Annotated in this window: 56 protein-coding genes (2 of these 56 only partly in view); 18 read left to right on the top strand and 38 right to left on the bottom strand. The window is 66.7% G+C overall.

Translation table 11 applies throughout. From position 1 onward, the window contains the following. Nucleotides 1-107: the final stretch of a helix-turn-helix domain-containing protein gene (locus AC5Y7E_RS10030; RefSeq protein ID WP_499948769.1), read on the top strand. It extends 970 nt beyond the left edge of the window; 107 of the gene's 1077 nt are visible here — the last part of the coding sequence; its start codon lies beyond the left edge, outside the window; its stop codon occupies nucleotides 105-107. Between the two features lie 113 nt (nucleotides 108-220). Then, nucleotides 221-1186 (top strand): alpha/beta fold hydrolase, encoded by a 966-nt coding sequence (locus AC5Y7E_RS10025; RefSeq protein WP_499948766.1) that lies wholly within the window; start codon nucleotides 221-223, stop codon nucleotides 1184-1186. Here the strand turns inward: AC5Y7E_RS10025 and AC5Y7E_RS10020 are convergent. From AC5Y7E_RS10020 to AC5Y7E_RS10010, 3 genes are all read right to left on the bottom strand, one after another. After that, nucleotides 1181-2527, bottom strand: coding sequence for a flavin monoamine oxidase family protein (locus AC5Y7E_RS10020; RefSeq protein ID WP_499948764.1), 1347 nt, complete (start codon nucleotides 2525-2527; stop codon nucleotides 1181-1183). The genes AC5Y7E_RS10025 and AC5Y7E_RS10020 overlap by 6 nt on opposite strands. A 90-nt stretch (nucleotides 2528-2617) precedes the next feature. Then, nucleotides 2618-3733: an Rv3169 family protein gene (locus AC5Y7E_RS10015; protein ID WP_499948763.1), complete on the bottom strand. Its 1116-nt coding sequence runs from the start codon at nucleotides 3731-3733 to the stop codon at nucleotides 2618-2620. Next, on the bottom strand, nucleotides 3733-4869 hold the full coding sequence (locus tag AC5Y7E_RS10010) for a phosphotransferase family protein (RefSeq protein ID WP_499948762.1): 1137 nt from the start codon (nucleotides 4867-4869) through the stop codon (nucleotides 3733-3735). The genes AC5Y7E_RS10015 and AC5Y7E_RS10010 overlap by 1 nt, the downstream gene beginning before the upstream one ends. 46 nt (nucleotides 4870-4915) lie before the next feature. Between AC5Y7E_RS10010 and AC5Y7E_RS10005 the strand changes: the two genes are divergently transcribed. From AC5Y7E_RS10005 to AC5Y7E_RS09990, 4 genes are all read left to right on the top strand, one after another. After that, on the top strand, nucleotides 4916-5518 hold the full coding sequence (locus AC5Y7E_RS10005) for a TetR/AcrR family transcriptional regulator (protein WP_499921936.1): 603 nt from the start codon (nucleotides 4916-4918) through the stop codon (nucleotides 5516-5518). Beyond that, a complete protein-coding gene (locus AC5Y7E_RS10000; RefSeq protein WP_499948761.1) occupies nucleotides 5515-6402 on the top strand; it encodes an SDR family NAD(P)-dependent oxidoreductase in 888 nt (295 codons plus the stop codon). The genes AC5Y7E_RS10005 and AC5Y7E_RS10000 overlap by 4 nt, the downstream gene beginning before the upstream one ends. Nucleotides 6403-6556: 154 nt before the next feature. Then, a complete protein-coding gene (locus tag AC5Y7E_RS09995) occupies nucleotides 6557-8728 on the top strand; it encodes an acyltransferase family protein (RefSeq protein WP_499948758.1) in 2172 nt (723 codons plus the stop codon). Nucleotides 8729-8963: 235 nt separating this feature from the next. Continuing rightward, entirely contained in the window at nucleotides 8964-9947 is a 984-nt protein-coding gene (locus AC5Y7E_RS09990) for an FkbM family methyltransferase (RefSeq protein WP_499948757.1), read from the top strand. Here AC5Y7E_RS09990 and AC5Y7E_RS09985 read toward each other — a convergent pair. Next, nucleotides 9921-10097 (bottom strand): hypothetical protein, encoded by a 177-nt coding sequence (locus AC5Y7E_RS09985; protein ID WP_499948755.1) that lies wholly within the window; start codon nucleotides 10095-10097, stop codon nucleotides 9921-9923. The genes AC5Y7E_RS09990 and AC5Y7E_RS09985 overlap by 27 nt on opposite strands. Nucleotides 10098-10188: 91 nt before the next feature. Here AC5Y7E_RS09985 and AC5Y7E_RS09980 point away from each other — a divergent pair, with 91 nt between their 5' ends. The 5 genes from AC5Y7E_RS09980 to AC5Y7E_RS09960 all read left to right on the top strand — a co-directional run bounded on the left by AC5Y7E_RS09980 (nucleotide 10189) and on the right by AC5Y7E_RS09960 (nucleotide 14322). Beyond that, nucleotides 10189-11133: a DUF4129 domain-containing protein gene (locus tag AC5Y7E_RS09980; RefSeq protein ID WP_499948753.1), complete on the top strand. Its 945-nt coding sequence runs from the start codon at nucleotides 10189-10191 to the stop codon at nucleotides 11131-11133. After that, entirely contained in the window at nucleotides 11130-11612 is a 483-nt protein-coding gene (locus AC5Y7E_RS09975) for a hypothetical protein (RefSeq protein WP_499921945.1), read from the top strand. Before AC5Y7E_RS09980 ends, AC5Y7E_RS09975 begins: the two co-directional genes overlap by 4 nt. Nucleotides 11613-11631: 19 nt before the next feature. After that, nucleotides 11632-12612 carry an AAA family ATPase gene (locus tag AC5Y7E_RS09970; protein ID WP_499921947.1) on the top strand — a complete coding sequence of 327 codons (981 nt, stop codon included), beginning with the start codon at nucleotides 11632-11634 and terminating at the stop codon, nucleotides 12610-12612. Continuing rightward, complete coding sequence (locus tag AC5Y7E_RS09965) at nucleotides 12609-13868, top strand: DUF58 domain-containing protein (RefSeq protein WP_499948751.1); 1260 nt, start codon at nucleotides 12609-12611, stop codon at nucleotides 13866-13868. Before AC5Y7E_RS09970 ends, AC5Y7E_RS09965 begins: the two co-directional genes overlap by 4 nt. A 61-nt stretch (nucleotides 13869-13929) precedes the next feature. Further along, entirely contained in the window at nucleotides 13930-14322 is a 393-nt protein-coding gene (locus tag AC5Y7E_RS09960) for a hypothetical protein (protein WP_499948844.1), read from the top strand. A 48-nt stretch (nucleotides 14323-14370) separates the two neighbouring features. Here the strand turns inward: AC5Y7E_RS09960 and AC5Y7E_RS09955 are convergent, their stop codons facing one another. After that, on the bottom strand, nucleotides 14371-15201 hold the full coding sequence (locus AC5Y7E_RS09955) for a class I SAM-dependent methyltransferase (RefSeq protein ID WP_499921951.1): 831 nt from the start codon (nucleotides 15199-15201) through the stop codon (nucleotides 14371-14373). A 78-nt stretch (nucleotides 15202-15279) separates the two neighbouring features. On the opposite strand from AC5Y7E_RS09955, the gene AC5Y7E_RS09950 reads away from it, so the two are divergent. Then, on the top strand, nucleotides 15280-15906 hold the full coding sequence (locus tag AC5Y7E_RS09950; RefSeq protein ID WP_499921953.1) for a TetR/AcrR family transcriptional regulator: 627 nt from the start codon (nucleotides 15280-15282) through the stop codon (nucleotides 15904-15906). A gap of 57 nt (nucleotides 15907-15963) precedes the next feature. Here the strand turns inward: AC5Y7E_RS09950 and nuoN are convergent, their stop codons facing one another. The 29 genes from nuoN to hisN all read right to left on the bottom strand — a co-directional run bounded on the left by nuoN (nucleotide 15964) and on the right by hisN (nucleotide 47032). Continuing rightward, complete coding sequence (gene nuoN, locus AC5Y7E_RS09945; RefSeq protein ID WP_499948749.1) at nucleotides 15964-17553, bottom strand: NADH-quinone oxidoreductase subunit NuoN; 1590 nt, start codon at nucleotides 17551-17553, stop codon at nucleotides 15964-15966. Continuing rightward, the gene (locus AC5Y7E_RS09940) at nucleotides 17550-19172 is read right to left on the bottom strand and encodes an NADH-quinone oxidoreductase subunit M (RefSeq protein WP_499948748.1); all 1623 of its coding nucleotides are present in this window, start codon (nucleotides 19170-19172) and stop codon (nucleotides 17550-17552) included. The genes nuoN and AC5Y7E_RS09940 overlap by 4 nt, the downstream gene beginning before the upstream one ends. A 49-nt stretch (nucleotides 19173-19221) precedes the next feature. Beyond that, nucleotides 19222-21108, bottom strand: a complete 1887-nt coding sequence (gene nuoL, locus AC5Y7E_RS09935; RefSeq protein ID WP_499948747.1) for an NADH-quinone oxidoreductase subunit L — start codon at nucleotides 21106-21108, stop codon at nucleotides 19222-19224. Nucleotides 21109-21118: 10 nt separating this feature from the next. Further along, nucleotides 21119-21418, bottom strand: a complete 300-nt coding sequence (nuoK, locus tag AC5Y7E_RS09930; RefSeq protein WP_007772892.1) for an NADH-quinone oxidoreductase subunit NuoK — start codon at nucleotides 21416-21418, stop codon at nucleotides 21119-21121. Next, nucleotides 21415-22203: an NADH-quinone oxidoreductase subunit J gene (locus AC5Y7E_RS09925; RefSeq protein ID WP_499920195.1), complete on the bottom strand. Its 789-nt coding sequence runs from the start codon at nucleotides 22201-22203 to the stop codon at nucleotides 21415-21417. The genes nuoK and AC5Y7E_RS09925 overlap by 4 nt, the downstream gene beginning before the upstream one ends. 26 nt (nucleotides 22204-22229) lie before the next feature. Then, nucleotides 22230-22775, bottom strand: a complete 546-nt coding sequence (nuoI, locus tag AC5Y7E_RS09920) for an NADH-quinone oxidoreductase subunit NuoI (RefSeq protein ID WP_499948745.1) — start codon at nucleotides 22773-22775, stop codon at nucleotides 22230-22232. Beyond that, nucleotides 22768-24039, bottom strand: a complete 1272-nt coding sequence (gene nuoH, locus AC5Y7E_RS09915) for an NADH-quinone oxidoreductase subunit NuoH (protein WP_499948743.1) — start codon at nucleotides 24037-24039, stop codon at nucleotides 22768-22770. Before nuoH ends, nuoI begins: the two co-directional genes overlap by 8 nt. Further along, entirely contained in the window at nucleotides 24036-26450 is a 2415-nt protein-coding gene (locus tag AC5Y7E_RS09910) for an NADH-quinone oxidoreductase subunit G (protein WP_499948741.1), read from the bottom strand. The genes nuoH and AC5Y7E_RS09910 overlap by 4 nt, the downstream gene beginning before the upstream one ends. A gap of 6 nt (nucleotides 26451-26456) precedes the next feature. Continuing rightward, on the bottom strand, nucleotides 26457-27803 hold the full coding sequence (gene nuoF, locus AC5Y7E_RS09905; RefSeq protein WP_499948740.1) for an NADH-quinone oxidoreductase subunit NuoF: 1347 nt from the start codon (nucleotides 27801-27803) through the stop codon (nucleotides 26457-26459). Further along, entirely contained in the window at nucleotides 27803-28558 is a 756-nt protein-coding gene (nuoE, locus tag AC5Y7E_RS09900; protein ID WP_499948738.1) for an NADH-quinone oxidoreductase subunit NuoE, read from the bottom strand. The genes nuoF and nuoE overlap by 1 nt, the downstream gene beginning before the upstream one ends. Beyond that, on the bottom strand, nucleotides 28555-29880 hold the full coding sequence (gene nuoD / locus AC5Y7E_RS09895) for an NADH dehydrogenase (quinone) subunit D (protein ID WP_499919860.1): 1326 nt from the start codon (nucleotides 29878-29880) through the stop codon (nucleotides 28555-28557). Before nuoD ends, nuoE begins: the two co-directional genes overlap by 4 nt. Further along, complete coding sequence (locus AC5Y7E_RS09890) at nucleotides 29880-30587, bottom strand: NADH-quinone oxidoreductase subunit C (RefSeq protein ID WP_499948736.1); 708 nt, start codon at nucleotides 30585-30587, stop codon at nucleotides 29880-29882. Before AC5Y7E_RS09890 ends, nuoD begins: the two co-directional genes overlap by 1 nt. Next, on the bottom strand, nucleotides 30584-31138 hold the full coding sequence (locus tag AC5Y7E_RS09885) for a NuoB/complex I 20 kDa subunit family protein (RefSeq protein ID WP_067126301.1): 555 nt from the start codon (nucleotides 31136-31138) through the stop codon (nucleotides 30584-30586). The genes AC5Y7E_RS09890 and AC5Y7E_RS09885 overlap by 4 nt, the downstream gene beginning before the upstream one ends. A gap of 8 nt (nucleotides 31139-31146) precedes the next feature. Continuing rightward, nucleotides 31147-31524, bottom strand: a complete 378-nt coding sequence (locus AC5Y7E_RS09880) for an NADH-quinone oxidoreductase subunit A (protein ID WP_007772880.1) — start codon at nucleotides 31522-31524, stop codon at nucleotides 31147-31149. A gap of 437 nt (nucleotides 31525-31961) precedes the next feature. Beyond that, a complete protein-coding gene (locus AC5Y7E_RS09875; RefSeq protein WP_499919862.1) occupies nucleotides 31962-32363 on the bottom strand; it encodes an Rv3143 family two-component system response regulator in 402 nt (133 codons plus the stop codon). A 54-nt stretch (nucleotides 32364-32417) separates the two neighbouring features. Further along, the gene (locus AC5Y7E_RS09870; RefSeq protein ID WP_499948735.1) at nucleotides 32418-32954 is read right to left on the bottom strand and encodes a YceI family protein; all 537 of its coding nucleotides are present in this window, start codon (nucleotides 32952-32954) and stop codon (nucleotides 32418-32420) included. A gap of 33 nt (nucleotides 32955-32987) precedes the next feature. Beyond that, on the bottom strand, nucleotides 32988-33389 hold the full coding sequence (locus AC5Y7E_RS09865; RefSeq protein WP_499948733.1) for a nuclear transport factor 2 family protein: 402 nt from the start codon (nucleotides 33387-33389) through the stop codon (nucleotides 32988-32990). A gap of 25 nt (nucleotides 33390-33414) precedes the next feature. After that, a complete protein-coding gene (locus AC5Y7E_RS09860; RefSeq protein ID WP_499948843.1) occupies nucleotides 33415-34797 on the bottom strand; it encodes a phosphotransferase family protein in 1383 nt (460 codons plus the stop codon). After that, entirely contained in the window at nucleotides 34797-36035 is a 1239-nt protein-coding gene (locus tag AC5Y7E_RS09855) for an acyl-CoA dehydrogenase family protein (RefSeq protein WP_499948730.1), read from the bottom strand. Before AC5Y7E_RS09855 ends, AC5Y7E_RS09860 begins: the two co-directional genes overlap by 1 nt. A gap of 24 nt (nucleotides 36036-36059) precedes the next feature. After that, a complete protein-coding gene (locus AC5Y7E_RS09850; protein WP_499948729.1) occupies nucleotides 36060-36683 on the bottom strand; it encodes a TetR/AcrR family transcriptional regulator in 624 nt (207 codons plus the stop codon). Continuing rightward, nucleotides 36683-37567 carry a hydroxymethylglutaryl-CoA lyase gene (locus AC5Y7E_RS09845; protein ID WP_499948842.1) on the bottom strand — a complete coding sequence of 295 codons (885 nt, stop codon included), beginning with the start codon at nucleotides 37565-37567 and terminating at the stop codon, nucleotides 36683-36685. The genes AC5Y7E_RS09850 and AC5Y7E_RS09845 overlap by 1 nt, the downstream gene beginning before the upstream one ends. A 5-nt stretch (nucleotides 37568-37572) precedes the next feature. After that, nucleotides 37573-38778, bottom strand: coding sequence for a CaiB/BaiF CoA transferase family protein (locus AC5Y7E_RS09840; protein WP_499948840.1), 1206 nt, complete (start codon nucleotides 38776-38778; stop codon nucleotides 37573-37575). Nucleotides 38779-38849: 71 nt separating this feature from the next. Beyond that, complete coding sequence (locus AC5Y7E_RS09835; protein WP_499948727.1) at nucleotides 38850-40025, bottom strand: alpha/beta hydrolase family protein; 1176 nt, start codon at nucleotides 40023-40025, stop codon at nucleotides 38850-38852. Continuing rightward, complete coding sequence (locus AC5Y7E_RS09830) at nucleotides 40025-41113, bottom strand: homogentisate 1,2-dioxygenase (RefSeq protein ID WP_499948726.1); 1089 nt, start codon at nucleotides 41111-41113, stop codon at nucleotides 40025-40027. Before AC5Y7E_RS09830 ends, AC5Y7E_RS09835 begins: the two co-directional genes overlap by 1 nt. Before the next feature lie 297 nt (nucleotides 41114-41410). After that, nucleotides 41411-42382 carry an NADPH:quinone oxidoreductase family protein gene (locus AC5Y7E_RS09825; RefSeq protein WP_499948725.1) on the bottom strand — a complete coding sequence of 324 codons (972 nt, stop codon included), beginning with the start codon at nucleotides 42380-42382 and terminating at the stop codon, nucleotides 41411-41413. A 22-nt stretch (nucleotides 42383-42404) separates the two neighbouring features. Beyond that, a complete protein-coding gene (locus AC5Y7E_RS09820; protein WP_499948721.1) occupies nucleotides 42405-43403 on the bottom strand; it encodes an acrylyl-CoA reductase family protein in 999 nt (332 codons plus the stop codon). Nucleotides 43404-43533: 130 nt separating this feature from the next. Continuing rightward, on the bottom strand, nucleotides 43534-44739 hold the full coding sequence (locus tag AC5Y7E_RS09815) for an acyl-CoA dehydrogenase family protein (protein WP_499948719.1): 1206 nt from the start codon (nucleotides 44737-44739) through the stop codon (nucleotides 43534-43536). A 32-nt stretch (nucleotides 44740-44771) separates the two neighbouring features. After that, entirely contained in the window at nucleotides 44772-46169 is a 1398-nt protein-coding gene (locus AC5Y7E_RS09810) for an acyl-CoA dehydrogenase family protein (RefSeq protein ID WP_499948718.1), read from the bottom strand. A gap of 80 nt (nucleotides 46170-46249) precedes the next feature. Then, nucleotides 46250-47032, bottom strand: coding sequence for a histidinol-phosphatase (hisN, locus tag AC5Y7E_RS09805; protein ID WP_499948839.1), 783 nt, complete (start codon nucleotides 47030-47032; stop codon nucleotides 46250-46252). Nucleotides 47033-47148: 116 nt separating this feature from the next. Here hisN and AC5Y7E_RS09800 point away from each other — a divergent pair, with 116 nt between their 5' ends. Then, complete coding sequence (locus tag AC5Y7E_RS09800; protein ID WP_499920202.1) at nucleotides 47149-47493, top strand: hypothetical protein; 345 nt, start codon at nucleotides 47149-47151, stop codon at nucleotides 47491-47493. 3 nt (nucleotides 47494-47496) lie between these two features. On the opposite strand, the gene AC5Y7E_RS09795 is transcribed toward AC5Y7E_RS09800, so the two are convergent. After that, a complete protein-coding gene (locus AC5Y7E_RS09795; RefSeq protein ID WP_499948716.1) occupies nucleotides 47497-48588 on the bottom strand; it encodes a PPE family protein in 1092 nt (363 codons plus the stop codon). Nucleotides 48589-48680: 92 nt separating this feature from the next. Further along, on the bottom strand, nucleotides 48681-49835 hold the full coding sequence (locus AC5Y7E_RS09790; protein ID WP_499948714.1) for a PPE family protein: 1155 nt from the start codon (nucleotides 49833-49835) through the stop codon (nucleotides 48681-48683). A 733-nt stretch (nucleotides 49836-50568) separates the two neighbouring features. Between AC5Y7E_RS09790 and AC5Y7E_RS09785 the strand changes: the two genes are divergently transcribed. Together AC5Y7E_RS09785 and AC5Y7E_RS09780 are read left to right on the top strand one after the other, a co-directional pair. Further along, nucleotides 50569-51366 (top strand): universal stress protein, encoded by a 798-nt coding sequence (locus AC5Y7E_RS09785; RefSeq protein ID WP_499948713.1) that lies wholly within the window; start codon nucleotides 50569-50571, stop codon nucleotides 51364-51366. Nucleotides 51367-51463: 97 nt separating this feature from the next. Continuing rightward, on the top strand, nucleotides 51464-51937 hold the full coding sequence (locus tag AC5Y7E_RS09780) for a group III truncated hemoglobin (RefSeq protein ID WP_499948711.1): 474 nt from the start codon (nucleotides 51464-51466) through the stop codon (nucleotides 51935-51937). Here the strand turns inward: AC5Y7E_RS09780 and AC5Y7E_RS09775 are convergent. Beyond that, nucleotides 51879-52310: a pyridoxamine 5'-phosphate oxidase family protein gene (locus tag AC5Y7E_RS09775; RefSeq protein WP_499948709.1), complete on the bottom strand. Its 432-nt coding sequence runs from the start codon at nucleotides 52308-52310 to the stop codon at nucleotides 51879-51881. The two genes, AC5Y7E_RS09780 and AC5Y7E_RS09775, sit on opposite strands and share 59 nt — an antisense overlap. Before the next feature lie 62 nt (nucleotides 52311-52372). Next, nucleotides 52373-53734, bottom strand: coding sequence for an FAD-dependent oxidoreductase (locus AC5Y7E_RS09770; RefSeq protein WP_499948708.1), 1362 nt, complete (start codon nucleotides 53732-53734; stop codon nucleotides 52373-52375). Nucleotides 53735-53895: 161 nt separating this feature from the next. Here AC5Y7E_RS09770 and prfB point away from each other — a divergent pair, with 161 nt between their 5' ends. The 3 genes in view from prfB to AC5Y7E_RS09755 are tightly spaced (each overlapping or abutting the next) and all read left to right on the top strand, a layout consistent with a single transcriptional unit that may run on beyond the window. Then, nucleotides 53896-55008: a peptide chain release factor 2 gene (gene prfB / locus AC5Y7E_RS09765; protein WP_499948707.1), complete on the top strand. Its 1113-nt coding sequence runs from the start codon at nucleotides 53896-53898 to the stop codon at nucleotides 55006-55008. Continuing rightward, nucleotides 54998-55990, top strand: coding sequence for a mechanosensitive ion channel family protein (locus tag AC5Y7E_RS09760; RefSeq protein WP_499919884.1), 993 nt, complete (start codon nucleotides 54998-55000; stop codon nucleotides 55988-55990). Before prfB ends, AC5Y7E_RS09760 begins: the two co-directional genes overlap by 11 nt. Continuing rightward, on the top strand, nucleotides 55987-56241 hold the 5' portion of the coding sequence (locus AC5Y7E_RS09755; RefSeq protein ID WP_499919885.1) for an Rv3103c family proline-rich protein. The gene runs 237 nt beyond the window's last position; 255 of the gene's 492 nt are visible here — the first part of the coding sequence; its start codon is at nucleotides 55987-55989; the stop codon falls past the right edge of the window. Before AC5Y7E_RS09760 ends, AC5Y7E_RS09755 begins: the two co-directional genes overlap by 4 nt.

Below are 56241 nucleotides of genomic sequence, written 5' to 3'. Positions count from 1 at the left end.
CCGAGATCGCGCAGCGGTGGGGATTCGCCCACACCGGACGGTTCGCGGTGCTCTACCGGCAGACGTACGGCCAGAGCCCGCACACCACGCTGCGGCAGCAGGTCTAAGCATTTCTTAAGAATCGGTTGCCGGATTCGCCAAAAGCGGACCGACTCCAGGCATAAGATCGTCTCATCCTTAGCTGCGGCAATGGGGCCGCGTTCGAGGGGGGAGCGGAAACATGAGTGCTCGACGGTCGGCTCGCCCAGTTGACCCGTTCCCCGACCGGCTGCCGCCGAGTGAGACCGTGGCTGTTAGGGCCGCCGACGGCACCCGGCTGCACGCGGAGGTGTTCGGGCCGCCCGACGGTTATCCGATTGTCTTGATCCACGGCATCACCTGCGCGATACGGGCGTGGGCATATCAGATCGCCGACTTGTCCAACGACTACCGGGTGATCGCATTCGATCATCGCGGCCATGGACGAAGTGGCGTACCGGGACGCAAGGACTACAGCCTCAAACATCTTGCCTCCGACCTGAATTCGGTGCTGGATGCGACCCTGGCGCCGCACGAACGGGCCGTGGTGGCGGGTCACTCGATGGGCGGCATCACCATCGCCGCGTGGTCTGAGCGCTACCGCCACAAGGTTCCCCGGCGCGCCGACGCCGTCGCGCTGATCAACACCACCACCGGTGACCTGATCCGGCAGGTGCAGCTGTTGCGGGCGCCCTACGGGTTGTCGCCGGCCCGGGTTCTCGCCGGGCGCGCCCTGATCAACGCGTTCGGCGGGTTCCCGCTCCCGCGTGCGGCACGTATCCCGAGCCGGTATGCGGTGGCGATGCTGGCCACCGGACGAGACGCCGACCCGAGTGTCGCCAGGCTCGTCTGCGAGCTGTTCGAGAACACCTCACCGGCGGGACGGGCCGGGTGTGCGCGGGCGCTGGTGACCGCACTGGGGTCGCGGCATTTGAATCTGGACGGGCTGACCGTGCCGACGTTGGTCATCGGCAGCGCACTCGACCGGCTGACCCCGATCAGCCAGTCCCGCAGGATCGCTCGCTGCGCGCCCAACCTGATCGAGCTGGTTGAACTGCCCGGCGGCCACTGCTCGATGCTGGAACACCCGCGTGAGGTGAATCGCCACTTGCGCGGACTCGCCGAAATGGCGGTCCACAACGCGGCCACCCGCCGTATCAGCTCATAGCAGGGCGGTGATCTCGGCGGCGGCGCGCTGCCCGGAGCGGATCGCCCCGTCGAGAAACCCGGTCCACTCGTCGGCGGTTTCGGTGCCGGCCCAGTGAATCGGCCCGACCGGTTCGCGCAGCCACGGCCCGAACCGCGTCCACGACCCCGGCGGGACCGCGGCGGTTGGGCCGCCGGGCGCGAATTCCTCCGCCCCCCAACGATGATCGACATAATCGAGGGGATTGAGCGCATCATCGCCGAAAAGCGTTGCAAAGCAGCGCAATGCGTCACGGCGGCGCTGATCGCCGGGTAGCGAGTCGAACGCGCGGGCGTCGACGAAACCCATCAGAATTCCGGGACCCTCCGGATGCGGACTGACGTCGAAGGTGATGAAGACGGGACCCTCGTCGGACAGCGCCTGTCCGGAAAATCCGTTGGTCCGCCAAAACGGCGTGGAATAGGCCGCGTACGCCTTGCTGAGCCGGCCCTGCGGCCAATGCAGGGCGAGTTGCTCGTATTCGGCGGGCAACGGGGGCGCGAACTCGATCGAGGCGCGGTGGGCGGGCGGGATCGCCACGATGACGAATCCCGCCTCGGTCGCGCCGAGATCGGTCGTCACGGTCACGCCCGCACCGTGCCGTTCGATTCGGCGAACCGGAGCGTTGAGGACCACCCGGGCGCCCAGGTCGGCGGCCGCGGCCTCGGCGATCTGTTGTGTGCCACCGGGAAAGCGATCTTGTTGGGCACCGTCCTTCACGTCGAGCAGCCGGTCCAGGCCACCGGCCGCGTGCGCGTAACGGGCGGCGTGCAACATCGACACGTCGTCGGGTTCACACCCCCACGTCACCCGCGCCACGATCGCCAGCAGGTCGTGCGACGAGGCGGTCGCGCGCACGGAGCGCAACCAGCCGCCGAGCGACAAGCCGTCGAGTTCGCGGGCACGGCGGGCATCCCACGGCGCCGCCAGCGGGATGCTGCGGGCGATCCGGTCGAACTGCCACCGCAGCCGGCCGATGTCCAGCAGCCCGGTCAGCGAAAGCTTGGGGATGGTGCCGTGATAGGCGTGCGTCCACCCGCGCCAATGGATGAGGTTCTTGCCGTCATCGTGGGTCGGCGTGGTCGGGACGTCGAGTTCGGCCGCCATCGCCAAGACCGCGTCCTGGGTCGGCCCGACGAAAGTGCCGCCCAGATCGGCCGGCAAGCCTGCGACGCTGCCGGTCAGCGACCGCCCACCGACTCGGTCACGCCCCTCGAAGACCACCACGTCGTGGCCCTGTTGAGACAGCTCGCGGGCCGCGGCGAGTCCGGCAAAGCCCGCACCGACCACGACAATGTCGACAATCCGCGGGGGTTTCGGCACGCGGTCCAGTGAACCGCATTTCGACGGATTTCACCGCAAATTGTGCAAGCTGTCGGAGCGTCTCCCGGCCTCGCCGCGGCCACCCTGCGGCTATGGCGCGACCGTCAGCCAATCTTTGAATCCAGAGGGATCGTGCCGGCCCAGCGCACCGTGTTCGTAGAGGCCCCAGCCCTCGACCGGCTCGCGGTCCCCGTCACGGCAGACCGCGCGGCCGACGTGGTCGATCACGCCGAAGCCCGCTCGCCCGATGATGGCCGGATCGGTCATGTCGTAGGTCAGGCGCTCGGCAAACTTCTCGCCCTTCCACATGCCGTGTGTCCAGTCGGAGTCACCGCCATAACCGCCGCCGACGTGAATGGGCACCGGCAGTTTGGACTCGATGTCGAAGTGCACCGGGGTGCCGTCTGGGGTGGTGGCGTCGACGGTCGCGCCGGTCGGGACACGGGTGCCGGAGCGGTAGTGGATCTTGACCCGCGGCCAGCCCAGCTGCTCGACGCGGCCGTCGCGCCAGATCCGGGTGCAGTCGTTGAGCGAGCGGAACCCGTTGGGCTCCTCCTGGATGATCAGCACGATCGCGAAATCGTCGAAAGCCATTGGTACGTACAGCCACCACATGCCCTCGAAGGGCGGATCCGCGGGACGGCCCGCGGGCTCGGCCTCGCCGATCGGACGGATGCCCCAGGACCGATCGCGGCTGCCCAGCCACGTCTTGGGATCGACGGCGATTTCCTCACCGTCGACGATGATGTGTCCGCTCCAGCTGCCCAACTGTGCAAAACGTTGCGCGTCCAGCGTGACTCGGTTGCCCGATCGCAGGATGTGCGGCTGCTCCTGAACGACGTCGAAAAGCCCCTTCCAGGTGAGATCGGCTGCGATGCCTTCGGTTTCGTCGAGGACGATCCGTAGCTGGTGTAGCGGCTCGATGACGTCGACGCGGTAGCCGTTGACGCGTTGGTTGAGCCGGTCTTGGTCGATGGCGTCGGAAACGTGTACGGCGGTCTGGGTGTCGCCGCGCCTGATGAGCAGGAACGCATCCTTGACCCCGAGGTTGGGGTAGTAGCCGATGCCGCTGATCACGAAGATGTCTCCGGTGCGGTCGTGGGCGTTGAAGTAGGAGCGGTCGTAGAAGTTGCGGTCCGAGGAGCCCGGCCACGCTATCGGCTGGGGAATCTGATGTACCGGGAACTCGTCGAGCGGTCCGAGCATTACTGGTCCTCTCCGATCAAGCGCCGCATCAATCCGGCGTGGTAGAACAGCGATTCGACATCGCCGGGCTTCTCGGTCTCGCCGAAGTGCACCCGCCGAGCGCCGGTGCGCATGAACACGCAGGCCCACATCACGCCCGAGTACACGTAAAACCAGTGCAAGTCGCCGACTTCGACGCCGGCCAGCCGCGCGTAGGTGGCGCGCACGTCCTCCTCGCGCATCACCTCCGGCAACCCCGGCAGCGTTGCCAGGCCGGCGAGTTCTTGAAAAACCATGTGTGCGAATATCATCCACGCCACATCGAGCTCACGCGGTCCCAGTGTCACCATTTCCCAGTCCAGCACCGCGACCGGCCGGAAGTCGCTGTACAGCACGTTGCCCACCCGGGCGTCGCCCCACAGCAGCACGGGCTCGGTGGCCGCCGCCTCGGCCGGCCAATTGGCTTCCAGCCAGTCGAAGGTCCGCTCGAGCAGCGGTGATCGCCCGATGTCGGGTACCGCGAAGTCGTACCAGGACCGCACCCAGTTGAAGTGCTTGCGCAGGGCGGTGTCGCCGGATTGCCCCTCGGTGAGGAAGCCAAACGTGCTCTGCGCGTTCGGGATCGAATGCAGCGTGGCCAGTACGCCGACGGTGGCGTCCTGCAGTTCACGCTGCCGCTCGGCGGGCGCATCGGCGAACCAGTTGCCGCCGAACGTATACGGCATGACGTCGGGCGGCACCTCGCCCTCGACGTAATCCATCACGAAGAACGGTGTGCCGAGGATTTCGCCGGTGTTCTCCAGCCAGCGCACCCGGGGCACGGGCACGTCGGTCAGCTCGCCTACTTTCCGGATGACGTCGAATTGGTGGTCGAGCCGATAGGTGGGGAAGACCTGCACGTCCTCGGCCGTCGGCGCCACCCGCGCCACCAGCTTCTGTTCGGTCGGTCGCCCGTCCTGCTGCCAGCGCGTCGTCAGGATGATCGTCTCCGAGGACATGCCCGTCGAGTCCACGCCGCTCTCTACGATCACCTCGGGATTCGCGTCGCCCGGCAGTACGGTGGAAAGCCAGCGTGACAGCACCGTCGGCAACGTCGTGACGTCGCGGCTGGAGCGCTGGAGCCGGTCGATGTTGTCGACCGCCGGTTCTGTTGCCATAAGGTGCCTCCTTCGTTGAGGCAATTACGATACGGTAGGTAGCGTTATGAAAGCAGACCCGTCCGGCCTTGACAAGGCCTCCGGCGCCGGCCGCCCGCGCGATCCGCGTATCGACTCGGCGATCCTATCGGCGACCGCCGAACTGCTGGTCAAAACGGGCTATTCCAACATCAGTCTGGCGGCGGTCGCCGAGCGCGCCGGCACCACGAAATCCGCGCTGTACCGGCGCTGGTCGAGCAAGGCTGAGTTGGTGCACGAGGCGGCCTTCCCGACGGCCCCGACCGCGCTGGAGTCGCCGGCCGGGGATATCGCCGCCGACATGCGGATGATGATCGAGGCCACGCGCGACGTGTTCACCACCCCGGTGGTGCGCGCCGCGCTGCCCGGTCTGGTCGCCGACATGACCGCCGACCCCGCGCTCAACGCGCGGGTGATGTCGCGATTCGTGGACCTGTTCACCGCGGTGCGGGTGCGGCTGCGCGAGGCGGTCGACCGGGGCGAAGCCCATCCCGATGTGGATCCGGACCGACTGATCGAGTTGATCGGGGGTGCGACGATGCTGCGGATGCTGCTGCGCCCGGAAGAAGAACTCGACGACGCGTGGGTGGAGCAAACCACGGCGATCGTCGTGCACGGGGTGCGGCGATGACGGGACGGCTGGCGGGCCGCGCCGCGATCGTCACCGGCGGTAGCCGCGGCCTGGGCCGGGCGATCGCGCTGGCCCTGGCGGCCGACGGCGCCGCGGTGGCGGTCGCCGGGCGGACCGAAGAGGTGTGGGACGAACGGCTACCGGGGACCATCGGTGACACGGTCGCCGACATCGAGGCGGCCGGCGGGCGTGCGGTGCCGATTCGGGCGGATCTGACCGACCGCGATCAGGTCGCCGGGCTGGTGGAATCGGCGCGACAGGCGTTGGGCCCCATCGGGATTCTGATCAACAACGCGGCCTTCACCGCCCCCGGGCGGCCACCCGCAAGCAGCGACCAGCCGCGCGACAAGGCCACCAAAGCGGGTGCTCACGCCAAAGCGGGTGCCGCCGTCAAACCCGGCTGGCCCGGGTTCGTCAGCACGCCACTGCATGCGTACCGCAGGCATTTCGACATCGCGGTGTTCGCGGCTTACGAGCTGATGCAGCTGGTGTGCCCCGACATGATCGAGGCGGGGGGCGGCTCGATCATCAACATCACCTCGGTCGCGTCGCGGTTGCCCGGAAACGGCCCGTACGCCGACCGCAGCGGCGGGGTGCTGCCCGGATACGGCGGATCGAAGGCCGCGCTCGAGCACCTCACCCAGTGCGCGGCCTTCGATCTCGCCGGCCACAACATCGCGGTCAATGCCCTATCGCCCTCCAAACCGATTCTCACGCCAGGGCTTTCGTACTATGCCCGCAACTTCGATGAGACCGCGTCGCAGGACGAATTCGCCCGCGCGGCGGTCGAATTGGCCCTGGTCGATCCCGCCAGGGTCACCGGGCGCACCATCGGTCACCACCAGGTGCTCGACGGCAGCTTTCGTCCCTTCGCGACGGACTAGGCGGGCAGCTGGACCTCGACGTGGGCTTGTTGCCACGTAAGCGCGTTCGTGAGCCGCCGGTGCGCGCGTCCGGAATGCCCTGCAAAACGGTCCACTCGGCGTGGCGAAATGTAACAATGCCCCTACTCGAAGGACGCATCCTCTTACGAAGTTGGTGACCTTGGGCCAGAGCCACGTTAGTTCCGTCGAAGGGCTTCAGGGACAGCGCTCGGCACCGGCAAGTTTTCGGTCAGACATCGAGGGCTTGCGCGCGGTCGCGGTGTTGGGCGTTGTCCTTTTTCACGCTGACGTGCCCGGTGTCGGTGGTGGGTACGTCGGCGTCGACGTGTTCTTCGTGATCTCCGGCTTTCTGATCACGGGGCTGCTGTGGCGCGAGGTGAGCACCGTCGGCACCGTGCGGCTGCGCCGTTTCTACGGGGCGCGTGCCCGCCGACTGCTCCCCGCGTCTGCCACGGTCGGCGTCATCACGGTGATCGTCTCGGCGATCGTGTTACCTCCGTTGCAGGCCCGTACCGTTTTTGGGGATGGCATCGCCAGCGCGCTGTATGTCGGGAACTACTGGTTCACTCTGCAAGCCGTTGACTACTTCACCGCTGTCTTGCCCTCGCCGTTCCTGCATTACTGGTCCTTGGGCGTAGAAGAGCAGTTCTATTTGGTGTGGCCGCCCATGATCATCGGTACGGCATGGCTCATCCGGCGCGTGCGACGCCGCAGCAAGGCTGAGGCCCCCTCGTCGCAACGCCCGTATCTGGCGGTCCTTGCGGTGGTCGCGGTCGTGTCGTTCGCGCTGTCGCTGGCGGCCACTTACGTGGTGCCTTCCTTTGCGTTCTTTTCGCTGCCCACCCGTGCATGGCAGTTGGCCGCAGGCGGTCTGGTGGCTTTGACGGCGGGCCACTGGCGCCGGCTTCCGGCGACGCTTGCCGCGATTGCGGGATGGGCAGGGCTGGCGATCATCTTGCTGACCTGCACCCTGCTGAGGACGACCACGCCCTATCCGGGGACTGCTGCCCTTTGGCCGGTGCTGGGCGCGGCGCTGGTGATCGGCGCCGGCTGTGCCGCGCCCTCCTATGGATGCGGGCGCGTCCTGGCATTGTCGCCGATGCGGGCGATCGGCAGGGTGTCGTATTCGTGGTACCTGTGGCACTGGCCGGTGCTGGTGCTCGCGGCGCCGTTGCTGGGCCACTCACTGGGCTTGGTCGGCAGGTTGGCGGCGGTATTCGTCTCCGGCGGGCTGGCAGTGCTGACACTGCATCTCATCGAGAACCCGTTTCGATTCGCCGCCGCCATACGCCGCTCTCCGCTTCGTAGTCTCGCGCTGGGCGCCGGCGCCACCGCGCTAGCGGTCTGTGTGGGCGTGGCGCTGCTGGTATGGATGCCACTTCCGGTCGGCCGGGGTGCACCAGCTCCGGCGCCGACCATCAACGCATCGCCCCCTCCAACGGGGCGCAACATCGACGCTTACAACGCGGCGGTGCAGCGCGCGTTCGCCCAAGTGCAGACCGCGCTCGCGGCATCCGCGGACCTGAAAGCCGTACCGTCGAATCTGACCCCGGCGCTTGCAGATGCGGAAAACCAACTCAGAGCCATGACCCTCGACAGCTGCATGCGCGATTTTTTCCAAGTCGACCAACCCGAATGCGCGACCGGCGATACCACCTCCACCACCACGGTGGCCCTGGTCGGCGACTCACATGCCATGATGTGGAATCCCGCATTCCGACAGCTGGGCACCCAGCGGCGCTGGCGCCTGGAGATGCTGATGAAGGCGGGCTGCCCGTTGATGGACATACCGATCGGAAACACGCGCAGTTTGCACTGCGACCAGTGGCGCGATCGGATCATCGCCCGCCTGCGTGCGGAGCGGCCGCGACTGGTCGTGGTGAGCATGTGGCGGGGGTATGAATCCAGCTTCGGTTGGGTGCCCGATTTCAGGACATATGACTCGGCGTGGATGGGCAGCTTGACCCGCCTCGTGCAGCAGCTGCGCGGCATCGGTACCCAAGTCTTGGTGCTCGGGCCGATCCCGGATCCCCATGTGGTGGTTCCCGTCTGCCTGTCCGGGCATCTCGATGACGCGACAGCCTGCTCGCCGCCACGATCGCGGGCGGTGAACGAGTCCGGCATCGCGGGTGAGTCGGCCGCCACCAAAGCCGCGGGCGGACAGTACGCCGACGTGACCGATCTGTTCTGCACCGCTGACCGCTGTCCCGTCATCGTCGGCAACGCCCTCGTGTACGCGGACTGGAATCACCTGACCGGCGATTATTCCCGGCTATTGGCTCCGGCGATCGGGGCGCTGGCCGACCGCGCGCTCGCCGAGAGCTGATTTGCACATCACTCATCGTCTCTATCTTTTGCAGGGCAAGCACTTTCGTGACTAGGCAGACGAGAAGCGTCAGCCAGGAGGTATCGATCGGTCTTTCGTCAGGTCACCCTTGAGGGTGGGCTCAAGGGCCAGACGCATGTGTCGTTCGTTCGCCGGCACATGCCGGTAATCGCGATTTTCCCTCCGCAAGTGGCGATTTCATATGCATCGACGTATCGGAGGCTAGGCTGTGCAAATGATCGAGGCGCGGATGTTGGCGCTATGGCGGAAATACATACAATCTCTCCGGACCGATAAGGAACACGTCGGTGTTGCCGAGCGCCTCATGCGGGGATTGCCGGTAGTAGTGCCGTACTACGTAGTAGCTTTGGTGCTCTTGATCCGCGCCACATTGTTGCGGCCGCTGACCGTCGATCACACCACCGAAGACGGCATCCATTTTCGATGCCGTCTGCCAGACGGTGTCCAGACGTTCGTGTACTTATTCGGAACGTGGGAACCCGACCTCACGGCATTCCTGCGGCGCCGATTGCGGCCCGGCGACACCTTCATCGACGTCGGTGCGAACGTCGGGTACAAGAGCGCGATGGCCAGCAGACTAGTCGGTCCGCGCGGCGTCGTTGTGGCCATAGAACCGGCTCCCATCGCGAACACCGCACTACGGCAAACGATTGCGATGAACGATCTCGCCAACATACGCCTGGTCAGTGCCGCCGTCTCGGATCGCGACGAGGAACTTCCGCTGTTCGTCGGACCCAGCTTCCTGTCTCTGGGCCGCTCCACGACGGTCCCCCGAGCGGCTCAAGGTCACCCTCTACTCCGTGAACACGGCCGCGTGCGTGCCGCACCGCTCGGATCACTGGTGACTCGCGAGGAACTGGCCACCACGCGCCTGATCAAAATTGATGTGGAGAGCGCCGAAGACCGCGTGCTCACCGGCATGCTGACATCCCTCGATCAACTCGCATCGGAGGCGGAAATCTTTGTCGAGGTCGAGGCAAAATGCTGGAGCGATCCGCGGCTGCGACCCATCGATGTGCTGCGGCCCTACCTCGAGCGCGGTTACCACGTCTACCTGATGCCGGCCAACTACTGGCCGTGGCGCTACCTGTGGTCAAAGGATGTTCGCGCCCCGAAGCGGCTTCGCGACCTCGCGCGATTGGAGCGCCGCGACAGATTTGACATCGTGCTGTCACGCATTGACGCCGACGAGCTGTGACTTGGTGTCGGTGCACGCGGCGATTCGCGGTGCCACCCACGGCGGCAACAGGGCGGCGTCGATCGTCTCGACGGGGATAGGCAAGATCCGACCGGCGGACCGGCGACGAACCAGGACGAATCGCCAATAGTCGAGGACGCGAGCGCCCACCGCTTCTTTCCTGGCGTCATGCTCGTCTGACGTGCAAGTATGAGGAAAGCCAGTGCGCAAAAACCGATCGAGTGGCGTGCCAATGCCTGGTATGGACAAGCCGACAGGGCGAGTCGTTGCCCTGATCGTTCTGCTGTTCGTGGTCGCCGCCGCCCTGCGCGGCTACCTTCCGGCTCGGCACGATGCGGCGCGCAGCGAGTCGGGCGGCCGGGCGGCGCTGGCCTTCGTGGTAGCGATTCTCGCCGTGACGCTTGCGTTGATCGCGGTCGCCGTGGTCGCGCGCTTGCGGGACCCCCGTACTTCCGCGCCGAGTGCTGGCCAGCTGTCCGACATGCTGGGCACCGGCAGGGGACGACCCAGCTGGCGCGTGCTGTTGATCGGACTCGCCGTGATCGTGGCATGGCTGGGGGTCGTGATACTGCTGACCCGGTATCTGCCCCACGGCGTCGCGCCCGGCCCGTCACCGCGCGACAGCGGCGCAGCGCCGTCGACACAGCCTCCCGCACAGCCACCGTCGCAGCAGCATCCGAGCCGTCCGCGCGACGCATCGCAGAACATGCTGGGAATCCTGCTCGCCTGCACCGTCGCCATGTTGGGGATGTTCGTCGCCGGGACGGTCGCGTCGGCGCGGCGGCGCTGGCGTCCGGCGGTTCCGGGCATCGCCGACGAGCCGGCGGAACCCCCGCCGCCCCCGGCACGTTCGGAGTCGCTGGCGCGAGCGGCCGAGCGTGGATTGGCCGAGATGACCGACCTGAGCCGAGAGCCGCGTGAGGCGATCATCGCCTGCTACGCCGCGATGGAACGTGAACTCGCGCAGGTTCCCGGCGCAGTGCCCCAGGAATTCGATACTCCGACCGAGGTGTTGGCCCGCGCGGTGGAGCACCACGCTTTGCACGCCGACAACGCCGTCCAATTGGTGAACCTGTTCGCTGAAGCGCGGTTCAGCCCCCATGTGATGAACGAGGGCCACCGCGACGTTGCGGTGCGCGTCCTTCAATTGGTCCTCGACGAGCTGGGCTCGCGGAGCGTTGCATGAAAAAGATTATCTCCCTGGGCATTTGCCTGATCATCGGCATAGAACTGTTGGCACTGTCCCAGCATGATCGACGATGGGTGTTGGCGGCCTCCGGTCTAGGGCTGGCTCTGGTGCTGCTGAGCCTGCGTCGTGCGCTGGCACGTGGATTCGATGCCGACGCGGAGCCGGACGTTGACGATCTCGGGGATTCGTTGCGCCGCTGGCTGTCCAACACCGAGACGACGATTCGGTGGTCGGAGTCCACCCGGGCCGATTGGGACCGGCATCTGCGCCCAATGCTCGCGCGCCGCTACGAGATGACGACCGGCCAAAGGCAGTCCAAGGATCCTGTTTCCTTCCACGCGACCGGCCGGATCCTCTTCGGTCCGGAACTGTGGGAGTGGGTCAATCCCAACAACGTCATTCGCAGCGGTGACCGCCAACCCGGCCCGGGCCGTGCGGCGCTGCAGGAGATTTTGCAAAAGCTGGAGCAGGTATGACAGGAGGCGCGATCCCAACATGACGCTGCCGGCCGCAACCACGACCGCCCACTGCGAGGCGATTCTCGACGAAATAGAACGCGTGGTGGTGGGGAAGCGGTCCGCGCTGCGGCTCATCCTCACCACGGTCCTCGCGCGCGGCCACATCCTCATCGAAGACCTGCCCGGCCTGGGCAAGACGCTGATCGCGAGATCGTTTGCCGCCGCGCTGGGGTTGCAATTCACCCGGGTGCAGTTCACCCCAGACCTATTGCCGGCGGACCTGCTCGGCTCGACGATCTACGACATGCAGTCCGGCCGCTTCGCGTTCCGGCCCGGCCCCATCTTCACCAACTTGCTTCTGGCCGACGAGATCAATCGCACACCGCCCAAAACCCAGGCGGCGCTGCTGGAGGCGATGGCCGAAGGCCAGGTCAGCATCGACGGCGAAACACACCAACTGCCAGAGCCTTTCATCGTGCTGGCCACCGACAACCCGATCGAGTACGAGGGCACATACCCACTACCCGAGGCGCAACTCGACCGGTTCGCGATCCGGCTGGAACTGCGGTATCTCAACGAGCGAGACGAGACCTCGATGCTGCGCCGCCGCCTCGAACGCGGTTCGGCGGAACCGACGGTCAACCAAGTCGTGGACGCACACGACCTGCTGGCCATGCGTGAATCGGTCGAGCAGGTGACCGTGCACGAAGACGTCCTGCATTATGTGGTGTCGCTGGCCAATGCGACGCGACACCATCCGCAGGTTGCGGTGGGTGCCAGTCCGCGCGCCGAACTCGATCTCGTGCAACTCGCCCGCGCCCGCGCGCTGCTGCTCGGCCGCGACTACGTCATCCCCGAGGACGTGAAGGCGCTCGCGATTGCGGCGGTCTCGCACCGGATCACCCTGCGCCCCGAGATGTGGGTACGAAAGATCCAGGGCGCCGACGTGATCGGGGAGTTGCTGCACCGCCTACCCGTGCCGCGAACCGGTGCCGGCGGCGGAGAGAACCCGGCATGATATCCAGCGTGGCAGTCGAGTTCCGCTGGCGCGCATCAGAATTGACACGGGCGATCGCGACCTGCGCGGGGTTTGCGATGGCCGCCGCCGTGATCGGCGCCCGCTGGCAGCTGCTCGCCTTCGCGGCACCGCTGCTCGGCGTGTTGTGCTCGATCAGCTGGCAGCGGCCGGTCCCGACGATCCTGGTGCATGGCGAGCCCGACGCCCAGCGTTGCTTCGAAAACGAGCAGGCGCACATCAGGGTGTGGGCAACCGAAGAAGACGGGACTTCTGCGGTACAGGTCACGGTCCCCGACATCGCGGGCATGGAGCTTGGAATCGCCGAATCCGATGCGGCTCAGGAGAAAACCGTCACGGCGACCGCGCGGCGCTGGGGCCGGTATCCGATCGGGGTTCGCATCGACGTCGTTGCGCGCGGTGGGCTGCTCACCGGGACGGCCACCGTCGGGGCCGCCGAGGTCATCGTGTTTCCCTTGACGCCGCCACAGCAGACGCCCATTCCGCAGACGGAGCTGCTCGACCGGTTGGGTGCCCACCTGACCCGCCATGTCGGTCCGGGAGTGGAGTACGCCGACATTCGCCTGTATGTGCCCGGCGACCAACTGCGCGCGGTCAATTGGCCGGTGAGCGCGCGTCGTGGCCAATTGCACGTGACACAGCGATTGACGGACCGCGCCGCCGATGTGGTGGTCTTGATCGATGGGTACCGGCAGCCCGCGGGTCCGGCGACCGAGGCCACCGAACGCGTCGTGCGCGGAGCGGCGCAGGTGGTGCAAACCGCGTTGCGCCACGGTGATCGCGCCGGCATCGTCGCCCTCGGGGGTAACCGCCCGCGCTGGCTCGGCGCCGACATCGGGCAGCGTCAGTTCTATCGGGTGCTCGACACCGTCCTGAACGCCGGCGACCGGTTCGAACACACCACGGGCACATTGGCGCCGCGCGCGGCGGTTCCCGCGGGGGCGATCGTCATCGCGTTCTCCACCCTGCTCGACACCGAATTCGCCTTGGCCTTGATCGATCTGCGTAAGCGCGGCCATGTCGTGCTGGCCGTCGACATTCTCGATCGTTCGCCGTTCGAAGACGAACAGGATCCCCTGGTGGATCAAATGTGGGCGCTGCAGCGCTCCGCCATGTACCGGGACATGGCCACGATCGGGGTGGACATCGTGTCGTGGCCGGGCGATAGCGGTCTGGAGCAGTCCATGGGCGTGCTGCCGGATCGCCGCCGGCGAGTGCGGGGGAGGCTTCGTGGATAACGGAACGAGCGCGCTGACGCGGGTGGGAGCGCCCGCGTTCGCGACGGGCTTCGGTCTGCTCATGGTGGGCCTGGCCGCCGACGGTTGGCATGGCGCGGCGGTGTCCGCCTGGGTGGCGGCGCTGATCGCGGTCGCGGTCGGCATTGTATTTCGCCCCGCCGCAACGGTTGCCGTGCTGCTCGCGGCGGTCACCGCAATGCTGTCCAACCCGCCGGTGATATTCGTCGCGCTGTCCGGTTTGTCCGGCGCCGCCTACCTGGTATGCCGCCATGCGGCCGGCGCGTCCGCCCCGGTGGTGCTGGACAGCTGGCCGACGGCGGCCGGCGCCGTGGGGTTTACGTTCGCCGGGCTGGTCGCGATGTCGTTTCCCTTGCAGCTGCCGTGGTTGCCGCTGGTGGCCCCGCTGGGGGCGTTGGTGATCTACCTGTTGGCCATCCGGCCGTTCATGAGCTGACCGGTGATGCCGGACGCAACGGAGGGGCACCAGAGCACTCCGACGATACTAAAAGCTGAACCTCAGGATGCGCGCAGACCGTGCGGTCGACTTGCTCCACCCCGCCATCCGTGTCGAGATTCGCAACCACGTCGGAAATAGGTCCACCTCGGGCACACTCGTCAGGCTGGTCTCCTCGACGAGCTTGAGTTTGGGGTTCCAGCGTTCCGGCGTGTGGGGGTCGTTGTAACCCTCGAACGCACGGAGCTGGTTTACCTTCTTGAACATCTGCTGCGGGAACAACTTTGAGATCCACACGCCAATCACCATGCGTCCGTAGTCGTTGAACGTCAGTTGTCCGGCGGGGAAGTGGTCGGTGATCGCGCGCATCACCGCGATGATCTGCTCCTTGTTGAGGAAGGGGAACAATCCGTCGGCGACGACGATCGCGGGGCGGTTCGCCGGAATCCCCGATATCCACTCAGGGTCGGTCACGGAGATTCCGATGGTGTGTTCGTGAGGTCCCGGTGGCATCACTTTGTCGCGCAGGGCGGCCAGCCCGGGCAGCTCGACGCTGTACCAGTCGATGGTGTCCGGTGGATCGACACGGGCGTACCCGTCGTCTAGCCCCGCGCCCAGATCGACCACCACGGCGTCGGCGTACTGGGCGATGAACGCGCGCACTCGGTCGTCGAGAAGTTTTGCGCGCAGGGATGTTTGACAAACCACGGGCGTCACGAGCCCCAGGCCGTCGAAGTCGTAGTCGATCTTTGTCACAGCATCGGCGGCACCTGGGTCGGGCAGGATGGGGCGTGCCCATCCGTTGTTGATCGCGCGTGCCTTCAAAGTCAAAAATGCGGTCTCTTCCTCCGCGGTGATGGCGCTGGTGTCAATGCCCATAGCCGTGCCTCCTTGAACTTCGATCGTCCTCGACTATACAGCTGTGTATTTTATTGTCCAGACGTGTAGTCTGTGGCGATGACCACGACGGATCCTGCCGATCTCACTGCCCGCGCCCGTATCAGGCATGCAGCGCTGCGCGAGTTCGGCGAAAAAGGATACGAAAGGGCGACTATCCGCAGCATCGCCGCGGCGGCAGGGGTGTCGTCCGGGCTGCTGCGGCACCACTTCGGTTCCAAGCAGGAGCTTCGTCAAGCGTGCGACGATTACCTTGTCAAAACCATGCGCGACCTCAACGCCCAGGTGCAGGACAACGCCAAACACGGTGACGTGCACTATGTTTCAGCCCGCATTCCTCTTGGACAATACCAGGACTACATCACCCGTGCCCTGGTCGAGGGCGGAGCCGGTGAGCTGTTCGACGCACTGGTGTCGATGACCGAGGAATGGCTTGCCTCGGCCGATGAACATCGTGCCGAGCCCGCCGATGTCGACGCCAAGTCGCGTGCCACGCTCATCACCGCAATGGCTCTTGCGGTGCCGTTGCTCCACGATCACATATCGCGCGGCTTGGGCGTGGACATCAACGCCGCGGAGGGCGATCTGCGGGTCGCGGCCACCTTGGTCGACATCTATTCAAATCCGCTGCTGACGCCCGAACAGGCCAAGTCTGCGCGCGACGACCTCGCGCGCAGAACTGGGTAGCAGGCGAGCACCTGCAGCCGTCAGTGAGAACACAGTTCTAGGAATTCGGCCGGCGCGTCAGTGCAGCAGCTCGGCGGCCTGGTCGGCGAGATCGAGCAGCGGCTGCGGGAAGATGCCCAGTGCCACCGTGATCGCGGCACACACCGCGATGGCGGCCTTGCTCAAGATGCCCGGCGCGACCACGTGCGGTGTATCCTCGGTCGCCTCGGTGAAGAACATCGACACGATCACCCGCACGTAGAAGTACGCGGCGACCCCGCTGGCGACCACACCGACGATCACCAGGGGCACCGCACCGCCCTGCGCGGCCGCCTTGAAGACCGCCAGCTTGCTGACGAACCCACTCGTCAGCGGGATGCCGGCGAACGCCAACAAGAACATCGAAAACATCACGCCCACAATGGGTGAGCGCTGCCCCAGCCCCGCCCAGTGCGAGAGGGTGGCGTCCTCGACTCCGTCGGCGTCGCGGATCAGGCCGACGATCGCGAACGCGCCGACGGTGCTGAAGCTGTAAGCCAGCAGATAGAACAACGTGGAAGACAGGCCCGTGTGGTTGTCGGCGACGACGCCGGTGAGGATGAATCCGACATGGGCGACCGACGAATAGGCCAGCAGGCGTTTGACGTCGGTCTGGTTCACCGCGGTGATGGTGCCGACTGCCATGGTCAGGATCGAGATGGCCCACAGCACCGGGCGCCACTGATCGTGCAGCGGCGGCAGTGCCACATAGATAACCCGAAGCAGCGCACCGAAAGCCGCGACCTTCGTGGCCGCCGCCATGAACCCGGTGATCGGCGTCGGCGCGCCCTGGTACACGTCGGGAATCCACGAATGGAACGGAACGGCACCGACTTTGAACAGCAGGCCAACCGAGAGCAGTGCGACACCCACCAGCGCCATCGAAGTGTCGCCGTGCGCGGCCAGCGCATCACGGATGCCCGTCAGCAGCAGCGTGCCGGTCGCGCCGTAGAGCAGGGCGACGCCGTAGAGGAAGAACGCCGACGAAAACGCGCCCAGCAGAAAATATTTCATCGCCGCTTCCTGCGAGAGCAGGCGGCGATGACGGGCCAGTCCGCACATCAGGTACAGCGGCAGGGACAACACTTCCAGCGCGACGAACATGGTCAGCAGGTCATTGGATGCGGGGAAGACCATCATGCCGCCGACCGACAGCAGAGCCAGTGGGAACAGCTCCGTCTGGGCGGCCCCGGCCCGCTCTGCCTCGCGCTCGGCGTCGCCGTCGGGCACAGCCGATGCATGTGGCGTGAACGAGTCCAGGCCGCCCGAGCCGGCCCTGCCGACCCCGACGGACACCTTGCTCTCCGCTTTGGGCTGGGCGCGCTCGGCGATGAAGATGACCGCCATCACTGCGACCAGCAGCACCGTGCCCTGCAGATACAGCGTCGGGCGGTCAATGGCCATGGCGCCCAAAACCGCTACCCGGCCCGGGATCTGGACCGAGCGGCTCACGGCGATGACCGCCACGAAGGCGGCGACCAAACCGGCGAGCGAGAGTGCCACCTGCGCGGTGTAGCGAATTCGCCTGGGCAGGAACGCCTCTGCGAGGACGCCCACCACGGCCACGCCGAACACGATAAGCGTCGGGCAGAGCAGGAAGTACTGGATGCTCGGGGTAGGCAGGGTCATCGCGGTCCTTCGGCGGTCCGGTGTGCTTCGGCCGGTCTGGGTGTTCCCACCGGGACGGTCGGCTTGGGGTCATGCTGACCCGTGGTGGTCATGGTGTTCTCGACGGCGGGGTTGATGATGTCGAGCACGGGCTTGGGGTAGATGCCGAGCACCAACAGCAGCGCGATCAGCGGTGCGACCACTATCAATTCGCGCGCGCGCAGGTCGCCGATCTTCTCGTTGCCGCTGACGACCGGCCCGGTCATCACGCGCTGGTACAGCCACAACATGTAGACCGCCGAGAGCACCAGCGCGGTGACCCCGAACGCGGCGGCCAGCCAGTAGCGGTTGAAAGTGCCCAGCAGCACCAGGAATTCGCTGATGAACGGCGCCAGGCCCGGCAGTGACAGGGTGGCCATGGCCGAGACCAGGAAGGTGCCCGCCAATACCGGCGCCACCTTCTGCACGCCACCGTAGTCGGCGATCGCCCGGCTGCCGTGCCGCGATATCAGGAATCCGGCGATCAGGAAGACCGCGGCCGTGGACAGGCCGTGGTTGAGCATGTACAGCGTCGACCCGCTCTGCCCCTGGCTGGTCATCACGAAGATGCCCAGAATGATGAATCCGAAGTGCGAGATCGACGTGTAGGCGATCAGCCGCATGATGTCGGTCTGGCCGATGGCGACGATTGCGCCGTATACCACCCCGATGACCGCCAGCACGACGATCAGTGGGCGGAAATACGTTGAGGCGCCGGGGAACAGCTGGAGGCAGTACCGCAGCATGCCGAAGGTGCCGACCTTGTCCATCACCGCCATCATCAGCACCGCCGTGGCAGGGGTGGCCTCGACCGCGGCGTCGGGCAGCCAACGGTGGAACGGCCACAGCGGGGCCTTGATCGCGAACGCGAACATGAAGCCCAAGAACAGCGCCTTGAACACCGCGGAGTCCGCGCCGTAACGACCGGAGGCGACGCCGGCCACGATCTCGCGGAAGTCGAACGTGCCCGAACCGTGTTGCGAGGTCACCACATACAGCCCGATCACCGCGGCCAGCATGATCAGGCCGCCGAACAGGTTGTACAACAAGAACTTCACGGCGGCACGCGACCTGCCGGGGCCGCCGCCGAAGCCGCCGATGAGGAAGTACATCGGGATGAGCATGGCCTCGAAGAAGACGTAGAACAGCAACACGTCCAGGGCGACGACCGAGATCAGCACCATCGACTCGATGGCCAGCGTCAAGGCGATGTAGGCCTGCACCTTTCGTGACGATCGCGCGCTCGGCGAAGCCGAGCGCGCGGGGTCGTCAGCGTCGTCCCCGTCGTTCCAGCCGGCCACCTGCAGCACCGGAATCAGCACCGCAGTCAGCAGCACCAGCACCACCGCGATGCCGTCGACACCCAGGGTGTAGCCGGCGCCGAACGCAGGGATCCACTGATGCTTTTCGACGAATTGGTAAGGCGCGCCACCGGTCTTGAACCCGACCGTGACGACGATGGCCGCCGCCAGGGTCAGGATGCCGAAGACCAGACCGGTCCACTTGGCGAGCTGTCGAAGTCCGGGCGGCATCAGGATGATCAGCACGGAGCCGGCCAGCGGCACCAGCCACAGCACGCTCAGCCATGGAACGCTATTCACCAGCGCCGCTCCCTTTCATCGCCTGCCACCGGATCGTCGCCGGCACGAATCACCACAGCCGCACCGCCAGGATGAGCGCGACCACCAGCACCGCGCCCGTCAGCATCGACAATGCGTAGTTGCGGGCGAAGCCGGTTTGCAACCCCCGCAGCCGATTTGACGTCGAGCTGACCAGCGCGGCCAGCGCGTTGACCGAGCCGTCGACACCCGCGTTGTCGACGTCGACGAGCGCGCGAGTCAGTTGCGCGCCGGGGCGCATGAAGACCTCCTCGTTGAAGGCGTCGCCGTAGAAGTCGCTGCGTACCGCCGTCGTCAACGCCGACACCGACAGCGGGGCCACCCGCGGGATCGGAATCTTCGCGTACAGCCGATAGGCCACCGCGATGCCGATGATCACGACACCCAGCGCCAGCGCGGAGCTGACCCAGGCCGGGAACGCGTGGGTCACTTCCTCGTGCTTTCCGACGACCGGTTCCAGCCAGCTCTGCAGGGTGCCGCCCACCGCCAGCAGGCCACCGGAGAACACCGAGCCGACGGCGAGCAGGATCATCGGCCACGTCATCAGGGCCGGCGCCTCATGTGGATGGGCGCCTGGGCCCCAGCGCTTTTTGCCGAAGAAGGTCATCAGCATCACCCGGGTCATGTAGAACGCGGTGACGCCGGCGCCCAATAGCGCGGCGCCACCCAGCAGATAACCCTGGGTGCCACCGGCGGCCAGCGCCGCCTCGATGATGGCGTCTTTGGAGAAGTAGCCAGCGAAGGGCGGCACGCCGATGATCGCGAGATAGCCCAGCCCGAACGTGACGAACGTAATGGGCAGCGCCGCACGCAAACCGCCGTAGCGGCGCATGTCCTGTTCCTCGTGCATCGCGTGAATCACCGCGCCGGAGCCGAGGAACAAACCGGCCTTGAAGAAACCGTGGGTGAGCAGGTGCATGATCGCGAAGGCGTAGCCGGCCGGGCCCAGGCCGGCCGCCAGCACCATGTAGCCGATCTGGCTCATCGTCGACGCGGCCAGCGCCCGCTTGATGTCGTCCTTGGCGCAGCCGATGAAAGCTCCGAGCAGCAGCGTGACCGCGCCCACGATGACCACGGCCAGCCGCGCGTCCGGGGACAGGTTGTACAGCGGGTTGGACCGCACGATCAGATACACACCGGCGGTCACCATGGTGGCGGCGTGGATCAGCGCCGACACCGGGGTGGGACCCTCCATGGCGTCACCCAGCCACGCCTGCAGCGGGACTTGGGCGGATTTGGCGCAGGCGCCCAGCAGCAACAGCAGCCCCATGGCGGTCAGCGCGCCGTGATTGGCGGCCGGTGCGGCGGCGAACACGCCGGCATAGGACAGCGTGCCGAAAGTGCTGAACATCAAGAACATTCCGAGGGCCAGCCCGGCGTCGCCGACCCGGTTCATCACGAACGCCTTCTTGGCCGCGGTGGCCGCCGTCGGCTTGTGGTACCAGAATCCGATCAGCAGGTAGGAGGCCAGGCCCACGCCCTCCCAGCCGACGTAGAGCACCACGTAGTTGTCGGCGACGACCAGCAGCAGCATCGATGCCAGGAACAGGTTGAGGTAACCGAAAAACCTTCGACGGTCTACGTCTTCAGCCATATAGGCGACCGAATAGATGTGGATCAGTGATCCGACCCCCGAGATCAGCAGCACGAAACACACCGACAGCTGGTCGATCTGCAGCCCGAGGTCCACTTGGAGCTGGCCGACGGGGATCCAGCTGAACACCTTCTGGTGGATGACGCGGTCGTCGGCGGCGCGGCCGAGCAGTTCGCTGAGCAGGCTCAGGCCCACCCCGAACGCCGCGAGGGCGGTGGCGCAGCCCAGCCAATGCCCCCACCGGTCGGTGCGTCGCCCGCCGAACAGCAGGATCGCGGCGCCGGCCAATGGCAGCGCCACCAGCAACCAGGTGTATTGAGTCATGTTGGCGTCGTCAGCCTTTGAGTAGGTTCGCGTCGTCGACGGATGCCGATTTGCGGGTACGGAAGATGGTCATGATGATCGCCAGGCCGATGACCACCTCGCAGGCGGCGACCACCATCGTGAAGAACGCGATCATCTGCCCGTCCAGATGCCCGTGCATCCGCGCGAACGTCACGAAGGCGAGGTTGACCGCGTTGAGCATCAGCTCGACGCACATGAACATGACGATGGCGTTGCGGCGCAACAACACACCGGAGGCCCCGATGGTGAACAGCAGTGCCGAAAGGTACAGGTAATTAGCCGGATTCATGACGTACCGCCTTGGGAGAGAGTCGGGCTCGGCTCGGTGGACGGGGTCCGCTTGCCGTCGGCGCCGCGACTCCGCAGCAGCGGCGACACCGAAAGCTTCGAGTACGAGCCGTCCGGCAGCAATGCGGCCACGTCGACGGCGTTGTGGCGTGCGTATACACCCGGGTTGGGCATCGGGGTGGGGTGCCCGCCCGCCTGGAATCGCTCCTGGGAGAGCTCGCGCTGTGTCTTGCGGCGCTCGAAGCGCTCGCGGTGTGCCAGCACCATCGCACCGACGGCCGCGGTGATCAGCAGCGCGCTGGTCAGCTCGAACGCCCACAGGTAGCGCGAAAAGATCAGTGCCGCCAGCCCTTCCACGTTGCCGTTGGCGTTGGCGGTGGTGAGTCCGGCGAATCCGCCGGTGCTCAGGTTGCCGATGGCGGCGATCAGCAGAATGCCGAACCCCATGCCCGCCGCCACCGCGGCGATCCGCTGACCGCGCAGCGTCTCCTTGAGCGATTCCGCCGAGTCCACCCCGATGAGCATCAGCACGAACAAGAACAGCATCATCACGGCGCCGGTGTAGACCACCACTTGAACCACGCCCAAGAACAGCGCGTCCTGAATCATGTAGAAGACCGCCAGGATGATCATGGTCATCGCCAGGAACATCGCCGAGTACACGGCGTTGACGGCGGTGACCACCCCGATCGCGCCGAGCACCGCCAGGACGCCGAGCACCCAGAAGGCGACCGCCTCGCCGGTGGACGTGCGGACGATGGTGTCCGGCGCGAAATTCGACGCCACGACGACGGCGTGGTCGGCCAATCCGGTCACCGGGATTCTCCGGCCTGCTGGGTTTCCCGCAACCCGTGCGCGGTCACATTGCCCTGGTAGTAATCCTTGTCGGTGGCGCCGGCGGTCCTGGGGTGCGGCGGCGCGAGCATGTCTTGCAGCAGTGGCGCCAGGAGCCGGTCCTTCTCGTAGATGAGGTCCGCACGGTTGTCGTCGGCCATCTCGTAGTCATTGGTCATGGTCAGCGCCCGGGTGGGGCACGCCTCGACGCACAGTCCGCAGCCGATGCACCGCAGATAGTTGATCTGGTAGACCCGGCCGTAACGTTCCCCGGGCGAATACCGGAGTTCCTCGGTGTTGTCCGCTCCCTCGACATAGATGGCGTCGGCCGGGCATGCCCAGGCGCACAATTCGCACCCAATGCATTTCTCCAGACCGTCCGGGTAGCGGTTGAGCTGGTGACGGCCGTGGTAGCGCGGCATGACGGGGCCCGGCTTCTCCGGATACTCCTCGGTGACGTTCTTTTTGAACATCGATCCGAACGTCACGCCGAATCCGGCAACGGCGTCCAAGAATTTAGCCACGTGCTTCCTCCTTGCTCGCCGCCGCCAGGGACTTCATCGGCAGCGGCGGTGTCGGGAATACCGGGGTGGGGCGTTCCGCGGCCGGCAGCTTCTTCGCCTCGCGGCGCATCTGTTTCTCCAGCGCGCGAATGCCCGGTGCGCTGAACGGCTTTCGCAGCAACAGCACCAGCGCGGTGGCGAACACGACGCTGCTCGCCACCAGGACCGGGGTCCAGTGCTGGAAGCCCTGGTTGCGCAGCGTGCGAATGACGGCGGCGATCAGCACCCAGACCAGCGAGGCCGGGATCAGCAGCTTCCAGCCCAGCCCCATGAACTGGTCGTAGCGCAGCCGGGGCAGCGAGGCCCGCAGCCAGAAGTAGATGAACAGGAAGGTCCACATCTTCGCGGTGAACCACAGCACCGGCCACCAGCCGGTGTTGGCGCCCGCCCACATGTTCAGCGGCCACGGCGCGTGCCACCCACCGAAGAACAACACAGTGGCCAGCGACGACACCGTCATCATGTTGACGTACTCGGCCAGCATGAACATCGCGAACTTCAGCGACGAGTACTCGGTGTGGAATCCCGCGACCAGCTCACCCTCGGCCTCGGGCAAATCGAAAGGCGCACGGTTGGTTTCGCCGACCATCGAGATCAGGTAGATCACGAACGAGGGCAGCAGCAGGAACACGTACCAGACCCGGTCCTGGGCTGCGACGATCTGCGACGTCGACATCGAGCCGGCGTAGAGGAAGACCGCCGCGAAGGAAAGCCCCATCGCCACTTCGTAGGAAATCACCTGGGCCGTGGAGCGCACCCCGCCCAGCAGCGGGTAGGTGGACCCGGAAGCCCAGCCGCCCAGCACGATTCCGTACACGCCGATCGCCGACAGCCCCAGGATGAACAGCACCGCCACCGGCAGGTCGGTCAGCTGCAGCGGTGTGCGGTGCCCGAACACCGACACGACCGGACCGAACGGGATGAACGCGAACGCGGTGAAGGCCGGGATCGTGGAGATGACCGGCGCCGCGAAGTAGACGAACTTGTCGACGCCGCCCGGGGTGATGGTTTCCTTGAGCGCCAACTTGATTCCGTCGGCCAGGCTCTGCAACGCACCCCACGGTCCGACCCGGTTGGGCCCGGGTCGCAGCTGCATCCAGCCGAGGATCTTGCGTTCGAGCAGAATCGCCACCAGCACGTTCAACATGAGGAACGCGAAGATCGCCAGCGCCTTACCGAGCACCAACCACCAGGTGTCGTGCCCGAACGCGGTGAACGCTGTCATGAGCCGACTCCGATCTTGACTGTGCTACCGACCGATACGCCGAGTTGGCGGTGCACCGCCGAACCGGGTGAGTTCACCGGAAGCCACACCACCCGGTCGGGCATGTCGGTGATCACCAGCGGCAGGCTGATGGATCCGTGCGAGGTGCTGACGGTGACGGCGTCGCCCTCGGCAGCGCCGATCTCGGCCGCCGTATCGGCGGACAGCCGGGCGACGGATGCGCGCGCGGTTCCCGCCAGATGCGGCTCGCCGTCTTGTAAACGGCCGTTGTCCAACAGCATTCGCCACCCCGCCAACACCGCCTCGCCCGCCGCGGGTTGGGCCGCCTCGGCGGCCGCGACGTCCGGGCTCGCGGCGCGCTTGCCGTCCCACCCCCGCAGCGCGGCCAGTTCTTCGCGGGCGCTGGCGGCGGTGGACATGCCCAGGTACACGCCCATTTCGTCGGCAAGCGTGTCGAGCACCTGGTGGTCGGATTGGCTGGCGTCCTGAGTGGTGCGCAGCGCGGCCTCGAACGGCCGGAAGCGGCCCTCCCAGTTGACGAATGCGCCGGCCTTCTGCGTCGTCGACGCGACCGGGAACACGACGTCCGCGCGTTCGGTGACCGCGCTGTGCCGCAACTCCAAGCTGACCACGAAGCCGACGCCGTCCAGCGCCGCCAGCACCGCTTGGGGGTCGGCGAAGTCGTTGGGCTCGACACCGCCTACGAGCAGGGCCCCCAGCGTGCCGTCGGCGGCGGCGGCGACGATTGCGTCGGCGTCACGTCCACTGCCGGAGGGCAATTCGGAGACGTGCCATGCCTGGGCGATTTGCGCCCGGGCGGTGTCGTCGTCGACCGGCCGGCCACCGGGCAGCAGCCCCGGCAGCGCACCGGCTTCCAGGGCGCCCCGCTCGCCTGCGCGACGCGGCACCCAGGCCAGGCGGGCGCCGGTGGTGTCGGCGAGCCGGGCCGCGGCCGACAGTGCGCCCGGCGCCGTGGCCAGCCGTTCGCCGACCATGATGACCGCCCCCGCGGTGGAGAGCAACTCGCCCACCTCGCCGCTGGCCAACCCGTCCAGTGCCGAAGCTTCGGCGCCGGGAACGGTTTTGATCAGCCGCCCGGACATCTTGGTCAGCGCGCGGGTGGCGAAAGGCGCGATGGCGTAGACCGGCAGCCCGTGCTTGCGGGCCGCCTTGCGCAACCGCAGGAAGACGATGGGCGACTCGTCTTCGGGCTCGAATCCGGCCAGCACGACGACCGGCGCCCGCTCCAGATCGGCGTAGCTGACGGAAATCGGTTGGCCGGCGATCCGGGCGGCCAGGAAGTCGGCCTCCTCGGCCGAGCTCGGACGCGCGCGAAAGTCGATGTCGTTGCTGTCCAACACGATTCGCGTGAACTTGGAGTAGGCGTAGGCGTCCTCCAAGGTCGCCCGGCCGCCGACCAGGACGCCCGTGCGGCCACGCGCCGCTTCGAGGCCCTTCGTCGCGACGGCGATCGCGTGCGACCACGACGCCGGTTGCAGCGAGCCGTCGGCGTCGCGGATCAGCGGAGTGGTGAGCACGTCGGCCTGGGCCGCGTAGGTGAACGCCCACCGGCCCTTGTCGCAGTTCCACTCCTCGTTGACTTCGGGGTCGTCGCCGGCCAACCGGCGCAGCACCTTTCCGCGGCGGTGGTCGGTGCGCTGCGCGCATCCGGAAGCGCAGTGCTCGCAGACGCTTGGGCTGGAGACCAAGTCGAACGGACGGGCCCGGAACCGGTACGACGATCCGGTCAGCGCGCCCACCGGGCAGATTTGCACGGTGTTGCCCGAGAAGTAGGAGTCGAAGGGTTCGTTCGCGTAGATGCCGACCTGCTGCAGGGCGCCTCGTTCCTGCATGTCGATGAAGATGTCGCCGGCGATCTGCTCAGAGAACCGGGTGCAGCGCGCGCACAGGATGCAGCGCTCCCGGTCCAGCAGGACCTGCGACGAGATGTTGATCGGCTTGGCGAACGTGCGCTTGACGTCGGTGAAGCGAGAATCGGCGCGGCCGTTGGACATTGCCTGGTTCTGCAGGGGGCACTCGCCGCCCTTGTCGCACATCGGGCAGTCCAGCGGGTGGTTGATGAGCAGCAACTCCATCACACCGTGCTGCGCCTTGTCCGCGGCCTCGGAGGTGAGCTGGGTGCGTACCACCATGTCGTCGGTGGCGACGGTGGTGCACGACGCCATCGGCTTGCGCTGACCTTCGACCTCGACCAGGCACTGCCGGCACGCGCCGACCGGTTCCAGCAGCGGGTGGTCGCAGAACCGAGGGATCTGAATGCCCATCAGTTCGGCGGCCCGGATCACCAGAGTTCCCTTGGGAACGCTGATCTCGTTGCCGTCGATGGTCAGCGTCACCATTTCCGGCGGACGCACCTCGTCGCCGGTTTCGGTTTTGGCCGCGCTAGTCATCGAGTCCTAACCTTTCGCGCCGTCGCGCTCCGCCGTCAGCATGGAGTCTCGTGGATCGAAGGGGCACCCGCCGCCCTCGACGTGCGCGACGTATTCGTCGCGGAAGAACTTGATCGACGACATCACCGGGCTGGCGGCCCCATCGCCCAAGGCGCAGAACGACTTCCCCAGGATGGTATCGGAGATGTCCAACAGCTTTTGGATGTCTTCGTCGGTACCCTTGCCGGTTTCCAGCCGCTCGTAGATCTGGTCCAGCCAGAAGGTGCCCTCGCGGCACGGCGTGCATTTGCCGCACGATTCGTGCTTATAGAAGTAGGTCCAGCGCCGCACGGCACGCACCACGCAGGTGGTCTCGTCGAAGATCTCCAGCGCCTTCGTGCCCAGCATCGAGCCGACGCCGCCGACACCCTCGTAGTCCAGCGGCACATCGAGGTGCTCGTCGGTCAGCAGCGGGGTGGACGACCCGCCGGGTGTCCAGAACTTGAGCCGATGCCCGGCCCGCACGCCGCCGGCGTAGGCGAGTAACTCCCGCAACGTGATTCCCAGCGGGGCCTCGTACTGACCGGGCCGGGCGACATGGCCGGACAGCGAATACAGCGTGAAGCCCGGGGATTTCTCGCTGCCCATCGAGCGGAACCAGTCCACGCCGTTGCCGATGATCGACGGCACGCTCGCAATGGTCTCGACATTGTTGATCACCGTCGGGCAGCCGTAGAGTCCGGCCACGGCCGGGAACGGCGGGCGCAGCCGCGGCTGACCGCGGCGGCCTTCCAGCGAATCCAGCAGCGCGGTTTCCTCGCCGCAGATATAGGCGCCGGCACCCGCGTGCACCACCAGCTCCAAATCGAAGCCCGAGCCGTTGATGTCACGGCCCAGGTAGCCGGCGGCGTAGGCCTCGGCCACCGCGTTCTGCAGGCGGCGCAGGACCGGCAGCACCTCCCCGCGCACATAGATGAACGCATGACTGGCCCGGATCGCGTACGAGGCGATGATGACGCCCTCGACGAGGACGTGGGGCGTCGCCAGCATCAGCGGAATGTCTTTGCACGTACCGGGTTCGGACTCGTCGGCGTTGACCACCAGGTAATGGGGTTTGGCGGCCGCGCCGGTGTCGCCCTGCGGGATGAACGACCACTTCGTCCCCGTCGAGAATCCCGCGCCGCCGCGCCCGCGCAGCCCGGAGTCCTTCACCATCCCGATCACCGCGTCGGGCTCCATCGCCAGCGCCTTCTTCATCGCCTCGTAGCCGCCGTGGCGGTGGTAGGTCTCGAGGGTCCAGGATTCGGGATCGTCCCAGAACCGGCTGATGACCGGAGTCAGCGGCGTCGCCTGATTGTCAGAAGTCGTTGTCATTACTGGCCTTCCGGCGCGCTGGGCGCCTCCATGCCGAGTTCCTGGGCGACCTTCAGGCCGGCCAGGGTGGCCGCGCCGGCGCCGCCCTGGCCCTGGTCGGGGCGTTCGTCGGGCAGGCCGGCCAGGATGCGCGATGTCTCGCGGAAGACGCACAGCGGGGCGCCACGAGTGGGTGACTTCGGCTCACCGGAACGCAGCGAGTCGACGAGTTCGCGCGCCGACTCCGGCGTTTGGTTGTCGTAGAACTCCCAGTTCACCATCACCACGGGCGCGTAGTCGCAGGCGGCGTTGCACTCGATGTGCTGCAGCGTGACCGAGCCGTCGGCAGTGGTCTCGTCGTTGCCGACGCCCAGATGTTCCTTCAGGGCATCGAAGATGGCATCGCCACCCATGATGGCGCACAACGTGTTTGTGCAGACACCCACCAGGTATTCGCCGGTGGGGCCGCGCCGATACATGGTGTAAAAGCTCGCAACCGCGGACACCTCTGCCCCGGTGAGCCCCAGCTGCTCACCGCAGAAATCCAGGCCCGCGGGTGTGAGATAGGAATCCTGGGCTTGCACCAAGTGCAGCAACGGCAACAGCGCCGAACGCTTGTCGGGGTAGCGGCCCATGATCTCTTTGGCGTCGACCTCCAGCCGGGCCCGCACCTCGGGCGGATACGTCTTGGGCGCGCCCTCGACGACGAACGCGTTGGGCTCCTCGGGCGGTGGGCCGAGCCGGATGAAGACCGGCTGCCCCTGCGGCCCGGTCATCGGTCCACCCCGCCCATCACCGGGTCGATGCTGGCGACCGCGGTGATCAGGTCGGCGACCATTCCACCTTCGCACATCGCCGCGACCGCCTGCAGATTGGTGAACGAGGGGTCTCGGTAGTGCACTCGGTAGGGCCGCGTGCCGCCGTCGCTGACCATGTGCACGCCCAGCTCCCCGCGCGGCGATTCGACCGCCGTGTAGACCTGGCCTGCCGGGACCCTGATGCCCTCGGTGACCAGTTTGAAATGGTGAATCAACGCCTCCATGGAGCCGCCCATGATCTTGGCGATGTGTTCCGGCGAGTTGCCCAAGCCGTCGGGCCCCACCTTCAGGTCGGCCGGCCAGGCGATCTTGCGGTCCTCGACCATGGTCGGGCCGGGCTTCAGCTTGTCCAGACACTGCTCGACGATCTTGATCGACTCCCACATCTCGTTGACGCGAATCATGTAGCGCCCGTAAGCATCACACGTGTCTTCGGTGATTACGTCGAATTCGTAGTTTTCGTATCCGCAGTACGGTTCGCTCTTGCGCAGATCGTGGGGCAGTCCGGTGGCGCGCAGGATGGGGCCGGTGATGCCCAACGCCATGCAACCGGTCAGATCCAGATATCCGACGTCCTGGGTGCGGGCCTTCCAGATGGCGTTCTCGTTGAGCAGACCGCCCATGTCGCGCAGCACCTGCCTGAGTTCCTTGAGACCTTCGACGATCTCGGCTTCCGCGTTGGGCGGCAAGTCCTGCGCCACACCCCCGGGGCGGACGTAGGCGCTGTTCATTCGCAGGCCGGTGATCGATTCGAACAGGGTCAGGACGATCTCGCGTCCCCGGAATCCGACGAACATCGGCGTCATGGCGCCCAGTTCCATGCCGCCGGTGGCCAATGCCACCAGATGCGACGAGATCCGGTTGAGCTCCATCATCATCACGCGGATGACGTTGACCCGCTCCGGAATCTGATCGGTGATACCGAGCAGCTTCTCCACACCCAGGCAGTAGGCCGTCTCGTTGAAAAACGGTGCGAGATAATCCATTCGGGTCACGAACGTGACACCCTGGGTCCAGTAGCGGTATTCGAGGTTCTTTTCGATGCCGGTGTGCAAATAGCCGATGCCGCACCGGGCGTCGGTGACCGTCTCGCCCTCGATCTCCAGGATCAGCCGCAACACCCCGTGCGTGGAGGGATGCTGGGGCCCCATGTTGACGATGATGCGTTCGCCGGGATCGACAGCGCGGGCGGCTTCGACGACCTTGTCCCAGTCCTGGCCGCCGGCGACCACGAAGGTCTCGCCGGCGCCGTCGTGCGTCGCTTCGGTGGTAGTGCTCATCAGTTGTACGCTCTCCGCTCGTCGGGCGGGGGTATCTGCGCGCCTTTGTATTCGACGGGAATCCCACCGAGGGGGTAGTCCTTGCGCTGGGGATGCCCGTGCCAGTCGTCCGGCATCTCGATGCGGGTCAGCGACGGGTGCCCGTCGAAGATGATGCCGAAGAAGTCGTAGGTCTCCCGCTCGTGCCAGTCGGTGGTCGGATAAATCCCGAACAGCGAGGGAATGTGCGGATCACCGTCGGGCGCAGACACTTCCAGGCGGACGCGGCGATTGTGCGTGATCGACTGCAACGGATATACCGCGTGAAGTTCGCGTCCCGTCTCGTGCGGGTAGTGCACCCCGCTGACGCCCAGGCACATCTCGAAGCGCAGTCGCGGGTCGTCGCGCAGCCGGTGGGCGACCTGCTCCAGCGCTTCGCGCCGGACGTGCAGGGTCAGTTCGTCGCGGTACACCACCACTTTTTCGATGGCCTCGGTGAATTCGACGTTGTCCTCGCTCAGCGCGGCGGCCAATGTGTCGACCACCTCGTCGAAGTAGCCGCCGTACGGTCGTGGGCTGCTGCCCGGGAGCAGGACTTCGCGCACCAGCCGCCCGTATCCGGACGTGTCACCGGAGCCCTTGACGCCGAACATGCCGCGGCGCACGTCGATGACTTCTTCGTCGGTGCGGCTGAGTGCTTCTTTGGGGTCTTGGTCAGGTGAGCTCATCGCAGCAGTCCGCGCATCTCGATCGTGGGCCGGGCCGACAGCGCCGCCTGCTCGGCTTCGGCGATGGCGGTTTCGCGGTTGACGCCCAGCGGCATCTCCTGAATCTTCTCGTGCAGCTTCAGGATTGCGTACAGCAGCATTTCGGGTCGCGGCGGGCAGCCGGGCAGGTAGATGTCCACGGGAACCACGTGATCGACGCCCTGCACCACCGCGTAGTTGTTGAACATCCCGCCGGATGATGCGCACACGCCCATGGCCAGCACCCATTTCGGCTCGGCCATCTGGTCGTAGATCTGGCGTAGCACCGGAGCCATCTTCTGGCTGACCCGCCCGGCGACGATCATCAGGTCGGCCTGCCGGGGCGTTGCCGAGAATCGCTCCATGCCGAACCGGGCGAGGTCGAATCTTGGCCCGGCCGTTGCCATCATCTCGATGGCGCAGCAGGCCAACCCGAATGTCGCCGGCCACAGTGAGTTCTTGCGGACGTAGCCCGCGACCTTCTCGACAGTGGACAGCAGAATCCCGCCGGGCAGCTGTTCCTCAAGACCCACGTCCTACCTCAATCCCACGTCAGGCCGCCGCGGCGCCACACGTAGGCGTAGGCCACGAAAACCGTCAGCATGAAAATCACCATTTCGACCAGAGCGAAGGTGCCCAGCGCGTCATAGCTGACGGCCCACGGATACAGGAACACGATTTCGATGTCGAAGACGATGAAGAGCATCGCGGTGAGGTAGTACTTCACCGGAAAGCGCTGCCCGGCCGTCGCATGCGGGCCGCTCACCGACGTCTCGGTGGGTTCGATTCCACACTCGTACGCCGACATCTTCGACTTGTTGAAACGTGACGGGCCGGCCAGGCTCGCGATCGCCACCGAGCCCACGGCAAAGGCAGTGGCAATGGCGCCTAGCACCAGGATGGGTATGTAGACGTTCAACTCGCTCCATGATCCGTCGTACGAGCCGCCTGCAGCGGCCAGGCGGTAACCGGGCTGCTGTGACGAACCGGGCCGCAGGCCCGTCACAGTGATTTACAACATAGCGGCGCGGGCCGCAGCGCGCTTGCCCGGGGTACGCGTTTCCAGCATCGGCGGCGCAGCGTCGCGCTGTGCCGCGCAAACTCGATAGCCGTTGCAACCAACGCTCGCCGGCGCACTCGAGCTGCCGCACCGGCTGCTCGGTCAACACCAGCAAAGGCGCCGCTGCGCCGATCGCTGCGGCGGTCAAGATCAACGGCGTCGCCAGCGCGGATGGCCCGTCGTCAGCAACGTCGCACCGGCGACGGTCGGCTGGTCGATTGGGGCCGGTATGTCAGCACTGCCGCCTTGAACGGGCGGAAGTGAACGCCCGCGGCAAAGACGCGGCGTCGACTAAATCAGCGAACCGGGGCCCGCAGCAGGTTCAATACCGTGCGGCCCAGCAGGATGGGGTCGATGGGATGCGGCACCGCGCCCTCGGCGCGCGACCAGGAGGCCAGCCACGCGTCGTCGGGCCGCCCGGTCAGCACCACCACGGGTGGGCAGGTCTCGAGTTCGTCTTTGAGCTGCTTCGCGATTCCCATGCCGCCGGTCGGGGTGGCCTCGCCGTCCAGGATGGCCAAGTCGATGCCGCCCTTGTCCATCGTCGCAATCACCATGGGCCCGGTAGCCACCTCGACATAGCTCAGCTCGGGCAGATCGGGGTGTAGTTGCTTGCCCAGCGCCCGCATCACCCGTTCGCGGGTTTGCACATTGCTGCTGTAGACGAGGATCCGCAGGGCGACGGTGGAGTCGGACACGGTGCAGATGCTACTGGTGCCATACCGGGTTCAGCGGGGTGCCCGCAGAAATGTTCATTGCGATACCCGCACGAAGATGGCATCCGCCGCGACAGTCGCCGTCGAGCTCATCATGCCGGCCCGGTTCCAACCCAGGCCGAACCGGTTCCGATCGAGCTTCGTTTCGCCGGTGATTCGGATCGAGCCGTCGTCGAGCTCGGAGATCGTGACGGGCAGGGGGATCTCCGCGGTGACGCCCTTGATCGTGAAGGTGGTGTGAAGGTCGGCGGACTTGCCCTTCGTCGGGTGCACGGCGGTGACGACGACCCTGATCTCCTTGAAGCGTTCGACGTCGAAGAAGTCGGCCGAGCGCAGGTGCTTGTCGCGACGGCCGATGCCGGTGTTGAGCGAAGCCGCCGGGATGTCCACGCGGCCGAAAACCGCTCCCTGGCCGCTCAGTTCGCCCTCGCCGGCGAAGTCGGTGAAGCGGCCTTTGACGTTCACCAGGCCCCACATGTTCCTGATCTTGAACGTGATGGCCGAGCGATCCGGGGCCAACTTCCACACGCCGGCCATGTCGGGATCGTGAAGCAGTGTCTCCAACGTCGTCATCGTCACCCCCAATGTGTCGTGGCGAATGTAGCGCTAGTTCATCAGCGGCGCGATCCCGGCGGGATCGAAGTATTCATCGATCCGCTCGATCAGGCCGTCCGCGCCCACCCGGATCACGATGCAGACCCGCAGCGAGATCGACTGCCCGGCATGTCCGGTGGCGTGCAGGATGTGCTGCTGAACGAAGCCGCGGGCGGATCCGTCATCGAAGAGCTGCCGGTCCAGGATCTCGTAGCGACGTTGCGTGGTCACGCCGATGAACCAGTCGATGACCCGCATCGCGCGGGTCTTGTCGTCGTCGCGCCGCGAGCCGACCCGCCACACCGCGATGTCGTCGCTCCACATCGCGTCAACCGCGGCGACATCGCTTCGCTCGATCGCCGTGAACAGCCGATTGGCCGCATCGAGGACCGTCTCGGTGCTGGAAGCGGGCATGTCTGGCTCCTATCTGATCGCCGAGCTATTCGCTGTCGTATCCGGGGTGGGCGACGGCCAGCCGGCGTCGCACCAGGATGCGCAGGCAGGCGGTGACCTGCTCCGCTCGCCCGTCCATGTCGCCGGCCCGGATCGCGGCGGCCAGCTGTTCCTCGTCGGCGAAACCCATGGCGGCCAGCGCCGCGCGGGACTCCGCCTCGCTGTCGTCGAGGAGCTCACGCTCGACGATGCGCAGCGCGTTCGCCGCGACCCGGGCGTGGAAGTTGACCTGCCCTTCGGTCGCACCGCGCACGTCGTTTTCGAGGAATTCGGCGACCGCGGCAACGAGTTCGGCGGCCAGCGGGCGGCCGTATGCGCCTTTCACGGGGCCGCCCGGCCCCGATTGCCCGCCTCCTCCTCGCGCCGCCGCGCGGCGCGCATCGTCGGCGGGCGCGAGTAGGTTGAGCAGGTCCCACTCCGTTTCGCAGACGCGACGTCCGATGGTGGCCAGCTCGACCGAGCGGTTATGCCCGCTCAGGTGCCGTTCGGCCTGGAAGCGGCAGATGACACCCCAGCGCAAGGTGGACAGCACCAGCCACCAGTGAAACGCCACTCGGTCGACCGTAGTCGCGCTGGCCTGCTCGTAGGCTCGCAGGAAGCTTTCGATGCTGCCCAGGCCGCCGGCGCCGAGGCCGGCCGGTGCGCCGAATCGCCAGGCGCGGATGCAGAACCACGCCAGGTCTTCGTACGCCTGTCCGACGTGCACCAGCTCCCAGTCCAGCACCGCGGCCAGGTTGGATCCGTCGACGATGAGGTTGCCCATCCGAAAGTCCCCGTGTACCAACACCGTCGGCAATGGTTTTGGACGGTGGGCGGCCAGCCAGCGGAACCCCCATTCGAATGTTGCGGTGGTGTCGCCCATGTCGTCGAGGCGTTGACGCCATTCGTCGAGTTGGTCTTCGTGGGTCAGGTCCGGAATGCCTGTGTCGGCGCGGTGAATGGCGGCCACCGCCTGCGCGCACTGCTGCAGCAGGCGCGCGCGGGCCGGGTGTCCGCCGGCGGCGTCGAGCTGACGCTGGATGCGCCGCACGATGGTCTCGCCCTTGATCTCGTCACAGATCAAGTACGGGTTACCCAGTGCGGCAGGGGAATTGTCGGCGATCAGCACGTGGGGGACCGGCGCCCCGGCGGCAGCCGCGGCGGCCTGCGTCCTGGCTTCCAGCTCCATGCCGGCGTGTACATCGTCGGGTGGGCCGGTGCGCAGGATCAGTGCGCGACGCTGCGCGTCGGTGACGGCCTCGAATGCCCAGGTGGTTCGGCTGGCGCCACCGGTCAACGCGCGTAGGTTCTCGACGGCGGTGTCGGCGCCGAGGGTCCCGGTGAGCACGGTGGCCAGTCTGGCGCCCAGTTCCGCCGAGTCGGTGTCCATCACTTGTTGCCGAATTTGAACAGGCGTTGCGCCACCCGGCGGATCTGAATCTCCTCCGCTCCCTCGGTGATCCGGTAGCGACGGTGATGGCGGTAAATGTGTTCGAACTGCTCGTGGCGGCTGTAGCCGAGGCCGCCGTAGACCTGCATCGCCCGGTCGGCGGCGTCGCAGACCAGCCGGTTGGCGCGGTAGTTCGCCATCGAAACTTTGTCGGAGACCTCCATGTGGTGGTCGCGGTCCAGATGCCAGGCGGCGTACTGCACCAGCAGCCGCACCATCTGTGCTTCCGTCGCCAACTCGGCCAGCGGCCACTGCACGGCCTGATTGACCGACAGCGGCTTGCCGAACACCTTTCGGCCTGCGGCGTATTCCGCGGCGCGGTCGATGCAGTACTGTGCCGCGCCCAGGCTGCTCGCCGCCTGCCGAATCCGGTTCTCGTGCAGGAAGGTTTGCGCGACCTCCAGGCCCTGATCCACCTCGCCGAGCACCGCGTCGGCGGGAATGCGAACGTCGGTCAGCTCGACTTCGCCGTGGTCGGTCGGCATGTTGAAGGTCCACCAGTAGTAGGGGACGTTGAATCCGGGCGAATCGGTCGGCACCAGGAACGCGGTGATGCCCCGCGCGGCTCCCGGTTCGCCGGAGGTGCGTGCGAAGACCAGGTCGTGGGTCGCACGGTGCACTCCGGTGTTGAACCGCTTGGAGCCGTTGATCACCCAGCTGTCACCGTCGCGTTCGGCGTGCGTCTCCAGCCAGGTCGCATCCGATCCGTGCTGCGGCTCGGTCAGGCCGAACGCCATGGACCGTTCCCCGGTGATCAACGCTTCCGACCACTGCTTGCGCTGCTCCTCGGTGCCGAACCGCTCCATCATGATCACCTGCGGGAAGTTCCCGACGATCGACGATTCGTTCTGCAGGTCGTTGTGCAGGCCAAGGCCCTTGTGCGCCAGGTGCTCCCGGATGACGGCCATGTCGACGTTGGTGCCGTCGCGGCCACCGAGTGACGCCGGCAATCCGTAGCGCAGCCAGCCGGCCTTGTCGGCTCGCCTGCGCATCTCGGCGAGCAGATCCTCCCACTCGCGCGTCGGGATGCCGTCGTTCTCCCAGTCGGTGCGCGCGTGCTCGCGACGCTGATCGAAGTACTGCATATTCTCGCGTTCCAGCGGCTTGATCTCGGCCTCGATGAACTCATCCATCTCGGCAAGCAGGCCGGGAAGGTGCTCTGGCAAAGTGAAATCCACGGTCATCTCCTCGCGATTCTCGCGTTACGCACCATAGACAGTCTTCTTCCACACCGTCGATAGCGTGGCGATGGCGTCTTCGTCGCTGATCTCCATGCCGAGACCCGACTGCCCGACGAAGACGGTGGTGAAGTTCTCGAACAGCAGCGCGATGGCCGCCGCCGTGTGTTGCGGGTTGAGCTCGGCGCCATAACCCTGCTCCTGCGCGCGCCGCACCGATGCGGCCACGATGTCCACGCCGAAGCGGCGAAACTCGTTCTGCACGGCCGCGAACCGCTGTTGGGTGGCGGCCAGCTGGGCCACCGCGATCATGATGCCGATGTTCTGCTTGAACATGTTCCAATAGCCGGTGACCACCGAGGTGAAGAACGCGTCGTCGTCGGGCGAGTCCGGCAGGTGCACGCTCAATCCGGACGGCGTCACCACCTCGTGCAGGAACGATTCGGCCAGGGCGGCCAGCAGGTCTTCCTTGTCGTTGAAGTATCGGTAGAAGACCGCCGGCGACTTTCCCGCGGCCGAGGTGATGTCGGCCAGGGTGGTGCCGTGAAAGCCCCGTTCGGCGAACAGCTTCCGGGCGGCCTGCTCGATGGCCTGCCTGGTCTGGCGGCCTTTGGCGGTCAGCTCGCGATTCGCCTCCGGGGCGGACATCAGTTCCGCATCCGGTCACCGGCACGCAGCAGGGCGCTCGGCAGGTCGTGTCCCACCAGCGACTTCGCCACCTCGGCCGCGCCGATGGCGGCCTGCAGGTCGACGTCCACGTCGAAACCGCTGTCGCGCAGCAGGTATACGAGGTCCTCGGTGGCGATGTTGCCGGTGGCGCCGGGGGCGAAGGGGCACCCGCCCAGGCCGCCGACCGAGGCGTCCAGCCGCGTCACCCCGGAGTTGACCGCGGCGTAGGCACTGGCCAGACCCGAGCCTCGGGTGTTGTGGAAATGCCCGCCCAGCGGAAGGTCACCGAGCACCGGACGGAGTTGTGCGACAAGCGAACTCACTCGACCCGGGGTGGTGGTGCCGATGGTGTCGGCGATCGACAGGCGGTCGGCGCCGCGGTCGCGGGCGGCCGCGGCGATCTCGAGCACCCGCTGCGGCGGGGTGGGCCCTTCGAAGGGTGAGTCCCAGGCGGTGGCGATGACGACCTCGACGGTGACGCCGCTGTCGTGCGCGATCGCGACGATCTGGTCGATCTGGTGGGTGGCCTCGGTGCTGGTGCGCCCGACGTTGGCCTTGCTGAAGGTGTCGTCGGCGGCCACCACGTATTCGATGGAGCGCAATCCCGCGGCGACGGCCCGCTTGGCGCCATTCGGGCTGGCCACCAGCGCCGAGAATTCGATGTCGGGGTAGTCATGCAGATGAGCGGCCAGCTCGGCGGCGTCAGCCATCGACGGCACCTTGGTGGGGGAGGCGAACGCGGTGACCTCCACCTCGCGAACGCCGGTTGCCGCCACCGCGGCCAGCAGTTCGAGCTTGCCAGACAACGGGATTGGCGCCTCGATCTGCAGACCGTCGCGCAGGGCCACTTCTCGAATCTCGATGTGTGTCACAGCACCTCCTCGGCGCGCAGCTCTTCGAGCTCCTGGGCGGTCTTGCCCAGCAGCCCGATGTAGACGTCGTCGTTGTGCTGGCCCGGCCGCGCGGGACCGGCATTGCGGACTCGGCCCGGCGATTCCGACAGCACCGGCACGATGCCCGGTCCCAACACGTTGCGCTGCACGCGCTCGTCGTGGTGCTCCACCAGCATGCCGCGCGCCCGCAGCTGCGGGTCGTTGACCACTTCGGCGACCGTGTTGATGGGGCCCGCGATCACCCCTGCGGCGGAGAGGATTTCGATGATCTCGCCGGGCTGGCGTTCCGCGGCCCACGCCCCGATGATGTTGTCGAGTTCGTCTTGATTGCGACCCCGGGCGACGTGTGTGGCGAACCTGTCATCGGTGGCCAGCTCCGGGCGGCCCATCGCCTTGCACAGCCGGGCGAAGACCGTGTCCTGGTTTGCGGCGATCACCACCCAAGAGCCGTCGCCGCTGCGGTAGATGTTGGACGGGGCGATGCCCTCCAGCCGGGTGCCCGAGGGTCCGCGCACCACCCCGCCGGCGTCGTAGTCGGGAATGGTGGATTCCTGTACGGCCAAACACGATTCGGTCAACGCGACGTCGACCACCTGGCCGCGCCCGGTGACGCTGCGTCGGTACAGCGCGGCCAGCGCGCCCTGCGCGCCGAACATGCCGGCCAGGCTGTCACCGAGCGACAGGGCCAGCCGGGGCGGCGGTCCGCCGGGAAACCCGTTGAGGTGCCGCAACCCGCTGGCCGCTTCGGCGACCGAGGCGTAGCCGGCCTTGGTGGCGTCGGGACCGGTCTGCCCGTAGCCGGACACCCGGACCAGGATGATGCCCGGATTGCGTTCGGACAATACGTCGTAGCCCAGGTTCCACTTCTCCAGGGTGCCCGGACGGAAGTTCTCCACCACGATGTCGGATTTCTCGACGAGATCGCAGAACAGTTCGCGGCCGCGGGGATGCCGCAGATCCAGCGTGATCGCCTTCTTGTTCCGCGCGTGCACCGTCCAGAAGACGTGCTGCCCGTCGATTTCGGCTTGACCCCAGGTGCGCAACGGGTCCGGCGCCTTGGGCAATTCCACCTTAATGACGTCGGCGCCCATGTCGCCGAGGAGCCGGCCCGCGAAGGGCCCGGCGATCAGGGTGCCCAGTTCGAGCACCCGAACGCCGTCCAGCGGACCGGCTACATCGATGCGCCGCTCCTCTCCCCCGCAAGCGGGAGGTACCCCCACATCGCTGCGCTCTGCATCGTCGCCGGCGGAAGTCATTCTTGGTCCGCGAAATCGTGCCGGATCAGCCAGTCGGTGACAATAGTGACTGCGGCCCGCAGCGCTTCGCGCTGGTCCGGGCCCGCGTAATAGTGTGTGGCGCCGGGGATTTCGTGCATCTCCTTATCGTCGTGTCCGATCGCCTCGAACAGCCGCCGGGTGTGGCTGGGCGTGCAGGCGTCATCCGCGAGGTTACCGATCACCAGCGCGGGGATCGCGATATCGGGCCCGCAGGCCACCGCGTCGCCGCGGGCGTCGTCGTAGCTCCACTGCGACAGCCAGCCGCGCAGCGTGGAGAACCGGGCCAGCCCGACCGGACTCATGTTCACCACCTGAGGATCCCCCAGGTAGCAAGTGCCGGGTTTGCGTTCGTTGGGATCGACGGCCGGATCCAGCCAGCGTGGGTCGGCCATGGTGCCGTGCACGACGAAACCGAACTCGTCGTCGGGGCGGCCGGCGGCTTTCAACTCGCCCAGCTTGCCCTTGACCCATGCGGTGATACGGCGGTTGCGGTCGATCTGCGCCTGCCGATAACGGTCCAGGAATTCTTGGCGGTAGGGCGGCTGATTGGGGTTGTCGGGGTTGTACAGGTCCAGCTCGGGATCGCGCTGGGTGGGGTCGGTTTCGTCGAGGATCGACGCGTCCAGCCATTCGGTCAGCGTGCCGTGGCGGCTGATGTGCGCGGCCAGCAGCATGATGCCGTCGGCCGCGGGCAGGTCGAGCTTGGTCAGGTCGGGTCCGTCGCCGGTCGGGCTGGATGTGATGGTCGGGTTCTGCGCCTGCTGCTGGTAGAACACCGACAGCGAACCGCCTCCACTCCATCCCGCCAGCACCACCTTCTGGTAGCCGAGCCGCTTCTTGGCGTCCTTGATGCACTCGCCGAGATCCTCGACGACCTTCTCCATCAGCAGTGCCGAGTCGGTGCCGCGGAAGCGGCTGTTGCAGTAGATGACGTGATGGCCGGCCCGCGCCAGCGCGTTGATCATCGGTAGGTAGGCGCCGCCGCCGATGGGATGCATGAAGACCAGCACGGTGTCCGACGGCTTGTCCTTGGGCTTGAGCAGGTAGCTCTCCAGCACGGTGATCTCGGCCAGGCCGCCGTAGACGTCTCGGACCTCGGAATTGTTCTGGAAAGCAACGAGATAGGGGATTCGCTCGTATTCGTGCTTCATCAGTGTTGTCCTAGGTCGTGGGCCAGCACTTCGGCCGACGGGGTCAGTCGCCGGCGAGTGTCGATGGCGATCACCTGCCAGTCGACGCGGGAGTAGTCATCGAATTTGCGACGCGCCCGTTCTCGCGCCTTCTCCGGCGCGCCGTGATGAACTCCTTGCGGCGCATGCGAAATCAAACCGGGCGGCATCGGGATGCCGTAGAGCGAGCCGCCATGGAAGAAGGCGATCTCGTCGTAGTCGACGTTGCGGTGATACCACGGCGTGCGTTCGGTGCCGGGGATCCCCTCGGCCGGCTTGGGCAGGAAGTTCATCACGTAGACACCGGTGGCCTGCATGAAAAGGTGGACCGTCGGCGGCAGGTGAACACTGTCGGAGGTGACCACGTTGTAGTCGGCGATGTTGAAAGTGAACGCGAAGTTGTCGCCGCGCCAGCCCTCGACATCGAGCGGATTGTGTTGGTAGAAGAGCGTTGTCGGGCCGCCCTGGTGGATGAGCCGGACCTCGAAGTCGCCGTCGGCGTCGTCGGCCGGCGCCGGCTCGGGGATGACGACCTGCGACGGGTCGAAGGGGAAGTGGCGACCCAGCGCGCCCGGCGGCGGCACCCGGAATTCGTCGGTGGCCTCGATCATCAGCATCGTCGTCGCACTGTCGGGGAACTGGCGCCAGGTGCATGCCTTCGGAACGTACAGCCAGTCGCCCTCCCGATAGCGCAGCGGCCCGAATTCGGTCTCGGCCAGGCCGCTGCCCTTATGCACGAAGCACAGCAGGTCGCCGTCGACGTGACGGACGAAGAACGGCATCGGCTCGTGGCGACGGCTCAACAGGATTCGGCAGTCGTCGTTGCTGAACATCAGCAGCGGCCCGCCGTGCGCTTCGGTGGCATCGCTGGGCTTGAGCTCGCTGGACAGCACGTCGATGGGACGCAGCGGCCCGACCGATCGATAGGCGGTGGGGTCGTGGCGCCGGTAGAGGTTGGCGGTGCGGCCGGTGAATCCGCCCCGGCCCAACTCGTCGTCCTTGAGGCCGTCGAGGTCGGCGTGCAGGCGGCGCGGCGTTCGGCCTTTTCGCAGGTGCACAAAGGATTCCATGGACGGTTCCTCCGGAGGGGATCACTGGGTGGCGATCTTGGTCGACAAAACTGAAAGTGACATTACTTTCTCTTTTTGACAGGCACAAGGCCCGACGGGCGGGCGCCTACCGTCTCCCGTTACGCGTTCGTCACAAGCGCCATACGCGCCTCCGCCGGACGGGGCATGCGTTGCGCTGACCTCGCAGCGACAACACCCAAGCGCACGTATCCGAGACAAGACAGTCGCTACGAGGCGGGCAAACGGTCGAGTGCCTCGCGGCGAAACCGCTGTGGCGGCTGGGACGAAGCGCGGCGGCTAACCCCGGACGCGCAGCACGACCTTTCCCTTGGCGCTGCGGTTCTCCAGCGAGGCGACCGCGGTCGCGGCTTGCTCCAGCGGGTAGGTGATCGGCTCGGGCGGGGCCAGCTCCCCGGAGGTGAGCAATCGCTCGAGTCCGGCCCACTGCTCGTCCAGCGCGCCGGGATGCGTCCCCGCCCAGGCGCCCCAACCCACGCCAACCACGTCAACATTGTTGAGCAGCAATCGATTTACCTTGACAGTGGGTATCTCGCCGCCGGTGAAGCCTACGACCAGCAGGCGCCCGCCGGGAGTAAGCGAGCGCAGGGAATCGGTGAACCGGTCGCCGCCGACCGGGTCGACGACGATGTCGACGCCACGGCCATGGGTCAACTCCTTCACCGCGTCCTTGAAACCGTCGGCCAGGACCACATCGGTCGCGCCGGCCGCCGTGGCGATGTCGGCCTTGTCCTGCGTGCTGACCACGGCGATCGTGCGGGCCGCGCCCAGCGCCGGCGCCAGTCGCAGCGCCGAGGTCCCGATGCCGCCGGCCGCGCCGTGCACCAGAACCGTCTCGCCGCGCTGCAGCCGACCCCGGACGGTCAGCGCGAAGTACACCGTCAGGTCGTTGAACAGCAGGCCGGCGCCGGCCTCGAAGCTGACATTGTCGGGCAGCTTGAACACCCGGTCGGGGGCCAATACCGCGACCTCGGCCATGCCGCCCGACAGCATCGTGAGGCCGACGACCCGGTCTCCCTCGCGCACGTTCGCGCCATCGGGTGCCGACCGGACCACGCCGGCGATCTCGGCGCCGAGCACGAACGGCAATTCCGGGCGGTATTGGTAGAGGCCGCGGGTGAGAAGGGCGTCGGGGAAGGCCACCCCGGCGGCGTGCACGTCGACGACCACCCCGTCGCCCGACGGTTCGTCGATCTCGGTCAGCTCGACCGCGTCTGGGCCATCGAGCCGAGTCACCTGTACCGCGTGCATGCCACCAGAGCCTACTGGCCGCTCAAAATCCGCCGGCGACCCGCACCACGGCCCGGCCGGAGAATTTGCCGGCGCGCACTTGATCGATGACTTCGACGACGTCCTTCACGTCGACCTCGCTGACCAGCGAGTCCAGGTGAGGTGGCCGCAAGGAATCGCCGAGCCGGGCCCACAATTCGCGGCGCGGTCCGATCGGCATCAGCACCGAGTCCATGCCCAGCAGCGCGACCCCGCGCAGGATGAACGGCAGCACCGTGGTGTGCAGGGCAGGACCGCCGGTGAGGCCGCTGGCCGCCACGGCCCCGCCGTAATCGACGGTGCTGAGCACGTCGGCCAGCGTCGCACCGCCCACACAGTCCACTGCGCCGGCCCACCGCGCCTTCCCGAGCGGTCGTGGCTTGGCGTCGGGATCGGCGGGCAACCGGCCGATAACCTCAGCGGCGCCAAGGGCTTTGAGCCGGTCGGCCGCCTCGGCCTTGCCGCTCGACGCGACCACCTGATAGCCGGCGGCCGCCAGCAGGTCCACGCTGACCGAGCCGACGCCGCCGGTGGCTCCGGTGACGACAACGGGACCGGCGTCGGCCGCGATGCCCCAGTCGATCAACGCCTGAACGCTCATCGCGGCGGTGAAGCCGGCGGTCCCGATGGCGGCGCCCTCATGCGGACTCAGCGCGCCGAGCGAGACCACCTGGTCGGCCGGCAGTCGCACGTATTCGGCGTAGCCGCCGTGGTGACCGGTGCCGATCGCATACCCGTGCGCCAGAACCCCATCGCCCACGGCGAAGTCGGAAGACGTCGAGTCCACGACCTCACCGGTCAGGTCGATGCCCGGCACCACCGGGTAGTCGCGCACCACGCCGCCACCGGGCGTCAATGCCAGCGCGTCCTTGTAGTTGACGCTCGAATACAGGACCCGGATGGTCACCTCGCCGGGGGGCAGGTCGTCAGGACGAAGCGTCTCGACCGACGCGGTTATCCGGTCACCATCTTGTCGCGCGACGAGCGCCTGAAAAGTGTCCATCTTTCGACGCTAACCCGACCGCCGACCAAAGCGGCACCACCCGCCCTCGCCGAACGTGTACTCACGGCGAGAAATCAGCAGAAATCTCGCCCTGGTTGCACGTTCGGCGCGGAACGCCGAAGCTCGCGAGTCACTTGAGCTCGGATGAAGACAGCCCCAGCAGGCGGCGGGCGACCACCAGCTGCTGAATCTGTTGAGTGCCTTCGAAAATGTCCAGGATCTTCGAGTCGCGCGCCCACTTCTCCAGCAGTAACTGCTCGGAATAGCCTGCGGTGCCTGCCAATTCGACGGACTTGAGCGTGACGTCGGTGACCATCCGGCCGGCCTTGGCCTTGCTCATCGAAGCCTCTTTGGAGTTCGGGATCTTGTTGTCGGCCTGCCATGCCGCCCGCAGGGACAGCAGGTAGGCGGCCTCCCAATCGGCTTCCATGCGGATGAACTCCGCCGCGGCGGCGCTCTGGGTGTGTGAAGGCTTGTCGTAGGAGATCTCCACGCCGGCCTCGGTGAGGACCTTGCGGATCTCCTCCAGGGCGGCGCGGCCGACGCCGACGGCCATGGCGGCAACGATGGGCCGGGTGTTGTCGAAGGTCTCCATCACTCCGGAAAAGCCCTTGCCCACCTCGATTTCGGGGTTGCCGAGCAGGTTTTCCTTGGGAATGCGGGCATTGTCGAACCGGATGACCGCGGTGTCGGAACCCTTGATGCCGAGCTTGTGCTCGAGCCGTTCGACCGTGACACCCGGGTGCTCGCGCGGCACGACGAACGACTTGATCGCCGCGCGGCCCGCCGCCTTGTCCAGCGTCGCCCACACCACGATGTGGGTGGCGCGCGATCCGGCGGTGACGAAGATCTTCTCGCCGTTGATCACGTACTCGTCGCCGTCCAGGGTGGCGGTCGTGGACACCGCCGCCGAGTCCGATCCGAAGCCCGGTTCGGTGATGGCCATCGCCGCCCACACCTTGCCCAGGCGTTGCAGCTGTTCCTCGTTGGCGACGGCGGAGATGGCCGCGTTGCCCAGTCCCTGATAGGGGACCGACAACATCATCGCCAGGTCGCCCCAGCTCGCCTCCAGCGTTTGCAGCAGCGCGGCCATGTTGGCGCCGTTGTGGTTTTTGTCCCGCTCTTCGTCCTCGCCGCCCAGCGCGTTCGCTCCGGCGAATTCGATTGACTCCGAGGCGCCTTCGAAGAGGCTGAATAGCGTGTCCAGCTCGACCGGGTAGGCGTGCTCCTTGAGGTCGTACTTGCGGGCGATCGGGCGCATCAACTCCGCGGCGCCCTGGTGCGTCTTCGTCGTCACCGCCTGCATCTTGCGGGGAAGTTCCAGATTGATTGCCATGATTGGACTTTCAGCTCGAATTGAATAACGACTCAGATGACGACGACACCCTCGGCAACGCCGATGGCCCGCAGGTCGCGGTACCAGCGTTCGACCGGGTGCTCTTTGGTGTAGCCGTGGCCGCCGAGCAGCTGAACGCCGTCGAGGCCGATCTGCATGCCCTTGTCGGCGCCGAGCCGCTTGGCCAGCGCCGCCTCGCGGACGAACGGCAGACCTTGCTCGGCACGCGCGGCGCCGCGCCAGGTGATCAGCCGCAGCCCGTCCAATTCGATGGCGATGTTGGCGCACATGAAGGCGACCGCCTGGCGGTGGGCGATCGGCTCACCGAAGGCCTCGCGTTCCTTCACGTACGGGACGACGTAGTCGAGCACCGCGTGCGAGGTGCCGACGGTGAGCGCGGCCCAGCCCAGTCGGGCCAGCGCAATCGCCTCGGAGTAATCCTCGTCGGTCGCCTCGTCCTCACCGAGCCGCGCGCTCAGCGGCACCGTCACCCCGGAGAGTTCGACGTGGCCCAGGGCAGCCGCACGGATCCCCATGCTGGGATCCGCCTTCACGGTAAGGCCTTTCGTCGAGGACTCGACGATGAACAAGGCCGGCTTACCGTCCAGCTGTGCGCCGACGATGAAGAGCTCGGCATCGGCAGCGGCCGGGACCAACGACTTCACCCCGTCCAGGCGGTAGCCGCTCGGTGTGCGCACCGCGGTGGTCTTCAGCCGGGTGGGGTCGAAGAGCGGTTGCGGCTCGGCGATGGCCACGCACGCCTGGGGCACGTTCTCACCGGCGAACTCGGGAAGGTAGGTGGCCTGCTGGTCGGCGCTGCCCCAATGGGTCAGCGCCGAGGCCACGCCGCCCGGGGCCAGCAGCGGTAACGCCAGACCCATGTCGCCGTAGGCCAGCGCCTCGGCGACCAGCACATTGGTCACGCTGGACCGGTGTGCGGCGATGCCGTCGAAATCCTCGGGGATGTTGATCGCCGTGATGCCCAGCTCGGCGGCCTTGGCGATCAGCTCGTGCGGGTAGGTGATCGCTTCGTCTGCATCGTGCGCGGCGGGCCGCAGCACTTCCTCGGCGAACTCGTCGACAGTTTCGACGATCATCTTCTGCTCGTCGTCAGGCGTCAGGTCGAAGTAGTCCTTGCCGCTGGACTTGAGCCGGGTTGGTCCGCCGCGCAGGTTCTGGATGCGCTTGAACTCCCGAGACGAGGTGGCGGCGGTGGAGAAGACAGTCTTCGTGCCGTAGCGCAGCGCGCGGTTCAGCGGGTCACGCAGCTGATATTTGTCCAGGAACTCCTGACCGACGAGCGGGGTGATCAGCGCGATCGCGATGTCGACGCCAGTGCGTTTGTGCGTTTGCAGGCCGACAGCGGACTTATGGTCGCGCCGTTTGGCGCGGGAGCGGGTGGGTGTCTGTTTGGAACCGGAACCGGTCATTTTCAGCAGCCTCAGGTCGTTGGGCGTTGCGGATACCGCCGATCTTACTCCGGAGTAAGATCGGAGAGAACACTTGTTAACTAATTCACAGCGAGGCTGTCGAGCACCTGCTGCTGCAGCAGGCCGTTGGTGGCCACGGCGCTGCCGTGATGCGGTCCCGCGGTGCCGTCCAGGGCCGTCAGCGTCCCGCCCGCCTCGCGCACCAGGATGTCGAGCGCAGCGAGATCCCACACCGACACCTCCGGTTCTGCGGCGATGTCGACCGCGCCTTCCGCGAGCAGGCAATAGGACAGAAAGTCACCGAAGGCGCGCACCCTCCAGACGGTGTCGGTCAGCGCGATGAATCGATCCCGAACGCCCAGCTGGGCCCACCCGGACAGGCTGGAGAACGAGAGACTCGCCGAATTCAGTTGTGCCACTGAGGAAACCGAGAGCCGGCGCGGAGGAGCATCGTTGACCGCGGCGAAAGCGCCCCGGGCGTGCGCGGCCCACCACCGCCGCTGCAATGCCGGGGCGCTCACGGCGCCGACGACGGGAACACCGTCTTGGAGCAACGCGATCAAAGTGGCCCACACCGGAACCCCGCGGACAAAATTCTTGGTGCCATCGATCGGGTCGATGATCCACTGACGGCCGGTGAAGGTGGTGTCCCCGCCGAACTCCTCGCCGACGATGCTGTCGTCCGGCCGTTCGCGCCCGAGCTCCTCACGCAGCTCGGTCTCCACTGCGCGGTCGGCGTCCGTCACCGGCGTCAGGTCGGGTTTGGTGTCGACGCGCAGGTCCAGCGCGCCGAATCGCGCCGAAGTCAACGTATCTGCGCGGTCGGCCAGCGTCAGTGCCAGCGCCAGATCGTCCTGGCTTATCTGCACCGCTCCTCCTCATCGCTTCGTTCTGCATCGTCGTCGGTGCGGCTCATGACGCAGTCTTATCACGGCCCTACCATGGCCCCGTGTGGGAATTCGGACTGTTGCTCTTGCTGATGGCCGTGCTGGCCGTGTTTCTCGTTCAACGGTTCGTCCCACGCGGCCCGCGGGGCGAGGTGCTGAGCGGCACGTTGCTGGTGACCGGCATAAGCCCCCGCCCCGACGCCACCGGCGAGCAGTTCGTCACCATCGCCGGCGTGATCAATGGGCCCACCGTCAACGAGCACGCCGTGTATCAGCGCCTGGCCGTCGATGTGAATCAATGGCCGACCATCGGCCAGCTGTTCCCGGTGGTGTATTCGCCGAAGAATCCGGACAACTGGCGATTCGCTCCCGCGGAACCGCCTGCCGCGCCCGGGCCGCCCGCGCCACCCGAATCGCCGCAGCCGCCCGCCCGCTAGCGGTCAGCCGGCCGCGGGCGGGCGAGTCGTCACCATGATCCGCCTGCCGTAGCGGGGGACCACAAGCGCGGCCCGCCTGACGGTCCCTCCCGGTACCCCGGGTATGCCGGGCGTCCCGGACCCGGATCGGGCCGCCGCTTCGGTCGTCGCCAGGCCGGACATGCCGCTGCCCGTCGATGCCGCGACGGGGTTGCCGGTCGCGGCGGCCCAGCCGGCGGGCACCGACATCGAGCCGATCCGTCCGGCACGGGCGAGCACCGTGCTGACGTTGCCAACGCCCGACTGGGCGCCGCTGAGCGCAGGCGCCTTGGTAAGCGCGGACGGGACCGCCGCGACGTTCGGCAAGATGCCCAAGTTCTTGTCGGCCTGGATGATTCCGGCAGCGGTCCCCTCCGAAGTGAAAAGGGATCTGAACGCGGTTGAGGTCCCCTGGATGGTGTCAAAGATCCGGAACAGTTGGTCTTGCCTCGAGAGAACAATTCCCCCAGGCGATCCCGATTTCGCGCTCGAGATCGAGGCGTTGGCGGTGGCTCGAGCGACGGCGTCTCGCTGAGCCCTTTCCCCATCCGGAGTGGTGGTTTGGCGCGGGGCGACGAACGGCGAAACTTGGGCCGCCGCGGCTGAACTGGCGGAATAGCCGTACATCGCAGCGGCGTCCTGAGCCCAGTATTCGGCGTACTGGGCTTCGGTGGCCGCGATGGCCGCGGTGTTCTGGCCGAAGAAGTTCGTTGCGACCAGCGTCGCCAGTTGGGTGCGGTTGGCCGCGACCGCGGACGGGGGCACGGTTATGGCGAAAGCGAGCTCGTAGGCCGCCGCCGCCATCCGTGCCTGCATGGCCGTCTGTTGTGCACGTTCGGCGGTCGCATGCAGCCACGCCACATAGGGGGCGGCGCCGGCCACCATCGCGTGGGCTGCGGGTCCCTGCCAGGACAAGCCGGTCAGGCCGGACAGCACCGATTCGTATACCGCGGCGGTGGTGCCCAACTCGGCCGAGAGCGAGTCCCAACTTGTCGCGGCGGCCAGCAGCGGGCCCGACCCTGGGCCTGCGTACATCCGGCCCGAGTTCACCTCTGGCGGAAGAAAGCCGAAATCCATTGTCCTACAGCTTCATGGGCTGCGTGTAGCGAAGCTGCCGGCGACGAAGGGTCAGTCCTGTGGTCGACGGCAGTTGGTGGGCTGGTGGCACGTCACCCGGCGGCTGGCGGGCGTGGCATCACCGTGAGCCGCACGCCGTAGCGGGGTGGGGCACCCGCCCCGGCCGATCGGGCGGCGCCGCCGCCTGGCATGCCGGGGTAACCGGGATACCCGGAAGCCATCGGCTCTTCGGTCCCCGGCAACGTGGTGAAGCCGGCGGGTTCCAGCGGCGAGATATGGGTGCTCGTGGGTGCGGACCAACTCGCGGGCACCGAAATCGGCCCGATTCTGCCGGCGTGCGAGAGAGCCGCGGTGACATTGCCCAGGCCACCGCCGAGTCCCGACGTGGCGCCGCGGAGCGCGGGCGCTGCGAGCGCGGGAGCGAGATTGGCCGCGGCCGCGCCGGGCTTGGCGAGAATGCCCAAATTGTTCTCAGCCCCGATGATGCCGGACACGAATTGCTCCATGTTGTACGGAGCGCTGAAACCCAGGCCCGTTCCCTGAATGGCGTCAAGGACCGCAAAAGCGGGCCGCCCGCCCCCGGCCGCTCCCAGATTCGGCGCCGCTTGCACCTGCGGCTGCTGGGGAGAAACCGGTGAAAACGCTTGTGTGGCAGCCTTAGTCGCGCCAGAGTTGGCGTTGGCCGTGGCCACGGCGGCGTTCTGCGCGCCCACCCCGGACTCGTTGATGGACTTGTGCGCGGTCGCGAACCGGGGCAACTGGGTCGTCGCCGACGTCGACGCCACGGAGTAGCCGGCCATGGCAGCCGCGTCCCGAGCCCAGAAGTCGGCGTACTGCGCCTCGGTGTCCGCGATGGCCGCGGTGTTCTGGCCGACGATGTTCGTCGCCACCAGCGCTGCCAACAGCGTGCGGTTGGCGGCGATCAGCGGCGGGGGCACCGTCATCGCATACGCCTGCTCGTAGGCCGCCGCGGCCGTCCGCGCCTGCATGGCTGTCTGTTTCGTCTGCTCGGCGGCCGCTTGCAGCCAGCCCACGTACCGGGTGGCCGAGTACGCCATCGACTCGGAGGCGGGGCCGCGCCACTGTAGGTCTAGGCCCGCGAGCACGGATTGGTACGCCTCGGCGGTGGAGGCCAGTTCGGCCGACAGCGCATCCCAGCTTCCGGCCGCGGCCAGTAGCGAGGCCAATCCGGGGCCGGTATACATTCGGGCCGAATTGATTTCGGGTGGAAGAAAAGTCCACTCCATGTGTGATACATCCCCTCGAAGTGTGGATTTCGGGCAAACGCCACCGACGCCGGCGCCAGCCGCATCGGCGTGTCTGGAAGATATTTGGGCCGCCCGCTGATTCGCATGTGCGCCTGCGGCGCACGGCTCACCCCGCGTCAGGTGAGACGGCAGGCCAGCGCGATCGCACCACGCCCGCTGGGCGGGCAGCGTGGCACTTATCGGGTCGGGGGAGCGTGCGCGCAGGGCATTGCGAAGACTTTCGTTTTTTGGGCCCTTCAAAAGTCGCAAATGCGGCCGATGCCGGCGGGGTTTTGCTTATTTCACGACGCGGGCTAGGTAAAATTCATCTTTTGTTAACCTTTTGTTAACCTCAGTCCAGAACCCGTCTCGCACCGGTCGTACAGCGAAAGCGGTTGCCATGCTTGGCGTTCCGGCGCCGTCGGCCACGGCCCGCAGCATCTCGGGGTGCCGCGAGGTGATGATGTCGACCGGCGACGAAAGACGACGGTCGAGTTCTGATCGGCCCCCTACTCCAACAGCGTCCGTAGGTAGCACAACTACAGCGACCCCGGACTTTTCGAGAGGGTCTCCGCGGCTTCGCGTAACTCCTGGCCACAGTCAATTCGGTTGTTTCGGCCACCCATAGGGTCTAAAGGCACTGAATTCGGGACCAATGCCTCTGGGGGAGTGAGGTTTACGGTCATAACGTCGTAGTTGAACGGCATGAAGAAGATCGACGAAGGACCTCGCGATGAGCAACGTGTATCCAGCTCCCGCAATTCTGGTAGGCGTCGACGGATCCAGGGCGGCGATACATGCGGCCGTCTGGGCGATCGATGAGGCGGTGAGCCGCGACATCCCCCTGCGATTGTTGTATGTCATCAATCCGCATGACGGCTGGGCCGCGCGCGACGACGCCACTCGGCTTGCCGTCGCCCGTGCCGCGTTGACCGACGCCCACCGGGCCGTCGACGCCGTCGGCCAGCCGGTCAAGGTCGAAACCGAAATCCTCTGGGGAAGAACGGTTTCCAAGCTGCTCGAAGCATCCAGGTCGGCGGTCATGGTCTGCGTCGGGCGGATCGGGCTCAACCATGCCTGCCACGGCGGACCCGCCGTTGCGGCCCGTCTGATCCGCTCGGCGTCGTGCCCGGTCGCCGTGATCCAACAGCCGGCGAGCCGTCCGACGCCTCCCCAGGTCGGCAGCGTGGTCGCCGAAGCCGACAACGGCACCGTGCTGCGGCACGCGTTCGACGAAGCGCGGTTGCGCCGAGCCGCATTGCGGGCCGTGTCGGTAGCGAGGGGTCCCGACGTTCGGGATGGCACCGCTGGCAATCGCCCAGCACAAGGGCAATTGGCTCGTCGGCTTGCCCGATGGACGCGGTTGTACCCCGACGTGCGGGCCGAGCCGGTGGTTCTCACCGAGGGCGTGGACCGTTACCTGGGCGCCCACCGCGACACGCGACAGCTGGTGGTCACCGACTCCTATCGGGCCGAGGCCCGGTGCCGGAGGGGTCACTCCGTGCTTGCGATCCGTTGCGGCAACCTCTAGCTCGGATCGGCAGCGACCTAAAACACAGTGCTTCGGCCGAATCTCGGGGCCAACATGGTGTTACTTTGAGTTGCAGATATATCGGAAGGTGCCAGCCATGAGTCAGCTGACGACGGCCGAGGCAGGTGCAGACCTGGCCGACCGCGCCGACGTGGCGGCGTTGCTACGCCGTTTTTACCGGCGGGCGTTGCAGGACGAGATGCTGGCCGAGCCGTTTGCCGAGTTGCGGGCCACCGGGTTGGAGACGCATGTTCCCACGATGTGTGACTTCTGGGAGACCGTACTGTTCGGCGCGGGGCTCTATCGCGGCAGTGCGTTGCAGGCGCACCGGGAGATCCACCGGCGTGCCCCCCTGTCAGATCGTCACTTCCGGCGCTGGCTCAGCCTGTGGCACAACACCATTGACGAGATGTACCGCGGGCCGGCGGCCGATCGGGCGAAGGTTCAGGCCGGCCGGATCGCGTGGGCCATGCACCGGCGACTGACCGGCGCCGACGCACCCGAGCTCCTCGTCACGCAACCGGCTCATGACGGTCAGGCTCCGGACCGAACCGGAAACGACGGCCGGTGAGTTCGGTCGGCGTTATGCGCACATAGTGCGATTTGAGCGTTGCCGTCCATGGCAACAGCTGCGCGCGTTCGGCTCGTTGAATGTCCGCGTCGGTCTTCAACAGTCGCGCGCGTCCGCGCACGATGACGCTCCATCCTTCGATGAGGTTGTGGTCGTCGACCTCGAAGACCACCGCATGATTGGCAACGGCCGAAAACAGTTTGGTGCCCTCGGCGGTGCGGAACAACACGGTGCGCTCTTGCGCGACGAAGTTGACGGGAAAGATCTCGGGTTCACCGGCGAAGTTGGTGACCAGCCGGCCCAGCGAGACGCTGCCCAACAGGTTCCAGTTTTCGTCCTCGGAAAGCACGGTCACCGGTTGGTCGCTACCCACATCCTCAACGCTACGGAGGATTGGCCTCGTTGAGTAGGGCCCTTCGTAATCTTGGCGCCGGCTCAGCCGTGACTGACCTGCAGCAACTTGGCCAAACTCGGCAGCTTGACGCGGGGACGTCCGTGCGGTTCACCGGCCGCCCGCTCATGGGCATCGATGAGATCCCAGTGCGCCGAGGTCACCAGCTTGGGCTGGCGTGACGCCAGCCAGTCAGCCAACTGGGCGGCGTGGTCGTCCGGGAAATCGGCGATACCGTCGGCAGCGCAGAGATCGGCGAGCAGCGTGTCCACCGTGTCCTGCGAGTCCTTCTTATTTGTGCCGATCACGCCGGTGGGCCCGCGCTTGATCCACCCGACCACGTATTCGTTGCGGCTGCCTTCGACCCGCCCGCCGCTGTTGGGGATGGTCGCGGTCTTCTCGTCGAACGGCAGTCCCGGGGTGGGCAAACCGCGGTAGCCGACCGAACGCACCACCAGCTGAACCGGTAATTCCTCACGCTCGCCGGTGTCATTGGCCGACACCCGCCCGCTGTCGTCGGTGACCAGCTCGTTGCGGCCGAGCACGATTGCCTCGACCCTCTCGTCGCCTTTGATCTCGATCGGGGAGGTCATGAAGCGCAGCACGATGCGACGGTGGCCGGGTCGCGGGTCGCGCTTCGCGTAATCGCGCAGCACGTTGATGTTCTGCTTCGCCGTCTTGCCAGCCGCGGCCGCATCCTCGTCGCTGATGCCCTCCAGCTGGGCGGGATCGACGATCACGTCGACGTTTTCCAGGTCGCCCAACTCGCGGAGCTCGAGGGTGGTGAACGCGGTTTGCAGCGGGCCGCGCCGACCGATGACAACCACCTCGTCGACGCCGCACGGGCGCAGCGACTCCAGCGCGTGGTCGGCGATGTCGGTCAGCCCCAGCACGTCGGGGTCGGTGACCAGGATGCGTGCGACGTCGAGCGCGACGTTGCCGTTGCCGACGACCACAGCCCGCGCCCCGGAGAGATCGGGCGTGGCCGCCTCGAAATTCGGGTGCGCGTTGTACCAACCCACGAAATCGACGGCGGCGATGCTGCCCCGCAGGTCCTCGCCCGGGATGTTCAGCGCACGGTCGGATTGCGCCCCGACCGCATAGACGACGGCGTCGTAGCGCTCGGCGAGTTCGCTCGCCTGGACGTGCTCGCCGACCGAGATGTTGCCGAAGAAGCGGAAGCGCGGATCCTGGGACGTCTTCTCGAATTGCTTGCTGATCGACTTGATCTTCGGGTGATCGGGCGCGACGCCGGAGCGCACCAGCCCCCACGGGGTGGGCAACATCTCCAGCATGTCTACGGCGACGTCGATGTCCTCGGACCCGTCGGCCGCCTTCAGCAAGGAGGATGCGGCGAAGAAGCCCGACGGTCCGGAGCCAACGATTGCAACGTGGTAAGGGCGCATTCTCGACCTTCTATTCGTGCCCGAATGCGCGCAGGGGCTGTCGCGCGCAAAGCGGGGCGCACATGATCGTGACTCGATGCTAAACGCATGACCGCTGGTCGTGACCTGGACACTCGCTGCGACCTGAGCCGCTTGGGGACCCCCGGGTAACGTTGTCGGCTGTGGAACCCGACCGTCAAGCCGATATCGCCGCACTCGACGCCACCCTGACCACGGTGGAGCGGGTGCTCGATGTGGACGGTCTGCGCACCCGCATCGAGAAGCTTGAACACGAGGCATCCGATCCCCAGTTGTGGGACGACCAAGCCCGTGCCCAGCGGGTGACCAGTGAGTTGTCGCACGCCCAGGGCGAGCTGCGCCGGGTGGAGGAGCTGCGTGGGCGGCTGGATGACCTGCCGGTGCTCTACGAGCTGGCGGCCGAGGAGGGCGAAGGCGCCGACGAGGCGCTCACCGAGGCCGATGCCGAGCTGAAGGCGCTGCGCGCGGACATCGAAGCCACCGAGGTGCGCACTTTGCTGTCGGGCGATTACGACGAACGCGAGGCCCTGGTCACCATTCGCTCCGGCGCCGGTGGAGTGGACGCCGCCGACTGGGCCGAGATGCTCATGCGGATGTACATCCGGTGGGCTGAACAGCACAAGTATCCGGTGGAGATATTCGATACGTCCTACGCCGAAGAGGCCGGCATCAAGAGCGCGACGTTCGCCGTGCACGCCCCGTTCGCCTACGGCACGCTCTCTGTGGAGCAGGGCACGCACCGGCTGGTGCGAATCAGCCCGTTTGACAATCAAAGTCGGCGCCAGACTTCTTTCGCTGAAGTCGAGGTGCTTCCGGTGGTCGAGACCACCGACCACATCGATATACCGGAAGGCGATGTGCGCGTTGACGTTTACCGTTCGAGTGGGCCGGGAGGCCAGTCGGTCAACACAACCGACTCTGCGGTACGTTTAACCCACATCCCAACGGGTATCGTCGTGACTTGCCAGAACGAAAAATCGCAGTTGCAGAACAAGATCTCGGCGATGCGAGTGCTTCAGGCAAAGCTGTTGGAGCGCAAGCGTTCCGAAGAACGCGCTGAGTTAGACGCGTTAAAAGGCGAAGGTGGCAGTTCATGGGGCAACCAGATGCGCTCCTATGTTCTGCAGCCCTATCAGATGGTCAAGGACCTGCGGACCGAGTACGAGGTTGGCAATCCTGCGGCCGTCCTGGATGGAGACATCGACGGATTCCTGGAAGCGGGAATCCGTTGGCGCAACCGAAAAGATGACGAATAACACACACATTCTCGCCGCATCGATGACGCACCGCTGGCACGACTTCTGGCGGGGCGAGCTCGGTGAGTGGATCATCACCCGGGGTCTGCGGATCGTCATGGTCCTGATCGCCGCGATGCTGGCCGCCCGGTTCGTCAACTGGGTCGCGCAGCAGGTGACCCATCAGCTCAACCTCGGCTTCGCCGAGAGCGACGCGCTGGTGCGCTCGGAGGCGTCCAAGCACCGGCAGGCCCTGGCGTCGGTGATCTCCTGGGTTTCGGTCGTCATCATCGGCATCTGGGTCATCATGCAGATCGCCAACGTTCTGCAGTTTTCGGTCGGGGGTCTGGTAGCGCCGGCCACCGTGGTGGGCGCCGCGCTGGGTTTCGGCGCGCAACAGTTGGTCCGCGACCTGCTGTCCGGCTTCTTCATCCTGGTGGAGCGGCAATACGGGTTCGGCGACCTGGTCACTCTTACCGTCGTTTCCGCAACCGAAGCGACCGGCACGGTCGAGAACGTGACGTTGCGGGTGACCCGGCTGCGCTCGCCGGACGGCGAGGTGCTGACGATTCCCAATGGGCAGATCGTCAAGGTGGTCAACCTGTCCAAGGATTGGGCGCGCGCGGTGGTGGACATCCCGGTGTCGACCAGCGCCGACCTCAACCGGGTCAACGAGGTCCTGCATCAGGAATGCGACCGCGCGATGAACAACCCGGTGCTGGGCCAGTTGCTGCTGGACGCCCCCACCGTGATGGGGGTGGAGAGCATCGAGGTCGACACCGTCACCCTGCGCATGGTGGCACGCACCCTGCCCGGCAAGCAGTTCGAGGTCGGCCGGCAGCTACGGGTGCTGGTCATCCGGGCGCTGGCTCGAGTCGGGATCGTGACCGCGGCCGACGCGACGGTGGGCCTGGTGGAAGACCCGTCGATTCCGGCCGCCGAGGCCGCCGAGGCAGCCGGACAGCAAGCCGATGAAGTCCAGGGTGCGGGGCAGAAGCGGTGAAGTTCACCCTGAACATCCTTGAGAAGCGCGGCGACGACACGGATGCGGAGCATCGCTGGCCGAAGCACATCTTCGGCGGGCGGATGCGCACGTCGACCTTCGTGTTGATCGTCGCTTTCTTCGTGGTGTGGTGGGTCTACGACACCTACCGCCCGGAACCGGCCCCCAAGCCTCCGGCCCAGCAAGTGGTGCCGCCGGGCTTCGTGCCCGACCCCAACTACACCTGGGTGCCGCGCAGCCGCGTGCAGGCA

The sequence above is a fragment of the Mycobacterium sp. NGS17 genome (genome assembly GCF_059813205.1).
Note: the sequence above shows the minus strand (reverse complement) of the source record. Positions and strands in the feature narration are given on the sequence as shown.

Bases quoted from the DNA above. Each gene is read 5' to 3' on its own strand.
- AC5Y7E_RS10025 (WP_499948766.1), top strand. From the start codon at position 221: ATGAGTGCTCGACGGTCGGCTCGCCCAGTTGACCCGTTCCCCGACCGG.
- AC5Y7E_RS10005 (WP_499921936.1), top strand. From the start codon at position 4,916: ATGAAAGCAGACCCGTCCGGCCTTGACAAGGCCTCCGGCGCCGGCCGC.
- nuoL (WP_499948747.1), bottom strand. From the start codon at position 21,108: ATGACTCAATACACCTGGTTGCTGGTGGCGCTGCCATTGGCCGGCGCC.
- AC5Y7E_RS09990 (WP_499948757.1), top strand. From the start codon at position 8,964: ATGATCGAGGCGCGGATGTTGGCGCTATGGCGGAAATACATACAATCT.
- nuoF (WP_499948740.1), bottom strand. From the start codon at position 27,803: ATGACAACGACTTCTGACAATCAGGCGACGCCGCTGACTCCGGTCATC.
- AC5Y7E_RS09965 (WP_499948751.1), top strand. From the start codon at position 12,609: ATGATATCCAGCGTGGCAGTCGAGTTCCGCTGGCGCGCATCAGAATTG.
- nuoN (WP_499948749.1), bottom strand. From the start codon at position 17,553: ATGACCCTGCCTACCCCGAGCATCCAGTACTTCCTGCTCTGCCCGACG.
- AC5Y7E_RS09785 (WP_499948713.1), top strand. From the start codon at position 50,569: ATGAGCAACGTGTATCCAGCTCCCGCAATTCTGGTAGGCGTCGACGGA.
- nuoD (WP_499919860.1), bottom strand. From the start codon at position 29,880: ATGAGCACTACCACCGAAGCGACGCACGACGGCGCCGGCGAGACCTTC.
- AC5Y7E_RS09790 (WP_499948714.1), bottom strand. From the start codon at position 49,835: ATGGAGTGGACTTTTCTTCCACCCGAAATCAATTCGGCCCGAATGTAT.
- AC5Y7E_RS10015 (WP_499948763.1), bottom strand. From the start codon at position 3,733: ATGCTCGGACCGCTCGACGAGTTCCCGGTACATCAGATTCCCCAGCCG.
- AC5Y7E_RS09835 (WP_499948727.1), bottom strand. From the start codon at position 40,025: ATGAAGCACGAATACGAGCGAATCCCCTATCTCGTTGCTTTCCAGAAC.
- AC5Y7E_RS09970 (WP_499921947.1), top strand. From the start codon at position 11,632: ATGACGCTGCCGGCCGCAACCACGACCGCCCACTGCGAGGCGATTCTC.
- AC5Y7E_RS09870 (WP_499948735.1), bottom strand. From the start codon at position 32,954: ATGACGACGTTGGAGACACTGCTTCACGATCCCGACATGGCCGGCGTG.
- AC5Y7E_RS09770 (WP_499948708.1), bottom strand. From the start codon at position 53,734: ATGCGCCCTTACCACGTTGCAATCGTTGGCTCCGGACCGTCGGGCTTC.
- AC5Y7E_RS10010 (WP_499948762.1), bottom strand. From the start codon at position 4,869: ATGGCAACAGAACCGGCGGTCGACAACATCGACCGGCTCCAGCGCTCC.
- AC5Y7E_RS09810 (WP_499948718.1), bottom strand. From the start codon at position 46,169: ATGACCGGTTCCGGTTCCAAACAGACACCCACCCGCTCCCGCGCCAAA.
- AC5Y7E_RS09850 (WP_499948729.1), bottom strand. From the start codon at position 36,683: ATGTCCGCCCCGGAGGCGAATCGCGAGCTGACCGCCAAAGGCCGCCAG.
- AC5Y7E_RS09865 (WP_499948733.1), bottom strand. From the start codon at position 33,389: ATGCCCGCTTCCAGCACCGAGACGGTCCTCGATGCGGCCAATCGGCTG.
- AC5Y7E_RS09780 (WP_499948711.1), top strand. From the start codon at position 51,464: ATGAGTCAGCTGACGACGGCCGAGGCAGGTGCAGACCTGGCCGACCGC.
- AC5Y7E_RS09825 (WP_499948725.1), bottom strand. From the start codon at position 42,382: ATGCACGCGGTACAGGTGACTCGGCTCGATGGCCCAGACGCGGTCGAG.
- AC5Y7E_RS09860 (WP_499948843.1), bottom strand. From the start codon at position 34,797: ATGGACACCGACTCGGCGGAACTGGGCGCCAGACTGGCCACCGTGCTC.
- nuoH (WP_499948743.1), bottom strand. From the start codon at position 24,039: ATGACAGCGTTCACCGCGTTCGGGCACGACACCTGGTGGTTGGTGCTC.
- AC5Y7E_RS09800 (WP_499920202.1), top strand. From the start codon at position 47,149: ATGGCCGTGCTGGCCGTGTTTCTCGTTCAACGGTTCGTCCCACGCGGC.
- nuoK (WP_007772892.1), bottom strand. From the start codon at position 21,418: ATGAATCCGGCTAATTACCTGTACCTTTCGGCACTGCTGTTCACCATC.
- AC5Y7E_RS09950 (WP_499921953.1), top strand. From the start codon at position 15,280: ATGACCACGACGGATCCTGCCGATCTCACTGCCCGCGCCCGTATCAGG.
- AC5Y7E_RS09980 (WP_499948753.1), top strand. From the start codon at position 10,189: ATGGACAAGCCGACAGGGCGAGTCGTTGCCCTGATCGTTCTGCTGTTC.
- AC5Y7E_RS09815 (WP_499948719.1), bottom strand. From the start codon at position 44,739: ATGGCAATCAATCTGGAACTTCCCCGCAAGATGCAGGCGGTGACGACG.
- AC5Y7E_RS09890 (WP_499948736.1), bottom strand. From the start codon at position 30,587: ATGAGCTCACCTGACCAAGACCCCAAAGAAGCACTCAGCCGCACCGAC.
- AC5Y7E_RS09795 (WP_499948716.1), bottom strand. From the start codon at position 48,588: ATGGATTTCGGCTTTCTTCCGCCAGAGGTGAACTCGGGCCGGATGTAC.
- AC5Y7E_RS10000 (WP_499948761.1), top strand. From the start codon at position 5,515: ATGACGGGACGGCTGGCGGGCCGCGCCGCGATCGTCACCGGCGGTAGC.
- AC5Y7E_RS09975 (WP_499921945.1), top strand. From the start codon at position 11,130: ATGAAAAAGATTATCTCCCTGGGCATTTGCCTGATCATCGGCATAGAA.
- AC5Y7E_RS09910 (WP_499948741.1), bottom strand. From the start codon at position 26,450: ATGACTAGCGCGGCCAAAACCGAAACCGGCGACGAGGTGCGTCCGCCG.
- AC5Y7E_RS09820 (WP_499948721.1), bottom strand. From the start codon at position 43,403: ATGGACACTTTTCAGGCGCTCGTCGCGCGACAAGATGGTGACCGGATA.
- nuoE (WP_499948738.1), bottom strand. From the start codon at position 28,558: ATGACCGGGCCGCAGGGGCAGCCGGTCTTCATCCGGCTCGGCCCACCG.
- AC5Y7E_RS09830 (WP_499948726.1), bottom strand. From the start codon at position 41,113: ATGGAATCCTTTGTGCACCTGCGAAAAGGCCGAACGCCGCGCCGCCTG.
- AC5Y7E_RS09955 (WP_499921951.1), bottom strand. From the start codon at position 15,201: ATGGGCATTGACACCAGCGCCATCACCGCGGAGGAAGAGACCGCATTT.
- AC5Y7E_RS09760 (WP_499919884.1), top strand. From the start codon at position 54,998: ATGACGAATAACACACACATTCTCGCCGCATCGATGACGCACCGCTGG.
- AC5Y7E_RS09960 (WP_499948844.1), top strand. From the start codon at position 13,930: ATGGTGGGCCTGGCCGCCGACGGTTGGCATGGCGCGGCGGTGTCCGCC.